This is a genomic window from Caballeronia sp. GAFFF2 (genome assembly GCF_023631485.1).
Taxonomy (GTDB): domain Bacteria; phylum Pseudomonadota; class Gammaproteobacteria; order Burkholderiales; family Burkholderiaceae; genus Caballeronia.
Genome location: NZ_JALQDA010000012.1, coordinates 1 through 57,671 on the forward strand (window position 1 = coordinate 1; position 57,671 = coordinate 57,671).

The following is a 57,671-nucleotide window of genomic DNA, read 5'->3' on the forward strand; positions in this document are numbered from 1 at the left end:
GGGGGGGCTGCCGGTGTGTGGGCCGGATAACCCGCCGCACAATTTCCACAGCGCAGTTAACGGGGGTCGCGTGGCGAGCGCCGCCGGGCACACGCGCCATCCCGGCGCGTTCCGAGCCGCCTTCCCGCGTTTCTAACGCCTACCCGTGACTCGCCAGTTCACCCGCGAGCCGGTTATGCCGCTCTACCACCGCGCCCAGATCCAGCGTCGTCAGGCGCCCTTCCTTCACTACGATTTTCCCGTCGATCACGCTCGTCGATACCTGCGACGGCGCGCAGAACACGAGCGCCGCCACCGGATCGTGCAGCGCGCCCGCGAACGCCGGCTGCGACAGGTCGAACGATACGAAATCGGCCGCCATGCCCGGCGCCAGCGCGCCGATGTCGTCGCGATTGAGCACCTTCGCGCCGCCGAGCGTCGCGATTTCCAGTGCTTCGCGCGCGGTCATCGCGTCAGGGCCGAAGCCGACGCGTTGCAGCAGCAACGCCTGCCGCACTTCGCCGACCATCTGCGCGCCGTCGTTCGATGCCGAGCCATCCACGCCCAAACCCACGGGCACGCCCGCGTCACGCATTGCGCGAATCGGCGCAATGCCCGACGCGAGACGCATGTTCGAGCACGGACAGTGCGCGACACCCGTTCCCGTGCGCGCAAAGAGCTCGATGCCCGGCTTGTCGAGCTGAACGCAGTGCGCATGCCATACGTCGTGACCGACCCAGCCCAGGTCTTCCGCGTATTCGGCGGGCGTCATGCCGAACTTCTCGCGGCTGTACGCCACGTCGTTCACGTTCTCCGCGAGATGCGTGTGCAACGACACGCCGTATTCGCGCGCGAGCAGCGCCGAATCGCGCATCAACTCGCGGCTCACCGAAAACGGCGAGCAAGGCGCGACGACCACCCGCAGCATCGCGTAGCGGCCTTCATCGTGATACGTCTCGATCAGGCGCTGCGAGTCCTTCAGAATGGCATCTTCCTTTTCGACGACCGAATCCGGCGGCAAACCGCCATCTTTCTGACCGACGCTCATGCTGCCGCGCGCCGCATGAAAACGCATGCCGATTTCGCGCGCCGCCTCGATGCTGTCGTCGAGCCGGCTGCCATTCGGATAGATATACAGATGATCGCTCGATGTGGTGCAACCCGAGAGCATGAGTTCGGCCATCGCGGTCTGCGTCGACACGCCGATCATCTCGGGCGTGAGATGCGCCCAGATCTTGTACAGATTCGTGAGCCAGCCGAACAGCTCGGCGTTCTGCGCGGCTGGAATGGCGCGCGTCAGGCTCTGATACATGTGGTGATGCGTATTGACGAGGCCGGGAATCACGAGATGACCGCGCATGTCGAGCACGTCGTCGGCGGTTTGCGGCAATTCGCTCGTCGGGCCAACCGCGACGATGCGATTGCCTTCGATATACAAACCGCCATCGGCGATCTCGCGGCGCGTCTCGTCCATCGTGACGAGCATTCGCGCGTTCTTCACCAGCAGACTGCGGGTTTTCGCTTGCATCTGTTTGCCTCCGAAGTTGGAATCGAAAAAGTAACTGGACCGTGTGTAAAGCCCCGGTTACCCAGCTTCGACGCCGTCTTCGGGACGCGGCATGATAAGCGCGCATCGCCACTTTCCGCAGCCAAAAATATCGCGGCAATGGCACAGCCGGCATAGTCGTCTTCAGGCCCGCAATATATTCGCGAATTTTGGCGCGGTTAGCATCGCTCGATAGCCGTGTGGAAGCGCGGCGCGGGCGTCTCGTGAAGAAGAACCAAGCTTACGCGCCGCTGTCATGCGCCGGGCATTATCTTTCCTATCGGGGCCGCACAGCGCGTCTCAAATTTCTACAATGCTGATCACGGCGCGCATCTGAAACGCCGACGGGTATGTAGCCACTGACGTGGAGCCTCGATCCGCCGCCGCCGCACCTCGGACTGAGTCCACGGTGCGGGTCTTTCGGATCGATGCGCGAGCCGGTCATCGCACAACTCAAGGAACATGCGAATGGGCAAGCTCACTACCCACGTCCTCGACACCGCGCACGGACGTCCCGGCGCGAACATCAAAGTCGAGCTCTTCGCGCTCACGAACGACACGCGGCGCGCCATCAAAACCACCCTCACCAACGACGACGGCCGCTGCGACGCCCCGCTGCTCGAAGGCGCCGAACTCGTCACGGGCCAATACGAACTCGTCTTTCACGCAGGCGATTACTTCGCCGCGTTCGGCGTCACGGTGCCCGAACCGCGCTTCGTCGATCGCGTGGTGCTGCGCTTCGGTATCGCGGACGCAGACTCGCACTATCACGTGCCGCTGCTCGTCTCGCCCTGGGCCTACAGCACGTATCGCGGCAGCTGAGCGCGAAGCCGAGCCCCAAGCGAGCGTTGAACAGAACACAACGGAACACACCAGCACATCGCGTTCGTCCCCAGACACGCTGACGATGTGCGCATAACGATTCGGTAGTGGAGGAGTAAATGGAAGGCTTTGTCACCGACTGGCTCAATCTGGCGTTGCGTTGTCTGCACGTCATCGTCGCGATCGCGTGGATCGGCGAGTCGTTTTACTTCGTGGCGCTCGACAACAGTCTCAAACCGCCGCAAGACCCCAACGCCCGCCGACGCGGCGTGTTCGGCGACTTCTGGCACGTGCACGGCGGCGGTTTCTACCACATGCAGAAGTACTCGGTCGCGCCGCAAGACATGCCGGAGAATCTGCATTGGTCGTTCTGGCCGTCCTACACCACGTGGATGTCCGGCTTCGGCTTGTTCTTCGTCTTGTATCTGCTTTCGCCGAGCACGTATCTCATCGACAAGAACGTGCTCGACATGGGACCGGTCGTGGCAGTCTCGGCCGCGCTCGGTTTCCTGATGGCCGGTTGGATCGTCTATGACACGCTGTGCCGCGTCTTCGGCAACAACGATCGGCTGCTCGGTATCTGCGTCGGCATCTATGTGCTGGTTGCCGCGTTCGTCGCGTGTCACGTGTTCGCTGGGCGCGCCGCGTATCTGATCACGGGAGCGATGCTCGCGACGATCATGTCGGCGAACGTGTTCTTCGTCATCATTCCGGGCCAGCGCAAGATGGTCGCCGCGATGCTCAAGGGCGAAACGCCCAACGCCATTTACGGCAAGCGCGGCAAGCAGCGCTCGGTGCACAACACATATTTCACGTTGCCCGTGGTGTTCGCGATGCTGTCGAATCACTACGCGATGACCTACACGCACAAGTTCAACTGGGTTCTGCTCGTGCTCATCATGCTGGCGGGCGCGTTGATCCGTCAGTTCTTCGTGATGCGTCACCGTGGTCAGGTGCTCTGGTACATGCCGGTCGCGGGTCTCGTGCTGGTGCTCGGCGCGTTTGCGTGGACCATGCCTTCGCCGACGATTCCCGTGGCGCAAGCCGCAGGCGCACCGACGCTCAAGGTCGCCGATATCCAGCCGATCATCCAGCAGCGTTGCGCGACGTGCCACTCCGCGCATCCAACCATGATGGGCAGCGCGCCCGCCGGCGTCCTGCTCGATACATCGGCGGAGATCAAGCAGAACGCGCAGCGCGTGCATCAGCAGGCGGTCACGCTAAAGGCGATGCCGCTTGGCAACGTCACGCAGATGACGGACGCGGAACGGCAGAAGATCGCTGCGTGGTTCGACGGAGGCGCGGTGCAGTAACGCTATCGCCCCGCTCTTCGTTGTCGAGAAATAGCCCGATCGATTCGCTTCGATTGGGCTATTTGTTTTGATGACGACTTGCCGCGGGCGCTTGAACATATCCACTCCCCTCGCGCGACCCAAGAGATGCCTTTCGTCGAAAGAGTTTTTCTAACTCGGACCGGCATTTAATCTGCTTTGCCATAGCTTCGGCGCGTGGTTAATCTTGCGTCTGTTTTCGCGGTCGCGATCGTGCCGCAATCGTCTTTGGTCCGAGTCCACCACCACTTTGAAGGTTCGCTAAATGGCTGACATCACCCAGGCGCCTGTGATTTTGATTACGGGTGGAAGCCGTGGCGTAGGCGCGGCGACTGCGCGTCTCGCTGCCGCGCAAGGCTACGACGTGGCGATCAGCTTCGTGTCGAACGAATCCGCCGCGCTCGCGGTCGCGGCCGATGTCGAAGCGCTCGGCCGCGGAGCGTTGGCCGTGCGCGCCGATAGCGCGGACCCCGAGCAGGTCGCTCGGCTCTTTGCGGCGCTCGACCGCGAGTTCGGCCGCATCGATGTGCTGGTCAACAACGCCGCAATGCTCGCGCGCCAGTCGCGCCTGGAAGACCTGGACTTCGAGCGGATGCAGCGCATCTTCGCGGTCAACTCCATCGGCCCTATTCTCTGCGCGCAGCAGGCGGTGAAGCGCATGTCCTACCGGCACAATGGACGCGGCGGCGTGGTGATCAACATCTCGTCGGCTTCGGCCCGGCTCGGCAGCCCGAATGAGTACGTCGACTATGCGGCGTCGAAGGGCGCCATCGAAACCTTCACGACCGGTTTTGCCAAGGAAGTCGCGCGCGATGGCATACGCGTCAACTGCATTCGCCCTGGGCACATTTACACGGACATGCATGCCAGCGGTGGCGAACCAGGACGAGTGGACCGCGTGAAAGACTCGATTCCGATGGGACGCGGCGGTCAGCCCGATGAGGTCGCGCGGGCGATTCTATGGCTGGCAAGCGCCGAGGCTTCGTTCATCACCGGCACGTTTCTCGATGTCACCGGCGGCAAGTGAGCGGTGCTCTTCGTCGCATGCGTGTCGCTCGTCTCACGCGCACCGCGCGGCCGGCGCCTGACCCACTTGCCCCGCCGCGCGATCTCACGCTCAATGCGCAGCGAAGTAATCCTTCACCGCGCCGATGAACGTGTCGATGTCCTCGCGCGACACATCCCGATGCGTCACGAAGCGCGACGCATAGAGCATCTGCGTAAGGATGCCGCGTTCCTTCAGATACGCCTCCAGCGGCGCGCAATGCGCCTCCGGGATGCGTGCGAACACCATGTTCGTGGCATGCGACTGAATGCCGATGCCATCGATCTGCTTCAACCCTTCAGCGAGACGCGCGGCGTTGTCGTGATCTTCGGCGAGCGCATCGACATGATGATCGAGCGCATAAAGACATGCCGCCGCGATCACGCCCGCCTGCCGCATGCCGCCGCCCAGCACCTTGCGCCAGCGATGCGCCACTTCGATCAACGCACGGCTTCCCACCAGCACGGAGCCGACCGGCGCGCCGAGTCCCTTCGAGCAGCAGATGGACACGGAATCGAACGGTGCCGCAAGTTCGCCCACCGGCTTGCCCGATGCCACCGCTGCATTGAAGACGCGCGCGCCATCGAGATGCGTGGCGAGTCCGCGTTCGCGCACGAGCCGGGTCGCGGCCAGCACGTATTCCGCCGGCAGCACTTTTCCGCCGATGGTGTTTTCGAGCGCAAAGAGACGCGAGCGAGCGAAGTGATCGTCGATGGGTTTGATCGCGGCGATGATCTTTTCGAGCGGCAACGAACCATCGGGCGCGTTCTCGATAGGCTGCGGCTGAATGCTGCCGAGCACGGCCGCGCCACCGCCTTCGTACTTGTACGTGTGCGCCATCTGGCCGACGATGTATTCGTCGCCGCGCGCGCAATGCGCCATCAGCGCGGCGAGGTTGCTTTGCGTGCCGCTGGGAAAGAACAGGCCCGCTTCCTTGCCGGTGCGCTCGGCGAGCGTGGCCTGAAGCTTGAGCACGGTGGGATCGTCGCCCCAGACGTCGTCGCCGGTTTCGGCGGCGGCCATGGCGGCGAGCATCGGCTGGCTCGGACGGGTGACGGTGTCGCTACGTAGATCGATCATGCGTGGTTCTCGCTTTTCGTGCGTGTCGGTGTCGGGGCGTATATCTTAGTCCCGCCGGGCGCCGCGCGAAAAAAAAGACCGGTCAAGGGCACCGGTCTTCTTGCTCCGACTGAACGCACGAATGCGTTACCGCATGGCCTCAGCGGTCAGCCAGAGCGATTCCTTCAGGTCCTGCTCGTTGAGATTGCGCCCTTCCCCGCCGCGATCGACGACGATGAAATCGCTGACCTTGTCGAGCGCGAGCAGCGGATGATGCCAGACGCCCTTCGCATAGTTCACGCCTTGCCAGCCCTTCGTGACGAACGCGCGAATCTTCGATTCGTCCAGCTCGCCCGCCGGCGCGACGACGACGAGATACGTGCGGTCGTCGAGCGGCAGGAATGCCTGGCTGCCCAGCGGATGCCGTTCCATCATCTTCACTTCGAAAGGCAGCGTGCGCGGCTGCCCGCGAAACAGATTGACGAGCGTATGGCCGCCTTCATCCGTCACATCGACGCGGCACAGATCGTGAAACCGGATCGTCGTGCCGAGGTTGATCGGAATCTCTTTCGCGCCATCGAGTTCGATGACATCGCCGAAAGGCTCGAACGCAGCGCGCGTCAACGGTTCGATAGCGAGCTTCTTCATCATGCAAGCGTTCCGAAAAGACGCAGACGCGATACGCCGCCGTCCGGGAAAATATTGAAGCGCACGTGCGTCACGGGGCCGAGCGCCGCAAGTTCCGATTCGAAGAAATGCTGCTTGTCCATCGCAAGCTTTTGCTCGCCGAGAAGGACCGGCCAGAACATCGCTTGCGTGACGAGCGAGCTGTCCGTGCCGCCTTTTACGTTGGCTGCCTGCAGCGAGCAGCGATCCGGAAAATTGCCCTTGAAGTGCGCGGTATCCACTTCGACTTTCTTGATGATGCCAGGCTGCGCCAGCGCGACGATACACCAGTCGTTGCCAGGTTCGCGGCGGCGGCGCGTTTCCCAGCCGTCGCCCATGTTGACGCCGCGGCCGGGCATCAGCAGCGTGGAAGCGAGCCCGAAATGCTGGTTGTTCGTGCCGACGAGATACGCGCCGTTTTCCATCGCGGCCAGATCCAACAACTGATTGCGATCCGCATTGCGCCAGTCGAGTTGCGGCTGACCATAAACACGCAATCGCGCGATGCCGCCATCCGGATAGACATTCACGCGCAAATGCGTGAACGGCTGCTCGACGGCCACATCCAGATAGTGATGGCTATTGCCCTGCAAGGTCGTCGACGGCACGATTTCCATCCATTGGGTCGACTGATTCGGCGCACCGTCCGTGACCTGCGCACCTTCAATCGATGCCGCCGGCGGGAAGTTGCCCGTAAAGTGGCTCGTATCCAGATCGATGCCCTTGATCACGCCCGGACGCGCGAGCTTGACCACGCACCAGTCGTAGCCGGTCGTGCGCTTGCGGCGCGTTTCCCAGCCGTCCATCCACTTGCCGTGATCGTCGAACTTGCCGGGGATGAACACGGCGGGCTCGGGGTTCAGCATGCGTTCTTTCGGCGCGAAGAAATCGTCGCTCGCCTCCAGTGCCTGCGCGCCCAGACGCGGGTCCGCGAGATTCACATAACGGCGCGTGAATTCGGGCGCGTTGGGATCGAGTGTCGGAATTGCCATTGTCTTCGTCCTTGTCTTTACGGTGAAATGCGGATCAGTGCTGGATCAGGTCGTCTAGCCTGAAACGCGCGATCCGGTAAATCTGATCGAGACTCGCGCGAAGCTCCTCGGCGCGCTCGTGCTGCACACGCTTTTCGAAGTTCGCGATGATGCCGTGGCGGTCGTAACCCCTCACGGCGAGAATGAACGGAAAGCCGAACTTCTGACCGTACTGCTGGTTCAGCGACTGCAGGCGGTCGAACTCTTCCTGCGTGCAGAGATCGAGACCCGCGCCGCTTTGCTCGCGCGTGGATTCTGCCGTCAGTTCTCCGCGCACCGCCGCCTTGCCCGCGAGTTCCGGGTGAGCGTTGATGAGCGCGAGCTGCTTCTCCTCGCCCGCCGTTTCGACGGCTTGCGACATGGTCGCGTGCAGGCTGTCGATGTCCGCGAACGGGCGCTTTGCCGCCGCGATTTCCGCGACCCACGGCGAATGTTCGAAGATGCCTGCGAGCACCGTCACGAAAGTGTCGGCGGGCATGGAGTTGAGTTGGTCGAGTGTGTATTGCATCGCCTTCATGCCGCCGTCCCGTTTGTTTGTTGATGAGGATGATGCTCGCGCCAGTGCTTCGCGATATCGACCCGCCGCGAGACCCACACGCGGTCGTGTTTCTCGATGTGATCGAGAAACTTCTGCAGGCCGCGGAAGCGCCCCGGGCGTCCGAGCAGCCGGCAGTGCATGCCGATGGAAAGCATCTTCGGCGCTTCGTCGCCCTCTTCGTACAGAACGTCGAAGGCATCGCGCAGATACGTGAAAAAGTGCTCGCCCGTATTGAAGCCTTGCGGCGTGGCGAAGCGCATGTCGTTGGTGTCGAGCGTGTACGGCACGATCAGATGCGGCTTCTTCTCGCCGCCCGTGACTTCGACTTCGGTCCAGAACGGGAGGTCGTCGCCGTAATAGTCCGAGTCGTAGAGAAAGCCGCCGTATTCCGCCACCAGCCGATGCGTGTTCGGGCTATCGCGGCCCGTGTACCAGCCGAGCGGACGCACGCCGGTGACACGCTCGATGGCTTCCATGCCGAGGCGCATATGCTCGGCTTCGCGCTCGGGCGACATGTCCTGATAGTGAATCCAGCGATAGCCGTGGCAGGCAATCTCATGCCCCAGTTCGACGAAAGCCCTGGAAAGCTCCGGATGCCGCTCCATGGCCATGCCGACGCCGAAGATGGTGAGCGGCAACCCGCGCTTTTCGAATTCGCGCAGAATGCGCCACACGCCTGCGCGCGAGCCGTATTCGTAGATTGACTCCATGCTCATGTGACGCGACGGATACGCTGCCGCGCCCACGATTTCCGACAGAAACTGCTCCGAGCCCGGATCGCCATGCAACACGCAGTTTTCGCCGCCTTCCTCGTAATTGAGCACGAACTGCACGGCGACGCGCGCGCGCCCCGGCCAGTTCGCCTGCACGGGATGGCGGCCGTAGCCGATCAGGTCGCGGGGGTAGTTCGGATCGTGTGACATGGCGAGGGATAGTGTCGATGGGCAAAAAATGCGTCGAATCAACGATTCTGCGGTGTTTCAGTGTAACGAAAAGCCCCGGACGCGCCCATACAGCGGCGCAGATAATCCGGGTCACGGCAGGTGTATGTAGATCGGCGTTTTTGCCATCAGCGCGGGCTGAAATCCGACAACACGCCGTCGTAGCGCTTGGTGAGCGGGCGGGCGAAGTCGCCGCGTTTGGCCGTATGGAGCTTGAGCGCGACGAGCGCTTCCGCCCATTTCACGGCCGCCGTCACGCCTTCGACGACCGGTGCGCCGATCGCATCCTCGACTTCGCGGCAGAACTCGGCCATGCCCGCGCAGCCGAGAACGATGGCGTCCGCGCCGTCTTCGTCGAGTGCGCGCCGGCATTCTTCGATGATCGTCTGGCGCGCGGCCGAACCGGGCTCGTCGAGTTCGAGCACGGCGACATCGGTGGCGCGCACGTTCTTGCAGAAGCGTGTCATGCCGTATCGCTCCGCGAGATGCCAGGCCATGCCGCAGGTGCGCTGCAACGTCGTCACGACCGAGAAGCCCGGTGCGATCACGCTCGCGGCATGCATGGCGGCTTCCGCGATACCGATCACCGGGCCGCGTGCAAGTTCGCGTGCTGCGTACAGCGCGGGGTCGCCGAAGCAGGCGATCACGTAGCCGTCGATACCCTGCCGCTCACCCGCTTCCACTTCGGCGAGAAGTCCGAGCGAGGCGACGGCTTCGTCGTAATAGCCTTCGATGGAAGGCGGGCCCATCGTCGGACTGACCGCGATTATCTCCGTGCCGGGCGCGGCGACTTCGCGGGCGCAGCGGCCCATGGCGTCGGTCATGCGCTGGGTGGTGTTGGGGTTGATCAGTTTGATGCGCATTGCGGTTCTCCTTGCTGCTTCTGGCTTGCTGCGGTTCTAAGGCTTTTGCATCTTGCATGCCTTCGGATGGGATGCGGTCTTTTGCATACCATCCGAAGGCGTATGGTCTTTTGCATGCTTCGATTGCTTCGATTGCTTCGCTCGCGGTTTCGACGCTTTGCATCTCGCGTTTTGCATGCCTTCGGTTGGCTTGCGGTGTTTGCATGCCGCCCGCTGGCATCCGGCATTTGGTCCTTTAGATGCAGTCGGCCGGCATACAGTCCCCTGCATGCTTCGCTTGCTGCGCTCGCGGTTCTAAGGCTTTGCGTCTTGCGTCCTGCAGGCCTTCGGATGGCATACGGTCTTTTGCATGCCACCCGCTGACATCTTGTCTTTTGCATGCAGCCGGCCGACATACACCATTTGCATGCCAGCCGCCCGTCATCGCAATACGCGTCAAACCCGCTTCCGATCTGCCAACACGTAATAAAACACCGCCGCCAATCCCGCGCCGATGAACCACGAAAAGTTCGCGGAGCTTTCCAGCGACGGCAGCATCACACAAAGAATCGCGATCACCGCAGCGGGCAACAACGCCATCACCGCGCGGCGATTCACGCCCTTCGTGTACCAGTATCGACCGCTCTCTGAAGTCGTGTAGAGGTCATCGACCACGAGTTTGCCGCGCTTCATCAAATAGAAATCCACGATCAGGACGCCATATAGCGGCCCGATGAAGCTGCCGAGAATATCCAGCGTGTAATGAATCACGGCCGGATTGTTGAACAGGTTCCAGGGCGTAATGAAAATCGATGCCGTCGCGGCCATCATCCCGCCTGCGCGCCAGCTAATCAGACGCGGCGCCACGTTCGAAAAGTCGAACGCCGGCGACACGAAGTTCGCCACGATATTGATGCCGATGGTCGCAATCGTGAACGTCAGCGCGCCGAGAATCACAGCCGTCGGATGGTCGATACGGCCAACCGTTTCCACCGGATCGGTGATCAATTGTCCGAACACCGGCAGCGTCGCGGCAGTCGTGACGACGGTCACGAGCGAGAACGCCAGGAAGTTGACCGGCAAGCCCCAGAAATTGCCGCGCTTCACGCTGCGAAAGCTCTTGCAATAGCGCGAGAAGTCGCCGAAGTTCAGCATCGGACCGGAGAAGTAGGAGACCACCAGCGAGATCGCGGTGATCATCACCGGCACCACTTCCATGCCGTGATACTTCACGCCGCCCAGATTCAGCCCGATGTTCTGAATGCCCGCACGCCACACCATGTAGCCCGCAAGAATGAACATCACGACATACACAGCCGGGCCGGCGAAGTCGATGAACTTCTTGATCATCTCCATGCCGCGCCAGAACACGATAGCCTGCAGCACCCACAGCAACATGAAGCCCGCCCAGCCGAGCGCGGACAGCCCGACGAAGCCATACCGATGCACATCCGCGTAAGGCATGAGCGAGGGCACGAATTTCAGCACGACGATAACCAGCGCGCTCGATGCCAGATAAGTTTGGATGCCGTACCACGCCACCGCGATCAGCCCGCGAATGACCGCCGGAATATTCGCGCCGAGCACGCCGAAGGTCGCGCGGCACGCAACCGGATACGGCACGCCCGCGACCTGACTCGGTTTCGCGATGAGATTGCACAACACGTTGACGAGCCCGATGCCGATCAACAACGACACGAGCACTTGCCAGCTCGTGAGGCCGAGCGCGAACAGACTGCCCGCGAAAACATAACCGCCGACGCTATGCACGTCCGACATCCAGAAAGCGAAGATGTTGTACGCGCCCCAGGTCTGATTTTTTAGCGGAGCGAGGTCTTCGTTATAGAGCCGGTCGCTATAACCGGCAGGCATACCAGAATGGTCGCCGTCTCCTTGAAACTCGCTTTCGTACGGCGGCAGAGCTGAGCTGCCGGATGCACTGAACTGGCCCATGACGTCTCCTTCGATAGGCTGCTTGCGTGATGAAAAAAGGCAAATGCTCGTGCGTGACTGAGATCAGTCGGATACCTTCGCCGGCCTTCGGATTTCACTCGGGCTCTGACGCGGTACTCTTGGGATTTGCTGGTTCGCCGGGAGCGTGATGACAAAAACGCGCGGGCATTTGCCTTCGCGTTTGCCGCCACGGCGATTTTTATTGCGCGCTCTTCTATTTCACGAGCGGTCATTCAGTGCAGCATGACGCGCGTTGGATGACGCGCGCATTGCAGATTTAAGGCGTTGCTTGCTACCGGTCGACCGGGTCGACAGCGTCGAGAATCGGCGCACTTTCGGCCGGCCGCGCAAAGACTTCTTTCAGATCGACCGCGCCGCGCGCTGGCCGCTCCAACATTTTCAATTCGACATCGCGCAGATGCTGCGCCATCAGATTCGCGGCTTTCGCGGCATCGCCGGCGTCGAGTGCGGCGAGAATCGCTTCGTGATCTTCGAACGAGCAAGAACTCCTGCCGAGCGATTCATACAGCGCCGAGATCAGCGTCGAGCGTGCAACGAGTCCGGACAGACATTCGCACAGCACGGTGTTGCCGGTGAGTGCGGCGAGCTCCGTGTGAAACTCGCCAGAAAGACGAATCCACTGCGAGAAGTCCCGGCTCTCGAACGCACGCCGCTCCCGCCCGATAGTCATGCTGATCGACTTGAGCCGACGCATGCCGTGCCCCTTGCCGATGCGCTCCACCACCGCCAGTTCGATGATGCGTCGCATCTCGAACACCTCATGCACTTCCTGCAGCGACGGACTCGCGACGAAGGCGCCGCGGTTCGGCTCCAGATCGACCAGTCGCTCGTTCGCCAGTTGCGCAAGCGCCTGACGTACCGTGCCGCGTTTCACTTCGAACACTTCGCATAACTGCGCTTCGGTCAGCTTGGCCCCAGGCGCAAGCCGATGCTCGAGGATCGCGGCGCGGATGTTCTCGGCGATCGACTCGGCATTCGCTCCGCCATTCAGATTCGAAGCGATCGATGCTGCACTCGGTTTGGGTTCGGACATGATGTGCTCGCTTGCATGTTGACCATCTTAGAATCGACATAAAGATTGTCAACAATTTGTTGTAAAAAGCCGCAATGAATCGGGCATACAGGGACGACCCATTGTTCGCGCAGCCTTTTCCCACGGGCCTGAGCGAGGATTCATCGACGTTTTGTCAGCATTGTTCGCACTTTTTTGTCGACAATTGAGCACGGGAAGTGAGCCGATATCAACTCGCGTGGAAATATAAGAAAGACAGTTAGTTGCGATGCGCGAAGAAAAGAAAGGCGCTATGACAAGCGCCCTCGTTCCCCGATCAAACCAGATGCGGATAATCGGACATCGTCAACTTGAACCCGCGCTCGTTCGATACGAGATGCGCCGACGCGCCGAACGGCAACGTAAGCAGGTTATCGACGTGTCCGAACTGCAAGCCGGTGACGACGGGAATTCCCGTTACTGCCCTCACCTGATCGATCATCGCGTCGAGTGAATAGCCGTTGTCGTATTCGGACAAGCGTCCGCCCGAGAACTCGCCCATCACGATAGCCTGCTGCCGCCCAAGCACGCCCGACTGATGCAGCTGATAAATCATCCGTTCAATGCGAAACGGATGTTCGTTCACATCCTCGATGAACAGAATGCCGCCCTCGACCGGCGGCAAATACGGCGTACCGACCAGCGACGCAAGTATGGCCAGATTGCCGCCCCACAACATGCCGCTCACATCGACGGATTGATGCTGCGGTTCATGACTCGTCACGGTCAGCGTGGGATGCGAGATCGCCTGCCAGAAATGCGTCATCGTGAAGATGCTCAGATGCTCCGCGCCGAAGTCGCCCGCGAACATGGGGCCGCCGAAGGTCTTGACGCCCGCTTGCGCAAAAAGCGCGCATTGGATGGCCGTGAAATCGCTATGGCCGACGAGCGCGACAGGTTGATCGCGCAGCCTGTCGCGCAAGCCGTCGTAATCGAGACCATGAAGAATGCGCGACGCGCCATAGCCGCCGCGCACGGCAAGCACCACGTCCGGCAAACGACGCGACGGATCGGCGAGCCGGTTCAAATCGGCCGCGCGCTCGCTGTCGGTGCCGCCAAAACGCTGGAAACGGCGCCGCGTGGCATCGACGTTTTCAAGCTTGTGCCCTTGAGCTTTCAACCTGCCGATGCCGCGCTCGACAGCCGCCGGATCGTTCGGATAGCCCGAAGGCGCGATCAGATCGATGGTGCGTGATTTCACGTTTATCAGTTCGTTTTGTTGGTGGAAACGGCGAACTCGCCGCCCTGCCCGGCTTCGCGCGCGCGCCGCAAATCGCGTTCTTCGCGCGCCAGACGCCTTCGTTCCGCAAAGAAGTTCTTGAGCGACCGGCCGCATTCGTCCGCAAGCACGCCGCCTGTCACGCTGGTGTGATGATTGAGCCGCTCGTTGGCGAACACGTCGACCACGCTGCCGCATGCGCCCGTTTTGGGATCGGCCGCACCGAACACCACGCGTGCGATCCGAGCATGCATGATAGCGCCCGCGCACATGAGGCACGGCTCGAGCGTGACATAAAGCTCGCAGCCCGGCAGCCGGTAGTTTTCGAGCGATTGCGCCGCCGCGCGCAAAGCGGCCATTTCGGCGTGCGCGGACGGGTCGTGTCCGCCAATGGGATGATTGAAGCCCGTCGCGATGACTTCATCGCCACGAACGATCACCGCGCCCACGGGCACTTCGCCCGCGCGGCGCGCTTCATCGGCGGCTTGTTGCGCGAGCACCATGAAGCGGCGATCGCGTTCGTCGGAGGAATCGACGGATGCGGTGGAAAAGGAAGCGTCGGAAAGGTTGGGGAGGTCGGGCGACAAGATCAGCCCATCTCGCTGCGGCCCTGAGCGCGCTCGGACAGCCGCTCGGCAATGCGCCGCCTGTATTCATGCGGCACGCAACCGCCGCCGCGCAAGGATTCGAGCGCCATGTCGAGCGCGAGCATCTTCACCTGAATACGGCAGCGCGCGGCCGGGTCGGTCACGCGGTCCAGCTCGTCCTGAAGCCCGCGCAATGCGCGCAGCTGTTCGACGGCTGGCGGGACGAAACCCGCGTTCTTGAGAATACGATTGGCGACGCGCACTTCCTCCGGCACGAGGAGATCGTCGTCCAAGGCGAGGGGCGCGCCTGCGCCGGGAAGATCGTTGAATTCGCCGCGCGAGGCGGCTTCGTTGATCCGCTGTTCGACCAAAGCATCTAGCAATTTCATCGGGGGATTCGACCGGCTCTCACTGGTTGGCGGGCGCGGTCTGTCGCGATTTCCGTTGGTTAGCCTGAAGTCGGATGGCAGCCGGAATACCACGCTTGAAGCGCTGTTCGGCAGATCCCGACAATCCAATTCCTATTCTAACAGCGGCTGGCACGCTGTTTTCATCGCGCGGCCAGAGCGCGATCGGGCTGCATTGTATACCGGCTTTATGCGTGATTTTCGCCACATTCGATGGCGTCGTTTCGACGAATGTGCTTGCGCGTATAGCCTTCGGTCGCCCGCATGAGGCTGCGCGTGTATTCGTGCTTCACGTCGCGCGCGCGGACGGCTTCCACATCGAGTTGCTCGACGATCTCGCCATTTTTCATCACCGCGACGCGCTGACACAGAAAACCGACCACGGCGAGGTTGTGACTCACGAGCATCATCGTGAGCTTGCGCTCCGTGTGCAAGCGGCGCAGCAAGTTGAGGATTTCGGCTTGCACGGAGACGTCCAGCGCGGACGTCGGTTCATCGAGCAAGAGCACGCGCGGACCCACGATCAACGCGCGCGCAATCGACACGCGCTGCCGCTGCCCGCCCGACAATTGATGCGGATACCGAAATCTGAACGCCGGTCCGAGCCCGACCTCGGCAAGCGCGGCCAAAATGCGCGCGTCTTCATCGCCGATACCGTTGATCGCGAGCGGCTCGCGCAAGGTCTTGTCGACCGTGAAGCGTGGATGCAGCGCCGCGTACGCGTCCTGAAACACCATCTGCGGACGGCTATCGCTGACTCGCAGGCTTCCGCTCGACAGTGGCACGAGGCCGGCGAGTGCGCGCAGCAAGGTCGACTTTCCGCTGCCCGATTCGCCGACGAGCCCGAACACCTCGCCCTCCTCCACGCGAAACGTCACGTCGCGCACGGCATCGACGTGACCGGTCTTCGTGCGGAAACGAATGCTCGCGCGGCCGATATCGATCATCGTGCGCTGTCTCCTTCGAACGATTCCGTGAGCCACGCCGGATCGCGCCGCAAGGTCGGCAACTCCGCGGGTGGATCGACGAGCGGCGGATTGGCGGCCAGCAGCCCGCGCGTGTACGGATGCTTTGCGTGCGCGAGATCCGCCGCCGCGCATGTCTCGACGATCCGCCCGCCGTACATCACTGCCACACGGTCGCAAAACGACATCACGAGCGGCAGGTCGTGGCTGATAAAAACGAGTCCTGTGTCGTGACGCTCGATCATCTCGTCGAGCACGGCAAGCACTTGCATGGAGACGAGCACGTCGAGCGCGCTGGTGGGTTCGTCGGCGATCAAGAGGCGCGGGCCGGCGAAGACCATCATCGCGATCATCACGCGCTGGCCCATGCCGCCCGACAGTTCTTGCGGATACGCATCCGCCACGCGCTCCGGATCGCGGATATGCACCGCCGACAACGCCTCGACGATACGCGCGCGCATGGCCTTGCGGCCGAGGCGTTCGCCTTGCCGCGCGAAGGTTTCGCGCATTTGTTGCGCGACGGTCATGACCGGGTTCAACGAGAATTTCGGGTCTTGCAGAATCATGCTCATCTGCGTGCCGCATAAACGCCGGCGCTCGTTCGGCTTCATCGCGAGCAAGTCCTGGCCGTCGAAACGCAGGGCTTTCGCGGACCAGTTCGCCCCTTGCGGCAAGAGACCGAGCAGCGCGCGGCCGGTAAGCGACTTGCCCGAACCGGATTCCCCGACGATACCCAACCGTTCGCCGCGCTCGACCGACAACGAGACGCCGCGCACGGCGGGCATTGGCACGCCGTCGTGGCTGGCGAAAGAAATATCGAGTCCATCGATCTCGCACAAGGACATGTCAGCCTCCGTGACGCGGATCGAAGACATCGCGCAAACCGTCGCCGAGCAGATTGAACGCCAGGCTCACGGCGAGAATGGCGAGGCCGGGAATAGTTGCGACCCACCATGCATCGAGCAGCACATTGCGGCCAGAGGCAACCATGTAACCCCATTCGGGACTCGGCGGCTGCGCGCCCAGCCCCAGAAATCCGAGCCCCGCGACCGCGAGGATGATGCCCGCCATGTCGAGCGTCGCGCGCACGATCACCGACGACGAACACAGCGGCACGATATAGCGCAACAGAATGCGCGCGGGCGACGCGCCCTGCAGACGCGCCGCGTGGATGAAGTCGGCCTGCGCGAGCCGCAGCGATTCCGCACGCGCGAGCCGCGCATACGGCGGCCAGGCCGTGATCGAAATGGCGATGACCGCGTTGAGCACGCCCGGCCCGAGCGCCGCCGCAAACGCGAGCGCGAGCACGATCTTTGGAAACGCGAGCGCGACATCGGTAATGCGCATGAGCACGGTATCGACGAAACCGCCGCAATAACCCGCCACCGTGCCCATGAGCAAACCCACGGGCACGACGAGCACCACGACCAGCATGGCGATACTCAACGTGAGCCGCGAGCCGTGCACGAGCCTCGACAGGATGTCGCGGCCGAGCTGATCGGTGCCGAACCAGTGCGCTGAGTTGGGCGGCGTAAGGCGTTCGGCGAGCACTTGCTGCAACGGGTCGCGCGTGACGACGAGCGGCCCGAAGATCGCCACCACGACGAGCAGCACGAGTATCGCGAGACCGAACATGCTGAGCGGATTCGCCGAGAACGCGCGCCAGCGCCGGTATGCGCGCCCGAGCGCCGCCTGACGCGGCGACGCGGGCGTGTCGGTGAGCAACCACGCGCGCCAGTGCGCCCGCGCGGGTTTCATCGGCGCGCGCTCGACGGGCGAATGCATCGACAAGCGTCCTCCATGTCAGCGTGCGCGCGGATCGAACACGCGGTAAAGCGCGTCGGTCAGCAAATTGAGCGCAATGAACGTCGCGCCGATCACGAGCGTGCTGCCGAGCACCGCGTTCATGTCCGCGTTCAAAAGCGCGCCCGTCAGATACGAGCCGATGCCCGGCCACGCGAACACGATTTCTGTCAGCACCGAGCCTTCGAGCAGATAGCTGTACGCCAAAGCGATCACCGTCAGCAACGGCACCGCGATATTGCCAAACGCGTGCCGCCAGATCACGCGCCGCTCGGACAAGCCCTTCGCGCGCGCGGTGGTCACGTATTCCTGGCTCAGTTGTTCGAGCATGAACGAGCGCGTCATGCGGCTCAGATAAGCGATGGAATAGAACGCCAGCACGCCCGCCGGCAACGCGATATGCGAGAACGCGTTTCTAAAGACGTCCCACGCGCCCGCGAGGAGCGAATCGATTAGTAGACTGCCGGTGCGCGTATCGACCATGCCGTCGTACATCGGGTCGATACGGCCCGGACCCGAAACCCAATGAAGGCGCGCATAGAACAGCAAAAGACCCATCAGCGCGAGCCAGAATACGGGCACGGAACTGCCCGCCAGCCCGATGAAGCGCGCGATGTGATCGACCATGCGGTTGTGCTTCACGGCCGCAATCACGCCGAGCGGCACGCCGATGCAAACGCCGATGAAAGTCGAGAGCGTCGCCAGTTCGAGCGTCGCGGGAAACACGCGTTTGATGTCGTCGATGACGGGATTCGCCGTCAAGAGCGACACGCCCAGATTGCCGTGCAGGACATCGCGCGCGTAGATCATGAACTGCTCGATGAGCGGCTTGTCGAGCCCGAGCTGCAAACGCGCCGCCGCATACGCCGCCGCCGATGCGCGGTCGCCGAGAATGGCAAGCACGGGATCGATGGGAATCTTGCGGCCGATGAAGAACGTGATCGCAAGCAGCCCGGTGAACGTCACCGCGAGCATGATGATCCAGCGCACGAGTGCAAGGACGAAGCGCACGCCCCTTCGCCGGCCGCTCGCGGCGCGCATTCGGTCGAAAAACGTGGGCGTGACGGACATTCGCAGGCTGCTTCGCTGGTTATTGCTTTTTGATGTCTTTGTAAGAGACGAGATCGTTGATCGGCCCGACTTCCAGCCCGCTCACGCCCGGCCGCGCCGCCACCTGCGACACCTTCTGGAACATGATGACGAAGGGCGACTTCGCGAGCACTTCGCGCTGCATGGTCTCGTAGCTCTGCGCGCGCTTTTTCGTATCGCTTTCGGCGAGCGCGGCGTTCGTTTCCTTCGTCAGTTGCGCAATGTCCCAGGCGTTGCGCCACGCAAGCATTTTGTAGCTCGACGCATCCGAGTTGTCCGGATTCCACACGAAGCCCTGCGCGTTGCTATGCGGATCGATATAGTCCGCCGACCATTCGCCGATATAGATGTCATGCGCACGCGCCCGGTAGCGCCCGAGCGTCTGCTTGTTGTCGCTCGGCATGAGTTGAACCTTGATGTTGGCAAGCGCGAGGTTCGCCTGCACCGCCTGCGCAATCTCGCTGTATGGATAGTCGTTGCGCACGTCCATCTTCACGGTGAAGCCATTCGCAAGACCGGCCTTGGCCAGCAACGCCTTGGCCTTCGCGACATCCTGGTGATACGGATTGTCATTGAGCGCGCCCAGGAATCCCTCGGGCAGGAAGGTTTCGTGCACCTTGTACGTCGTGCGGATGACGTTCTTCTGAATGCCCTGATAGTCGATCAGCCACTTCATCGCCTCCCAGACTTCGGGCTTCGCCAGATTCGGATTCTTGTTGTTGAGGCCGAGATACATGAGCGTTGCCTGCGGCACGGCGTTCACCTTGATCTTGCCGGCCTTGGCAAGCGTGTCGAGGTCGTCGGGGCTCAGATCGCGTGCCACGTCGATGTCGCCGTTCTCGATCATCAGACGCTGGCTCGCCGCTTCGGTCACATGGCGCAGCACGATGCGCTTCATGGCAAGCGGCGCGCGATACCCGTCGAAACGTTGCAATACGATGCTGTCGTTGGCCGTCCACTTCACGAGCTTGTACGCGCCCGAACCGGCCTCGTTCGTCTTGAGCCATTCGTTGCCGTAGTCGCTGCCCTTCTGATGCGATTCGAGCAGCTTGCGATCCACCACCGACGCCGGCCACGAGCCGAGCACGTTCAACACGAAAGTCGGCGCGTAGCGTTGATCGGTGGTTATGGCGACGGTCGTATCGTCGATCTTCTTCACGTTCTGCAGCGCGTTGGCCTTCGTGAGCCCGATGCCCGCAAGCACGGCGGCCGCGCCCTTGTCCAGCAACGCGGTGCGCTGGATGGACCAGGCGACGTCGTCGGCGGAAAGCGGATTTCCCGAATGGAACTTGAGGCCGGGGCGAATCTTGAACGTGAACGTCAGACCGTCCTGACTGACCGACCACGACTGCGCGACGTCGCCGTTGAACTTCGACGGGTCTTTCAGATCGACGCGCACCAGCCGGTCGTACGTGTTCGCGACGTATTCCTCGGGCACGAGTTCGTAGATTTCGCCGGGATCGAGCGAGGTGAACTCGTCGAGCAGCGTTGCCATGACGAACATGTCCTTCGGCGTGGCGGCCTGCGCGAGTGTCAGTGTTCCCGCGCCCGCCAAAACCAGAGCCGTTGCCAGTGCCGCCGCGACTGCCTTGCGCAAGACCATGTGCTTTTCCGTTCGAAGTGAGGTTGGGTTCACATCAGCCGCAACAGGCCGCTTTCTTCGTTGTCGATGAGAGCAAGTTCGCGCGAGCCCGGCAATTCGTAATGCCACCACTCGCTGGGAATATGCGCGAAGCCCGCGCCGTGCATCACGCCGAGCAGCAGCGTGCGGTTGTGCTGTACGTGCCTCGGCAAACCCGCGTGAAAGTGCGCGGACTCGGGGACCATTGCGTCGAAGCCCGTGCCCATGTCGAGCTCGCCGCCGTTTTCATCGACGAGCGTGAGGTCTACTGCCGTGCCGCGGCTGTGATTCGAGCCGCGCTTGAGATCGGCGATGAAGGTCGGGTCGGGAAGAAAGTCCCAGAGCACCTGCTGCGCTTGCGGCGGCCGATAGGCGTCGAAAATCTTGAGCGTCATGCCGAAGCTTTGCGCGATGGCGACCGCGCGGCGCAAGGCCGCCTCGGCGGGTTCGAGCAGCAGACAATGCTGCGCCTTGTAGATGGGTTTGCCGGTGAGATTGCGATCGGTCGCGTAGACGAGATCGATCTCCACCTGATGCGTCCGTGGCGTGATGTGCAGCAAGGAGAATCGAGTCATGTTTCTGGATGCGGGAGCTGCGGTCCGTTTCATTCCGATAGACGAACCTTAACCCGATAGAAAAATCCGCGAAACTGTTTGTTTGGGTGGTTTTGTTTCGGCTGACGGGTTGGGTCAAGCGAGCAAGCGCCACCGGGCGAGCATTTCACCCCAACGCCTTCGCCAACGCGCTTTCCACGTCCGCCCTCAAATCGCTCTCGCTCTCCAGCCCGATATAAAGCCGCACCAGCACGCCCTCATGCGGCCACTTCGACGCCGTGCGCATCGACCGGATGTCGTAGGGCATCGCGAGGCTGTGCGCCCCGCCCCAACTCCAGCCGATGGAAAAAAGCTCGAGCGCCTCGACGAACGCATCGACTTGCGCCGCGCCATGGCGCGCGTCGAACACGAACGAAAACAAGCCGCCCGCGCCGCCCGAAAAGTCCCGCTTAAAGAACTCGTGGCCAGGACAATCGTCCAGCGCCGGATGCAGCACCGCCGCGACTTCCGGGCGCGTCTTCAGCCATTTCGCCAAAGCAAGCGCGGAACGGTCATGGGCCTCGTAGCGCAGTTGCATCGTCGGCAAGCTGCGCAACACGAGCGATGCATCGTCGGACGACACACCCACGCCCACCCGCATGCGCGCGCGCTTGAGCTTCTTATGCAGCTCGAAATCGCGAACGATGCTCGCGCCCATCAGAATGTCGCTGCCGCCCGACTGATACTTCGTCAGCGCCTGCACCGAGATATCGACGCCATGTTCGAACGGCTTGAACGCGAGCCCCGCCGAATACGTGTTGTCGATCGCCGTCACGATGCCGCGCGCGCGCGCCACGGCAACCATGGCCGGCACGTCCTGAACTTCCATCGTCACCGAGCCGGGCGCTTCGAGCCAGATGAGCTTCGTGTTGTCACGGATGTCATCGGCAATGCCCGCGCCCTTCATCGGATCGTAGTAGGTCACCTCCACGCCGAAGTCGCTCGCGAGCCAGTCTGCGTGATCGCGATTCGGTCCATACGCGTTGTCCGGCACGAGCACGTGATCGCCCGACTTCACCAACGCGAAGTACACGTTCGAAATGGCCGCGAGCCCGGACGGTTGCAACAGTGCGTGCTCGCCGCCTTCGATCGTCGCAAGCCGCTGCGCAAGCGCGACCGTCGTAGGCGTGCCGTGCAGCCCGTAGCGCCATTTCGAATCGTCGCTCCAGACGAGTTCGCGCATGGTGGCGAGGTCCGGAAACACCACGGTCGAGGCGCGCGTAACCGGCACTGAAAAGGACTCGAAGCCCGGCGTGATGCGGTCATCTGGCTGGACGATACGGGTTTGCAGGTCGCGTTCGGAGTTGCTTGAATCGGTCATGTCGAAGCAGAGTTGAGTGGTTGATGCGCGGGAGTGTCGCCAACGCTCGGCCGAGGAATAAAAGTGGTGAGGCTCGCAGTGGGCGCCGTGTCGAGCACTGACGCCCGCTTCAAACGACCATCACTCACCGATGATCACGTTACTCGTCCCGCCCACCGCATTACGCGGCGGCGCAGGTTCGAGCGAAGGCGCGGGCGGCGCACTGCGCGTGAGAGGCGCACCCTGCACAGCGGGCAGCGTCGCTCCCGCCACCGCTGGACGAAGATCGAATGGCCTGGAATTGGAATCGTCCGGGTCCATGCGCTCGCCCGACACGCTGCCGTCCGCCGCGAACTTTCCCACCCAGTTGCCAGTGATATGCGTGCCGTCGTTCGATTCCTCGATCTCCAGCGTATCGCCATCGCGATCGCCAGCAACGAGGATCACCGACGGGCTGCCCGCGAACCGATATTCGCCATGCACGCCCGAGGGATCGTCGGTCTTCGCGCCGAGCCTCATTTCGATTTGCCGGTCGCCGAGCGTGCCGACATAACGCGGAAAGCGCGCGTATTCCGGGTTCGGCGTGAGCGGCTTTTGCGGTGGCAAGGCAAGCGTTTCGATAGCCTGCTGCGCGCCATGCGACTCGCCCTTCACGCCGACAGGCGCATTCGCCGCGGCCGTCGACGCATCCGGCGGCATTGGAGAATTACAGCCGGCAAACGCGAATGCGGCGCCTGCGATCGTCGCCCAGTGCAAGCGCTTCATTGTTTCGATCATCCTTCGTTCCTTGACCCAAGCTCCGAGCGTCAGATGCGCTCGAAAATCGCCGCGATACCCTGACCGCCGCCGATGCACATCGTCACGAGCGCATACCGCCCGCCAATGCGCTGCAACTCGTACAGCGCCTTCACGGTGATGAGCGCGCCCGTCGCGCCGATCGGATGCCCAAGCGAAATGCCCGAACCGTTCGGATTAACCTTCGCCGGATCGAGCTTCAGTTCCTGCGTGACCGCGCAGGCTTGCGCGGCGAAGGCTTCGTTCGCTTCGATCACGTCGAGATCGGCGACGCTCAGTCCCGCGCGCTCCAGCGCCTTTTGCGTGGCGGGAACGGGGCCAATGCCCATGATTTTCGGATCGACGCCCGCATGCGCGTAAGCGACGAGGCGCGCGAGCGGCTTCACGCCGCGCTTCTCGGCGACGCCGCGCTCCATCAGCACGACAGCCGCGGCCGCGTCGTTGATGCCCGATGCATTGCCCGCCGTGACCGTGCCGTTTTCCTTCGCGAACACAGGACGCAGCTTCGAAAAATCTTCGGCCGTCGCGTTCATGCGCACGTGCTCGTCGCGATCGAAAACGGTGTCGCCCTTCTTCGATGCCAGCGTGATCGGCAGAATCTGTTCCTTGAAGTAACCGGCTTCGATAGCCCGCGCCGCGCGCCGGTGCGATTCGAGCGCGAGCGCGTCCTGCGCCTCGCGCGTGATGCCGTACTTGTTCGCGACGTTCTCGGCCGTCACGCCCATGTGGATCTTGTCGAACGGGTCGTTCAACGCGCCGAGCATCATGTCGACGACGCGTGCATCGCCCATGCGCTGGCCGAAGCGCGCGGCGGGCATGACGTAAGGCGCGCGGCTCATGCTTTCCGCGCCACCGCCGATGGCGATCTCGGCGTCGCCCAGCAAGATGGATTGCGACGCGGACACGATGGCCTGCAAGCCCGAGCCGCACAGACGGTTTACCGTGAGCGCGGGCGCGTGTTGCGTCACGCCGCCGTCGAGCGCGGCCACGCGCGCGAGATACATGTCACGCGGCTCGGTCTGGATCACGTTGCCGAACACGACATGGCCGACCTCGTCGCCCTGCACGTTTGCACGCGACAACACTTCGCGCACCACGCGCGCGCCGAGATCGGTCGGCGTGAAATCCTTGAGCGCGCCGCCGAAGTCGCCGATTGCCGTGCGTACACCGCTTACCACCACTACTTCTCGCGTCATGTTCTTGTCTCCTGAGTTTGCGTGGGTCTTTTACTCCGCGAGCGCGGACTCCACTGTCTTTCTGGTCGGAATCGGGGCTACCGCGCCGAAGCCTTGCGTCGATAACGCCGCCGCCACGTTGGCATAACGCGCCGCCATAAAAGGATCGTCACCCGCGACGATACGCGCGATGAACGCGCCGCCGAAGCAATCTCCGGCGCCGGTGGCATCGACCGCGTTCACGACGCGGCCCGGCACCACGCGCCGCTCATTGGGTGTCGCGATATACGCGCCTTCCCGGCCGAGCTTGAGCGCGACGACTTTCGAGCCGAGCGCGAGCAGGAAGTCGACGATGGCGTCCTTGTCTTCATGGCCCGTGATGACGGTCACGTCGTCCCAGCTCGGCAGGCAGATGTCCGTCATGCGCAGCGCTTCGAGCATCACCGCGCGGGCGCGCGCGAGTGGCCACAGCTTCAGGCGCAGGTTCGTGTCGAAACTCACCTTTGCGCCATGCGAGCGCGCGTGATCCATGGCGGTAAAAGCGGCATCGCACGCGGATACGCCGATTGCGAGACTGATTCCCGACAGATGCACGACCTTCGCCGCCGCGATCGCGTCGAGCGGCAGGTGCGCGCTCGCATAACGGCTCGCCGCCGAACCCGCGCGCAAGTAATCGAAGCGATGCCCGCTCTCGCCGTGCGACACGAAATAAACGCCCGTGGGCGCGGTTTCGTCGATACGCACCGTCGATGTATCGACATTCTCCGTGCGCCAGAGATCGAGCAGCAGTTGCCCGAACTGGTCGTTGCCGACGGCGGACACGAAGCCCGTCGACGCGCCTTGCCGCGACGCCGCGATCAGAAAGTTCGAGACATCGCCGCCGAAGCCTTGCAGATAGTTCGGCTGATTTCGCGTCGACTGGTTGAACTCGATCATCGCCTCGCCGAGCGCGAGCACCGAAGGCATGGAATGCGCCATGACTTATACCTCGCCCCAGAGATCGTGGCCGTCCGCGCCGGTGATCTTGACGGAGACGAAGTCGCCGGCCTTGTAGCGCTTCGACGCCTTCGTCGCGGGCGCGATATACACCACGCCGTCGATTTCCGGCGCATCCGCCGCCGTGCGGCCAACGCCGCCGTCCGTGCTCACTTCATCGACGAGCACGCGCAGCGTCTTGCCGACTTTCTTTTTCATGCGCGCGGCCGACAGTTCCTCGGCCAGTTCCATGAAGCGCGCGCGGCGTTCCTCGCGGACTTCGTCGGGCAGCGCGCCATCGAGTTCGTTGGCCGTTGCGCCTTCGACCGGCGAATACGCGAAGCAGCCGACGCGGTCGAGATCCGCCTCGCGGATAAAGTCGAGCAGCGTTTGAAACTGCTCCTCGGTTTCGCCCGGAAAGCCCGCGATAAAGGTGCTGCGGATGGTCAGATCGGGACAAATCTCGCGCCACGTCTTCACGCGTTCGAGCACTTTCTCCGCATTGGCCGGGCGCTTCATGCGCTTCAGGACTTCGGGATGCGCATGCTGGAACGGCACATCGAGATACGGCAGAACGTGGCCGCGCAGCGGGCCTTCGGCCATCATCGGGATGACTTCGTCGACGCTCGGATACGGATACACATAGTGCAGACGCACCCACGCGCCGTATTGCGACGCGAGCTCGCCGAGCGCGCCGACGAGTTCGGTCATGCGCGTCTTGATAGGCTTGCCGTCCCAGAAGCCAGTGCGGTATTTGACATCGACACCGTACGCGCTCGTGTCCTGCGAGATGACGAGCAGTTCCTTCACGCCGGACTTGAACAGATTTTCGGCTTCAAGCATGACTTCGGCGATGGGGCGCGAAACGAGATCGCCGCGCATCGAAGGAATGATGCAGAACGTGCAGCGATGATTGCAGCCTTCGGAAATCTTGAGATACGCGTAATGACGCGGCGTGAGCTTGATGCCCGCGGGCGGCACGAGATCGGTGAACGGATCGTGCGGCTTGGGCAGATACGAGTGCACGGCGTTCATCACTTCGTTGGTCGCGTGCGGACCGGTGACGGCGAGCACTTTCGGATGCACTTCCTCGATGAGCCCCGTGCCGCTCGCGCTCTTTTTCGCGCCCAGGCAGCCCGTCACGATGACCTTGCCGTTCTCGGCAAGCGCTTCGCCGATGGCGTCGAGGCTTTCCTGCACGGCTTCGTCGATGAAGCCGCAGGTGTTGACCACGACGAGGTCGGCGCCGTCATAGGTGCCGGAGATTTCGTAACCTTCGGCGCGCAGCTGGGTCATGATCTGCTCGGAATCGACAAGGGCTTTCGGGCAGCCGAGACTGACCATGCCGATGCGCGGCGCGGGTGTGCTAGTGCTTGATTTCAAAGAAGTATTCACGGGGACATCCGGAGAAAGACGCGCGCGGGCGACAGCGCGTGCCTCGGTCGAGGCGAATCTCGTATTTTAACCGGTTGTGGCGTGGAGAATCACTGACGGCCGGCCGCATACATCTTCACAGACGATTTCTCCCACGCGCGTATTAACTGGACGGGCGAGATTCCTGCCTGCGTCGAGAAGGGCGATTTCCTCAAGCGCGCGTTGCGCTGTCCGGTCAATGACGCACGATGGCGCCAGCACGCAGTCACCCGCGGCGGCTTCATGGCATTCAGCGAAGTCTCGACGGATTTCCAAGCGCATCCGCCGCTCGGCGCGGCGGTGGCTGAGTCGGCCCGTGCGCTCGGGCCATGAGCGCCTACTTCTTTTCGGTCGTCGGCGGCACGACAGGCGTCGGAAACGGAAACGTGTTGAACATCGTTTTCGCCTGGGTCTGCATCTGCTCCTGCATCTGCACGAACATGTTCTTCGACTGCTCGATGTAGCTCGTCATCATGCCCTGCATCATCGGCGCCTGCATGTTCATGAATTGCGACCAGACTTCCGGATTGAGCGCGTTGCCGTCGTAGATGCCCTTGCTCTGTTCGGACAGCTTCTGCTGGATGTCGATGAACGCCTGGATATTCTTCTCCAGATACGTGCCCATCATGCCCTGCATGGCATGGCCGTAGAAGCGGATGATCTGCGAGAGCATCACCGATGAAAACATCGGCAAGCCGCCGCTCTCTTCCTCGAGAATGATCTGCAGGAGAATGCTGCGCGTGAGGTCGTCGCTCGACTTCGCGTCCAGCACTTTGAACTCTTCCTGATCGAGCACGAGCTGCTTCACATCCGACAACGTGATGTAGGTGCTCGTTTCCGTGTCGTAGAGCCGCCGGTTAGGATATTTTTTGATGAGTCGTTCGGCGGATTTCTTTGTAGTAGTGGTGGTCATTTAACGCCTTTAAACGCAGGACTTTACTGCGGTGCCAGCCGCCACGGCTTGCATTGTCGCAATAAAGCGTTGCCGCCAGTTCGCCGCGTCGTTGATCTATCCGGCAAGCAGCAGCGTCCCTCTTCACGCCTTCACGCCTTCGCGCCTTCCGTGAGGGACGCCACCACCCGTCAGCCCATGTGCAAGCCGCCGTTCAGCGAGAAATCCGCGCCGGTGGAGAATCCCGATTCATCGGAAGCGAGCCACGCGACGATGGAGCCGATTTCATCCGGCGTGCCGAGCCGGCGCACGGGAATGGTCGCCACGATCTTCTCCAGCACTTCGGGGCGAATGGACTTCACCATCTCCGTGCCGATATAACCCGGCGACACCGTGTTGACCGTCACGCCCTTGGTCGCCACTTCTTGCGCCAGCGCCATCGTGAAGCCATGAATACCGGCCTTCGCGGTGGAGTAGTTCGTCTGGCCGAACTGCCCTTTTTGACCGTTCACCGACGAAATATTGATGATGCGCCCGAAGCCGCGCTCGACCATGCCGTCGATCACCTGCTTCGTCACGTTGAAAAGACTCGTCAGGTTGGTGTCGATGACCGCGGTCCAGTCTTCATGCGTCATCTTCCGGAACACGACATCGCGCGTGATGCCCGCGTTGTTCACCAGCACGTCGACTTCGCCGACTTCCGCCTTGACCTTGTCGAACGCGTTCTTGGAAGACTCCCAGTCGCCCACATTGCCTTCCGACGCGATGAAATCGAAGCCGAGCGTCTTCTGGTCTTCCAGCCATTTCACCCGGCGCGGCGAGTTCGGGCCGCAGCCCGCGACGACCGTGAAGCCATCCTTATGGAGGCGCTGGCAAATGCTCGTGCCAATTCCGCCCATCCCGCCGGTTACATACGCTACGCGCTTTGTCATTCCTCACTCCATTTTCGTTATGCGGAACGGCGTTCGAACGACGCCTTCCGCTTGGCCCTTCCCATGCCTTCGGGTGTTGCGCTCAGTCACGCTCGAGCGCAAGCGCCACGCCCATGCCGCCGCCGATACACAGCGACGCCAGACCCTTCTTCGCGTCGCGCTTCTGCATTTCGTGCAAGAGCGTCACGAGAATGCGGCAGCCCGATGCACCGATCGGATGGCCAATGGCAATTGCGCCGCCGTTCACGTTGATCTTCGACTGATCCCAGCCCATTTGCTTATGCACGGCAAGCGCCTGCGCGGCGAAGGCTTCGTTGATTTCCATCAGGTCGAGGTCGTTCACCGACCAGCCCGCGCGCTCGAGACAACGCTTCGATGCAGGCACGGGACCCATGCCCATGACCTTGGGATCGACGCCCGCATTCGCATAAGCCTTGATGCGCGCAAGCGGCGTGAGACCGAGCGCCTCGGCCTTCTTCGCCGACATCACGACGACCGCGGCCGCGCCGTCGTTGATGCCCGATGCGTTCGCCGCCGTCACCGTGCCTTCCTTCGAAAACGCGGGCTTGAGCGTGGAAAGCGCTTCAGCCGTCACGCCGTGGCGCACGAATTCGTCGGTGGCAAACCGCAGCGGCTCGCCCTTGCGCTGCGGAATGGACACCGGCACGATCTCGTCGTCGAAGCGCCCTTCCTTCTGTGCCTTCTCGGCCTTGTTCTGCGACAGCGCCGCGAACTTGTCCTGGTCTTCGCGCGAGATGCCGTATTCCTTCGCGACGTTCTCGGCGGTCGTGCCCATGTGGTAGTTGTTATAGACGTCCCACAGGCCATCGACGATCATGGAGTCGATCAGCTTGGCGTCGCCCATGCGAAAGCCGTCGCGCGAGCCCGGCAGCACGTGCGGCGCCGCGCTCATGTTTTCCTGACCGCCGGCGATGACGATATCCGCATCGCCCGCGATGATCGCGTTGGCCGCGAGCATCACGGCCTTCAAACCCGAGCCGCAGACCTTGTTGATCGTCATGCCCGGAACCATGTCGGGCAACCCTGCCTTGATGAGCGACTGGCGCGCCGGATTCTGCCCCGAACCCGCGGTCAGCACCTGACCCAGAATGACTTCGCTCACCTGATCCGGCTTCAGTCCCGCACGCTCCAGCACCGCGCGAATCACCGTTGCCCCCAGTTCCGGCGCCGCGATCTTCGCGAGCGAACCACCGAACTTGCCGACCCCTGTACGCGCGGCCGATACGATCACTACGTCAGTCATTTCAGTTTCCTTTGGCATCAAATGAATTCGGTTATGCGTGCGACTTCGCGCCGTGTCAGAAGTCGCGTTCCAGCACGTAGCGTCCGGGCGCGGGCTCGATCACCGGATAAGTCTTCGAGCCTTGCGACGTGCCCGCCTTCACTTCCTCGCCCGCGTTTTGCGCGAGCCATGCGGACCACGTCGGCCACCAGCTTCCCGGATGTTCCGTGGCTGCCTCGAACCACGCGTCGGCGGTTTCGGGCAGGCGCTCCTCATGGCTGTCGAGCATCCAGAAACTGCGCTTGTTCTTCGACGGCGGATTGATGACGCCCGCGATGTGCCCCGACGCGCCAAGCACGAACTTTTGCGGGCCCGTGAGAATGGGCGCGGATGCATACGCGGACTTCCACGGCACGATATGGTCTTCGCGCGAACCGTAGATGAAAGTGGGCAACGAGAGCGTCGACAGATCGATCGCCTCGCCGCACACCGTCAGCGCGCCCGGTTCGCGCAGCTTGTTCTCCAGATACGTGTTGCGCAAATACCAGACGCACATCGGACCGGGCAAGTTGGTCGAGTCGCTGTTCCAGAACAGCAGGTCGAAGGCTTGCGGCGTGCGTCCCTTGAGATAGTTGTCGACGACGTAATTCCACACGAGATCGTTCGGCCGCAGATACGAGAACGTATTGGCGAATTCGATCCCGCGCATGAGCCCGGCGGGCGCGCCGTTCTTGCCGCCGATCGACTGCTCGCGCATCTGCACGTGTGCTTCGTCGACGAAGACGTCGAGCACGCCGGTGTCGGAAAAATCGAGCATCGAGGTGAGCAGGGTCATCGACGCGGCCGGCTCTTCGCCGCGCGCCTTCGCTACCGCGAGCGCCGTCGCCAGAATGGTTCCGCCGATGCAGAAGCCGAGCGTGTTGATCTGCTCCTCGCCCGTGATGTCCTTGATGACGCCGATGGTTTCGAGCACGCCCTGTTCGACGTAATCGTCCCATTCCTTCGCGGCGAGCGATTGATCCGCATTGCGCCACGACAGGATAAAGACTTGCTGCCCTTGTTCGAGCGCATAACGCACGAGCGAGCTTTCAGGCTGAAGATCGAGGATATAAAACTTGTTGATGCAAGGTGGCACGATCAGCAAAGGCCGCGCATAAACCTTCGGCGTGAGCGGCTTGTACTGGATCAGTTGCACGAGTTCGTTCTCGTACACGACCGAGCCTTCCGTCGAACCGATGTTCTTGCCAACCGCGAAGCGCGACTCGTCCGACTGCGAAATCTTGCCGCGCTGCAAGTCGTTGAGCAGGTTGAGCATGCCCTGGCGCAAGCTCTCGCCCTTGCTTTCGATGAGCGTCTTCTGCGCTTCGGGATTGAGCGCGAGATAGTTGCTCGGCGAAGCCGCAGCCGCCCATTGCTGCACCGTGAAGCGGATGCGTTCGCGCGTCTTGGGATCGCTCTGCACGGCGTCCGCGAGTTCTTGCAGATAACGCGCGTTCAGCAGATACCACGCGGCCGTGAAGGCATATGCCGGCGTGTTCTGCCACGTGGTGTCGGTGAAGCGGCGGTCCTTGAGCGATGCAGGGTCGATGCTCTGCTCGCCCGCCTGCTTGAGCAATGCGGCGGCATCGCGCGAATAATTGCTTTGCAGTTGTTGCAGACGCTCGGGCGCGATGGCTGCCGTCGGAATCTTCGGCAACGTAGGCAAGCCCTGCATCGACGCGCCGAAGCCCGGCATGCTGCTCGCGAGCTTGGCGAATTCGGCCAGGCCGTTCATCTTCGCGAAGTCGGGCATTTGCGGCATGACGGTTGGAACCGCGCCGAATGCATTTGGAAATGCACCGGGCAAACCCGCACCGGAAAAACCCGGAAACGCGCCCAAGCCGGGAAACGAACCAAACGAACCGAACGCTCCGAGCGGCGGCGCGCTCGCGCTATTCGCAGCGGCTCCGTCATTCGTCTGCGCGTTGGTTTGCGCGTTGGTCTGGGGATTGAATTTCGCCCATTGCGCGGGATCGGCGACCGAGCGCCACGCGTTGAGCCATTGATCGAACGCTTGCTGTACGCCTGTCGGATCAGCGGGAACTTCAGCCGTCGAACTGCTGGCAGTACGGGAGCGGGCGGAGGACGCAGAGGAGGAACTAGATTTGGAAGCCATACCCGCTTTTGACCTGTAAGTCTCGCAAGACTGATTGCTGATGCAGGCATCGCCGGGCTTGTCTCAACCAGCGCGCAAGTGTCGATGCGCACTATGCGCGCCACAAGAGTCACCTAGCTACGCCGTGCCCGATTGAATGAATTCCGGGAACATTCTTGCTCTTAGGACTCAGGCATGTCAATGCTTCACCTGATTTTGCCGCAGTGCGATATTTTTTTAATTATCGTTTTCCCCATGCGAGATATTGCATTCGCATGGGCTTACGCAAGTTCCTGCGACTTAAAGCTGGCAGTTGTCGCTGAATGCCGATGACGAGCAGTTAATCGCCAAGCCAGATCATGGCGGCCATGCGCCCTGTCACGCGATCGCGACGATACGAATAGAAGCGCTCTCGCTCGCTCACCGTGCAGTGCGTACCGCCATGAACGCGCTTCGCTTCCACGCCGATATCGGCTAAACGCAAGCGCGCAAGCGTATAGATGTCGGCGAAGTATTTGCCTTGTGCGCCGGTCGGCTTGAACGCTGCCGCGGTGAGGTCGCGTTGATCCGCATTCGCGATCGACACGAAGGCATCGAGCACGTCCTCGCCCACTTCGAATGCAGCGGGACCAATGGCCGGACCGAGGTAAGCATTGAGGCGCGATGTCGGCACGCCCGCGAGTTGCGCCACCCGCGCGCCCGTCTTCTCGACGATACCGCCCGCAAGACCTCGCCAGCCCGCATGCGCGGCGCCGACCGCGCGGCCTTCGTCGTCGCAGAAGAGGACCGGCAAACAGTCCGCCGTCATCACCACGCAGACGACGCCCGGCCGGTCGGTCACGCTCGCATCGGCGCGCGTCGGACCGGCTGCACGGCGCTCGATGACCGCGTGCGCATCTTCAACCGTCGTGCCGTGAATCTGTTCGAGCCACGCGGCTTGTCCGATGCCCGTCAACGCCAGCGCGCGACGGCGATTTTCGATGACGGCATCCGGCGCATCGCCGCTCGACAAACCAAGATTGAGACCGCCCGCGCCCGGCGTGCCGCCATCGAAAGGCGCCGCGCTCACGCCGCCCGCGCGAGTCGTCACGAACGCATGCACGCGCGGCGAGACGCGCCATTGCGGCCACACGCAATCATCCGCGCTCAATGTGACGTCAGTGCGATGGGTCATGCTTCGTCGTCCTCGGCATCGGCATCGTGTTCGCCTTCTTCGTCGTCGTATTCGTCGTCCCAGTCTTCGCCGTCGTCCATTTCATAGACTTGCGGGAAGTCGTCGTCTTCGTCTAGTTCGACTTCGTCGTCGCGCCCGAAGCCGAGTTCCGTGGCGAGCTTGGCGAGATCCTCGGGCACGTCCGCGCGCCAGTGCACTTGCTTGCCCGTTGCCGGATGAACCAGACCGAGCCGCCACGCGTGCAGCGCCTGACGCGCGAAGCCGTCGGGCAGCGGCGTCACCGAACGCCGGCCGCGTATGTGACCGTAGACCGGATCGCCCAGAAGCGGATGGCCGCTCGCCGCGCAGTGCACGCGAATCTGGTGCGTGCGGCCGGTTTCGAGATCGCAATGGATCGCGCTCACGGGCTGCCCGTTCCACTGCGTCCGGTCGATGGTGCGAAAGTGCGTGCGCGCCGGTTTCCCCGATGCGCCTTGAACCACGGCCATGCGCGTCCTGTCGCGCGAATCGCGGCCGATGGGCGCGTCGATGGTGCCGTCGTCCGGCATCCTGCCCCACACGAACGCGACATAGCGGCGCTTCACCGTGCGCGCCTGCAACTGCCGCACGAGGTCGGTCTGGGCTTCGAGCGTGCGCGCGACGACCATCAGCCCCGAGGTCTCCTTGTCCAGCCGATGTACGATGCCCGCGCGCGGCAGCCCCGCCGCCGCATCGCCATAACGATGTAGGAGACCGTTGAGCAAGGTGCCGCTCCAGTTCCCCGCGGCGGGATGCACGACCATGCCGGCGGGCTTGTTGATGACGACGAGCGTTTCGTCTTCGTACACGATGTGAAGCGGCACCGGCTCGGGCGTGAACGCGAGTTGCTCGGGCAACAGGTCGGGCACGAGCGCGATGGTCGCGCCAAGCGGCACGGGCTGGCGCACCTTGGCGCTGGCGCCATCGACGAGCACGCGCCCTTCCTCGATCCAGCCTTGCAGACGGCTGCGCGAAAACTCGGGGAAGATCTTGGCCAGCACCTTGTCGAGCCGCTCGCCTGCGAGTTCATCCGGCACGCGCGCCTCGCGCGGCGCTTCCTCGTTGCGATGCCGCGCTTCCTTGCCGCGATGCGGCGTGCCGGCATCGGGCGCATGCGCGTCCGAATCGGTAGAAGCTGCGTCGTCGGGCTTGGCGCTTCGGCTATAATCTTTGAGTTGGTCTTTGGTACGGCGTGTACTTGAGCGGGTCATTTGAACGGGATATCGGGTTGTACCCGGTGAGTCAGTCTTCATCTCGGGCTGCAGTTCGGGACATTGCGCAAGACGTTCTTTACAGCGCGCGACACTGCCGGGCAAACTTCAATGCAGGCAACGCAAGGAAGCCGCGCCAGACCGTTGCGGACCGGGAAACCGGGCGGAATTCGAGGGATATTCAAACGGAAAATCCCGAGCGAAAACCGCACCGGACACACAGCTAGACATAGCGAGATTCAGCCAGGAACAGCAAGCACTAATGCGAGCCTTCAACACCATTCATCAATCGATGCAGCAATCGATCAAGTATCTGGCGCTGGGCGCGAGCGTCGCCATTGTCACGGCCTGCCACGGCTTGCCGGAGAAGACCGACGAAACGGCTACGTGGAACAACAACAAATTATATACGGAGGCCCAGGACGCGCTTTCAGGCCGCGACTGGGGCAAGTGCTCCAAGTATTTCGAAGCGCTCGAAGGCCGCGATCCGTTCGGTCACTTCGCGCAGCAGGCGCAGATCAACGTGGCTTACTGCAACTGGAAAGACGGCGAGACCGCATCGGCGGATCAGGCGATCGACCGGTTCATCAAGCTGCACCCGGATCATCCGGACATCTCTTATGCCTACTACCTGAAAGGCATGATTCACTTCAACGACGACCTCGGACTCTTCGGCCGCTTCTCCGGCCAGGATATGAGCGAGCGCGACCCGAAGTCGCTGCGCGAGTCGTATGACGCGTTCAAGGTCGTGGTCGATAAATATCCGCAAAGCAAGTATGCGCCCGACGCCGCGCAACGCATGCGCTATATCGTGAACGCGCTCGCTTCGCACGAAGTCCACGCGGCGGATTACTACTATCGTCGCGGCGCGTATGTCGCGTCCATCAACCGGGCGCAACTCGCCATTCGCGAATACAAGAACGCGCCGGCCACCGAAGAAGCGCTGCATCTCATGATGCTCTCATACGAGAAACTCGATCAGCCGCAACTCGCCGACGACACCAAGCGCGTGCTTGCCGCCACGTTCCCCGACAGCCCGTATGTCACGGGCAAGCGTCGCGCGAGCGCGGAAAAGGCGTGGTATCAGATCTGGTAAGCAGAACGCGAGATCGTTCGGCTGGTCAGGCAAAAATGGGCGCTTCGGCGCCCATTTTGTTTGTCGATCAACCGCTCCCGCGCCCTGCTGCAAGCCCTACTCGGCAAGCTCCGCCGACGCGTCCGCCGCTTCGCTGAAAAACGCCCGCGCGACTTCCAGTTCACGCGTGCGCTTGAACGGCGGCAGGCTTTGCCAGATGCGTCGGCCGTATGGTTTATCGACGAGCCGCGTGTCACAGATCATGAGCACGCCGCGATCCGTCTCCGCGCGAATCAGCCGCCCCGCGCCCTGCTTGAGCGTGATGACGGCCTGCGGCAACTGATGCACGGCGAACGGGCTCAAGCCTTTCTTCGTGAGCGCGTCGAGGCGCGCGGCAAGCACGGGATCGTCGGGCGGCGCGAACGGTAGTTTGTCGATGACCACGAGCGAAAGCGCATCGCCACGCACGTCGACACCTTCCCAGAAGCTCTGGCTGCCGACGAGAATCGCATTGCCATACGCGCGGAAACGGTCGAGCAACTCGGTACGGCTCGCGTCGCCCTGCACGAGCAGCGGATTGTCCCAGCCGCGCCGCTCGATCACGTCGCGCAGACGCTGGGAGATGCGATCGACCGCGCGCAGCGTCGTGCACAGCATGAACACGCCGCCACCCGATGCCTCGATCACCGGCAACGCGGCGTCGAAGACGGCGTCGGTGAACTGCGGCGAGGACGGCTGCGGCAGATTGCGCGGCACGTACAAAAGGCCCTGCGACGGGTAATCGAAGGGACTCGGCAAGGTCATCGAACGGCGCGCGTTCAAACCCATTTGCGCCGCGTAATGCGTGAAATCGCCACGCACCGAAAGCGTCGCGGAGGTGAAGATCCAGGCACGCGGCACGCCCGCGCGCTGCTTCGCGAAGATCGGCGCGACCGACAGCGGCGTCTCGTGCAGTTGCACCGTGTGCGAGAACACTTCGATCCAGCGCACCATCTCGTTGGGCTCGTCGCGCGCGGCTTCGGCGGCGGTATCCGCGTCTTCGACCACTGCACGTTCGAGCGCGGTCGGCGGCTTGGTCCAGCCCGACAAAAGCCCTTGCAATTCGCGCGCGCGCCGCACCAGCGCCTGCAGCGATTCCGCGCGCTCGCCGTGTGCGCCGAGCGCGGCCGTGAGTGCATCGAGATGGGTTTGTAGCGTGTCGAGCGCCTCGAAAAGCGGATGGCCATCGGCGAGTTGGCCGAGCGAGAGGCGAATCGAATCTTCCCGGAATGCGAGCCGCAGGTCGCGCGCCGCGCGTTCGAGCGCCGCGCCGAGCTTGGTCCAGTCGGCGGCGTCGCGAGCGTGGGACAAACCTTCGGCCACCGCATCGCGGGCGAGTTCGAGCAGTTGCGTGGTCGAAAGCGTCTTGCCGAAAAAGAGCGTCGCCGTCTCGGGCAACTGATGCGCCTCGTCGAAGATGATGGTGTTCGCCATCGGCAAGAGTTCGGCCATGCCGGTGTCGCGCAGCATTACATCGGCGAAGAACAGGTGATGGTTCACCACCACGATGTCCGCCTGTTGCGCTTCGCGGCGCGCCTGCATCACGAAGCAATCCTTGTAATGCGGGCAATCTTGTCCGAGGCAATTGTCGCGCGTGGACGTGACCATCGGCCAGACGGGCGAGTTCTCGGGGACACTCGCAAGTTCGGCCTTGTCGCCCGTGCGCGTGATCTTGGCGAAGCGCACGATCTCCTGCAGATGCGACGTGTCCTGACGCGTCGGCAGCCGCCCGTTGTCGGCGGTGCGTTCGAGATAGTAGTGGCAAAGATAGTTGGCGCGGCCCTTCAGCATCGCGACGGTGACCGGCACGGCGAGCGCGTCGCGCACGGTCGGGATATCGCGCTGAAAGAGCTGATCCTGCAAGTGTTTGGTCCCGGTCGAAACGATGACCTTGCCGCCCCACAACATGGCCGGAACGAGATAAGCGTAGGTCTTGCCCGTGCCCGTTCCCGCCTCGACGATCAGCGTGTTCTCGCCGCCATCGACGGCGCTCGTCGCGGTGGCGATACCCACGTCGTCGGCGGATGCCTCGTCTACCGCATGCGGCTTGTCCGATGGCCCGAGCTTGCGCGCCGGGCGGCGCTGCAATTCGAACATCGCGGGTTCGGGCATGGCGCGGCCGGACGCTTCCATCGCGGCGGCGACGGAGCGCGCCATGTCGATCTGCGACGCGCGCGGCCGATAGCCGTCGATCGCGCGCGCGAGAAGGCCTTCGGCGGAGAAGATGGCGTCGAGTTCCGTGCGGCGCTTGTCCGTGAGTTCGAGCGCAGCGCTTGCGCTGTCGCGGGGTTGTGCGGGTAAGTTCAAGGCGGGGCTAGATCCTGCGGTTGCGGTCACGGCGCATGGCGGCGCTTTGCTGCCTCAAGCGCCTCGACCCGCGTCGATGCGCTTCAATGCGCGTCGCCGTCGAGCTGCAGTTGCAGCAGAAGTATGGTGTCTTTCACCTTGAGCTTGCGCTTTTTCAAGCGCCTGAGCTCGAGGTCGTCGATACCGCCCATCTTGTCGATGAGCGTGGACAAGCCGTGATGCTCTTCCTGCAATTGCGTGATGCGATCGCGGAGCACGGTGGCATCCACGGCGGGTTGTCGGGGTGCGTTCAAGCGCTGCTGCATGCTCGCCTCCTTTCATCCTCATCGCCCGGGCGGTGCCTTGGGCGTCACTTACCTGGTTGCTGCTGTTGCTGCTGTTGCTGCTGTTGCGCCTGCTGGGCTTGCTGTGCCTTTTCCTGCTGCTTGCGCGCGGCTTCTTTCTGACGCGCCTCGACTTCCGCGCGATGCTGCGCGGCATCGCGTTGTTTCTGTTCGTAACGGTCCGCCTTCTGCTCGCGGTCCTGCGCGTCCTGCACGCCGCGGGCGCGCGCTTCCTCGAGTTGCCGCTGATAGTCCGCCTGCTTGCGGTCGTACGCGGCCTGATTGGCCGCGCGCTGCGGCGCCTCGGCCTGACGTTGCGCGGCGGACAGCGCGTTCTGACGCTGCTTTTCCTCGTAGGACTGCTGGCTCGACTTTTCGCTGGCGGCGCGTTGCGGCGCTTCCGCATCGTATTGTGCCTGCTTGAGCGCGGTCTGTTCGTCGCGCTGCTTCGTGCGCTCGGCGCGTTGTTCGTCGTCGAGAGCGAGCTGCTGCTGGCGAATCTGCTTGCGCTCTTCACGCATGGCCGTGCGCGCGTTGTCGAGACAGTGGTTCACGAAGAACTTGCCGTAGCAGTCGTGTTCCTTGACGCCGTATGCGTAGTCGTTCTGCGCGGTGCGTTTGTCGAGCGCCTTTTGCCGGCGCGCATTGTCGGCCTTGAGCGCGTCTTCGGCGCTCGGCTCGGCACTGACCATGGCGGATGAGGCATCGCCGAGCGGCGTGGCGCGCACCGACGTGGTGGGGTCGATGCCCTTGGGCGTCTGCGCGATGGCATTCGGCGCGAGAACGAGCGTGCACAGAAACGCGCACGCGGCGCAGATGGACGCGAGCGGGGAAAGGCGAAGTTTGGGCAAATGAATGGACGGCAACGTGATAAAGACCCGATGCATTAAGCGATGCAACGACAGACGCAATGCAGCCTGCGCGATGCCGAAATTCTATCACCGTGAACCGGAGCCCTTCTCCATTTATGGCAAAATCCCCCGCTCAAGCAACCCGGCCGCAACCGGCAGCACGCCCGCTTTGCGAGGCGCAAGAAGTAGTCAGCGCGCACCAAGCGGGACACAGGGCGTAAAGCGCGCAACGCGTCGCACGAGATGCGCGCCCTGCGTCTTGCCGTTGCACAAGGCCAGCAGAGAGCAGACAGCGCAGACCATGACGCAAACCGTAGCACTCAAGATCGTACAGCGCATTGCCACCGAGCTTACCGTGCAGCCGCGCCAGGTGGCCGCCGCCGTGCAGCTTCTGGATGAAGGCTCGACTGTCCCGTTCATCGCCCGGTATCGCAAGGAAGTGACCGGCAATCTCGACGACACGCAACTGCGCACGCTCGAAGAACGCCTCCTGTATTTGCGCGAACTCGAAGACCGGCGCGCCACGATTCTTTCGAGCATCGACGAGCAAGGCAAGCTCACCGACGAACTGCGTACATCGATCGAAGGCGCGGACAGCAAGCAGGTGCTGGAAGACCTGTATCTGCCGTATAAGCCGAAGCGTCGCACGCGCGCGCAGATTGCTCGCGAAGCCGGCCTGGAACCGCTTGCACAGGCGCTCCTCGCCGACCCGACACTCGATCCGCAGAGCGAAGCCGCGAAGTTCGTCGATACCGAAAAAGGCGTCGCCGATACCAAGGCCGCGCTCGACGGCGCACGCGATATCCTGTCCGAGCAGTTCGGCGAAACGGCCGAGATTCTCGGCAAGCTGCGCGAGCACCTGTTCAACCAGGGGCTTGTCATGTCGACCGTGGTCGAGGGCAAGCAAGGCGAGGAAGGCGAAAAATTCCGCGACTACTACGACTACAGCGAAACCATCCGCACGGTGCCATCGCATCGCGCGCTCGCGCTGTTCCGTGGCCGTAACGCGGGCGTCCTGAGCGTGAAACTCGGGCTCGGCGAGGAACTCGACGCACAAACGCCGCATCCGGGCGAAGTGATGATCGCGCAGCACGTGGGCATCGCCAATCGCGGCCGCGCGGGCGACAAATGGCTCGCCGACGTGTGCCGCTGGTGCTGGCGTGTCAAGGTGCAGCCGCATATCGAAAACGAACTGCTCACCAAGTTGCGTGAGGAAGCCGAGCACGAAGCCATTCGCGTGTTCGCGCGCAATCTGAAGGACTTGCTGCTCGCCGCGCCCGCTGGACCGAAAGCCGTGATTGGCCTCGATCCGGGTCTGCGCACCGGCGTGAAAGTCGCCGTCGTCGATCGCACGGGCAAGGTGCTGGCCACCGACACCATCTATCCGCACGAGCCGCGCCGCGATTGGGACGGTTCGCTCGCGAAGCTCGCGCGCATTGCCAAGGCGACGCAGGCAGAGCTCATTTCCATCGGCAATGGCACGGCATCGCGCGAAACCGACAAGCTCGCGAGCGAGCTCATCGCGAAGCATCCCGAACTCAAGCTGCAGAAGATCGTCGTGTCCGAAGCGGGCGCGTCGGTGTATTCGGCTTCCGAACTCGCGGCGAAGGAATTTCCGGACCTCGATGTTTCACTGCGCGGCGCGGTTTCCATCGCGCGCCGTCTGCAGGACCCGCTCGCGGAACTCGTCAAGATCGACCCGAAAGCGATCGGCGTCGGCCAGTACCAGCACGACGTGAATCAGCGCGAACTCGCACGCTCGCTCGATGCGGTCGTCGAAGATTGCGTGAACGCCGTCGGCGTCGATGCCAACACGGCTTCCGTCGCGCTGCTCGCGCGCGTATCCGGTTTGAACGCGACGCTTGCACGCAATATCGTCGATTATCGCGATGCCAACGGGCCGTTTGCGTCGCGCGAGAATCTGAAGAAGGTGCCACGTCTCGGCGACAAGACGTTCGAGCAGGCCGCGGGTTTTCTGCGTATCAACAACGGCGAGAATCCGCTGGATCGCTCGTCGGTGCACCCGGAAGCGTATCCGGTCGTCGAGCGCATTCTCGCGAAAATCAAGAAGCATGTCGGCGATGTGCTCGGCAAGCGTGAAGCGCTCACCGGCCTCTCGCCCACCGAATTCGTCGATGACCGCTTCGGTCTGCCGACCGTGCGCGACATCCTCGCCGAACTGGAAAAGCCGGGCCGCGACCCGCGTCCGGAGTTCAAGACGGCGACGTTCCGCGAAGGCATCGAGAAGATCGCGGATCTCGAACCCGGCATGGTGCTCGAAGGCGTGGTGACGAACGTCGCGGCGTTCGGCGCGTTTGTCGATATCGGCGTGCATCAGGACGGACTCGTGCACGTTTCCGCGCTGTCGACGAAGTTCATCAAGGACCCGCATGAAGTCGTGAAGGCAGGCCAGGTCGTCAAGGTGAAGGTGCTCGAAACGGATGTGAAGCGGCAGCGCATCTCGCTGACCATGCGTCTCGACGATGACTTCGCGCCGGCAGCGGCAGGCAGCGGCGCGCCTTCGCAACCGCGTGCAGGCCAGCAGGACCGGCGCGCGGGCGGCGGGCGCGATGCGCGTTCGAATAATCAGCGCCGCGAGCCGGAACCGGGTGGGGCGATGGCCGCTGCTTTCGCCAAGCTCAAACGCTGACAGCCGGCACGCTTCAAACAAAAAACCCACGCTTTGCGGCGTGGGTTTTTTGTTTCCAGAAGCAAGCGCTCGTCAGATTTCGATCTTCGTGCCCAACTCCACGACGCGATTGGCCGGAATGCTGAAGAAGTCCGTCGGCTTCGCGGCGTTCTGATGCATCCACGCGAACACGCGCTCGCGCCACACCGACATGCCCGGCAACTCGGTCGGCACCACCGTTTCACGCGCCATGAAGAACGACGTGTCCATGAGTTCGAACGTCATTGCGTGCGTGCGCGTGATCTGTTCGAGCACGGCTTTCACGTCCGGCGTTTCATTGAAGCCATACGCGGCCTTCACGAGAAAGAGCCCGCCGCCAACGTCCTTCACTTCCATGCGATGCGCGCCATCCACATACGGGATATCGCGCGTGATGAAGTTCAGGAAAATGGTGCGCTCGTGCAGCACCTTGTTGTGCTTCAGGTTGTGCAGAAGACTCACGGGCACGAGCGAATCGCTGCCTGTCAGGTAGATCGCCGTACCCGACACGCGATGCGGCGGATGCGCGAGCAGCCCTTGCAGGAACGGCATGAGCGGAATACCGTCGGCGGCCGTGCGATCCTTCACGATCATGCGGCCTTTGTACCAGGTCATCAGCAGGAAGAAGAGTATTCCGCCGATGCACAGCGGCAGCCAGCCGCCCTGCCCGATCTTCAACAGACTCGCGCCGAAGAAGCCGATGTCGATCGTGAGCAGTACCGCGATCAGCGCGCCGACGAGCCAGCGGTTCCAGCCCCAAAGATTGACCATCACCACCGAGAGCAGGATGGTCGTGACGAGCATGGTCGCGGTCACGGCGAGTCCATAAGCCGCCGCCAGATTCTCCGAACTCTTGAAGCCCACCACGATGCACAGAATGATGAAGAGCAGCATCCAGTTGACGAGCGGAATATAGATCTGCCCGATCGCCAGTTCCGACGTATGCAGGATCTTCATGCGCGGCACGTAACCGAGCTGAATAGCCTGACTCGTCAGCGAATACGCGCCCGAAATCACTGCCTGCGATGCAATCACCGTGGCGACGGTGGAAAGGATCACGAGCGGGAGCAAAGCCCAGTCTGGCGCCAGCAAGAAGAACGGACTTTCGATGGCCGACGGCGTATGCATGAGCAACGCGCCCTGCCCGAAGTAATTCAGCAGAAGCGACGGCATGACGAGCGCGTACCAGCCGCAGCGAATGGGCTTCGCGCCGAAGTGGCCCATATCGGCATAGAGCGCTTCCGCGCCGGTCAGCACCAGCACGACGGAGCCGAGCACGATATACGCCTGCAACACGTGCGAGGCCATGAAGGAGATTGCATAGTACGGGTTGAGTGCGACCAGCACGCCCGGTGCGAGCACGATGTGATAAGCGCCCAGCACGGCGAGCGTGATGAACCACACCAGCATGATCGGGCCGAACAGCTTGCCGACCACTGCCGTGCCATGGCGCTGAATCCAGAACAGCAGGACCAGGATGACCATGGTGATCGGCAGCACATAAGGCGACAGCTTCGGTGCGGCGAGTTCCAGCCCTTCCACCGCCGAGATGACCGACATGGCGGGCGTGATGACCGCATCGCCATAGAACATGCAGGCGCCGAAGATGCCTAGCATCAGCAGCACGCCCGACATGCGGCCCGGCTCCTTCACGCTGCGCAGCGCGAGCGTCATCATGGCGAACACGCCGCCTTCGCCATTGTTGTCGGCGCGCATGACGAAGAGCACGTACTTGACCGCGACCACCATGACGATGGCCCAGAAGAGCAAGGAGATGACGCCGAGAATGGACGCCTCGGAAAGCGCGATGCCGTGCGACGGGCTGAACGCTTCCTTCAGGGAATAGAGCGGACTCGTACCGATGTCGCCAAAGACGACGCCAATGGCGGCGAGCGCAAGAGATGGCAAAGGCTGTTTATGCTCTTGCGCGTGAGTCATGTTAGTCATAAAAGCGAGATGTCCGTCCAGGGCGGAAAGAAACGAACGCCATTCTATCTAACGTCGCGTGCAAAAACGCTGCCTCTCGTATTGCCCGATTGCCCGGCAACACGCGTGTGTGAGTTTAGCATCGCGTTTCGTGCGCGTAGGCTGAACGATTCAGGGCGCTTGGCTGCATCTGTGAAATTAGGTGACCCAAAGCAAAAACGCCGTTGCGCCCGGCATGAAGCGGGACGAACGGCGTCTTGCCCGTTATCGGGCAGCAAGAACGAGGCGACGAAGTGGCGCTCACTCGCGGCTGTTCTGCAGGCCCCGCTTGATCCAGGCGCCGAGATTGTGCGGCCGTACCGTGTCCCACTCCTCGAACGGTTGATGAATCCACGGATTGGTTTCGAGAAACTGCACGTGATAGTCGGGCGTAACCTTCGAGCACGCCTTGTACCAGAGCACGGCCGAGCGCACCGCCGTAATGGCCGGATAGCGCTCCTTCAGATGCTCCTGCACGCGCGCGAGCGTAACGCCTGAGTCGACCAGATCGTCCACCAGCAAGACGTTGCCGGACAACTCGCCGCGCGTCATGGTGATGTACTGCGCGATGTCGAGATCGCCCTGCTCCGTGCCCGCGGCTTCGCGATACGAACTCGTCGCGAGAATGGCGAGCGGCAAGTCGTAAATGCGCGAAAGTTGGTCGCCGACGCGCAGGCCGCCGCGCGCCAGACACAGGATCTTGTCGAACTTCCAGCCTGAGTCGTGTACTTTGAGCGCGAGGACTTCGATCAACCGGTGATATTCATCCCAGTTGACCCAAAGATTTTTGTCGTCGTTGCGCGGGTCCGTCATCGCGATCATGGTAAGACTCTTTCAAATACGTACTACAGGTTATATATGAAATGTGGCCGCAAGGTAGCGGCCACATTCTTTACAGCGTCCGGCTCAGGTTGAAACGCTCGCGCTCAGACCTTGAACGGATGACGCAACAGGATGGTTTCATCGCGGTCCGGTCCGGTCGACACCATGTCGATGGGCACGCCGGCAACTTCCTGCACGCGCACGAGATAAGCACGCGCGTTCTCGGGCAGACTGTCCCATTGCGTGATGCCGATGGTGCTTTCCTTCCAGCCGCCGAAGGTCTCGTAGACCGGTTCGCAACGCGCCACTTCCGAGGCGCCGCGCGGCAGGATATCGACCTCTTTGCCGTCGAGTTTATAGCCTACGCACAGCTTCACTTCTTCGAGACCGTCGAGCACGTCGAGCTTGGTGATGCACAGCCCCGAAATACCGTTGATCTGAATGGAGCGGCGCAGCGCGGCGGCGTCGAGCCAGCCCGTGCGACGCGGACGACCCGTGACCGAACCGAATTCCTTGCCGACGGTCGCCAGGTTCAAGCCCACCTGGTCCTGACGTTGCGCGTTGTCGGCATCGTACAGTTCGCTCGGAAACGGGCCCGAACCGACGCGCGTGCAATACGCCTTGGTGATGCCGAGAATGTAGTTGAGCCGTTGCGGACCGATACCCGCGCCCGAAGTCGCCGCACCCGCGACGCAGTTGCTCGACGTGACGAACGGGTAAGTGCCGTGATCGACATCGAGCAGCGTGCCTTGCGCACCTTCGAACAACAGATTGCGGCCAGCGTGGTTTTCGTCGTACAGACGGCGCGAGACGTCCGTGACCATGGGTTCGAGACGCGGCGCGTAACCGAGCATGGTGTCGAGCGTTTGCTGGTAGCCCACTTCGGCCGCGCCCAGATACTTGCTCAGCACGAAGTTGTGGAAGTCCAGCACTTCGCGCAGACGTTCGGAAAACACCGGCACGTCGAAGAGGTCCTGCACGCGCAGCCCGCGACGGCCGACCTTGTCTTCGTATGCCGGACCGATACCGCGCCCCGTGGTGCCGATCTTGCCCGCGCCGCGACGCGTTTCGCGCGCCTGATCGATCGCGACGTGATATGGAAGAATGAGCGTGGCGGCTTCGGAAATGAACAGGCGTTTCTGAACGTCGATGCCCGCGGCTTCGAGCTCGTCGATTTCCTTGAACAAAGCTTCCGGAGACAACACGACGCCATTGCCGATATAGCAGGCCGTGCCCGCGCGCATGATGCCCGAAGGGATGAGGCGCAGAATGGTTTTCTTGCCGCCGATGATGAGCGTGTGGCCGGCGTTATGACCGCCCTGGAAGCGCACGACGCCCTGGGCGTGGTCCGTCAGCCAGTCGACGATCTTGCCCTTGCCCTCATCACCCCACTGGGTGCCCACCACGACGACGTTGCGCCCCGGGTTCACATTCACTGCACTGGCAGACATGTTGATTCGTTAGCTGGTTAAAAACGTATTTTACCTATGTTCGCCACAGGTTCCGAATTTTTCGGGATACGTCGGGGTTAGGAAATCGGCATCCATTCGTATGACGCGCGGCTCACTTCATGCGCCGCGCTTAGGCGCCGCGTTCAGGCGCGCGCTTCGACGATCCATTGGCCGTCGCGCTCGATGAGTACGCGGTCGAAGGCGAATTCGTCGAGATCGTGCTCGTGGCCCGGCAGCGCCTGAATGACCACTTCGCCGGCATCGCGCAATGCGGCGACGGCGGCGCGTAGCGTGTCTTCGTGCTTCCACGGTGCAAGGATCGCGCTGCCGCGGGCATCGACGGGAGAAATACGCGCGACTTCACGCAGGTCCAGCGAAAAGCCCGTTGCCGGGCGCGCACGTCCGTAGGCGAGCCCGACATCGTCGTAGCGGCCGCCATGCGCAACCGCGTTGGGCACGCCGTCGACATAGGCGGAGAACATCACGCCGCTGTGATACGCGTAGCCGCGCAAATCGGCGAGATCGATCATGAGTTCGGCCCCGTCGACCTGGCTTGCGAGAAACGCGAGATCGTCGAGCGCACGCGCGATGACCGGCAGATTCGGCAGACGGCCGCGCGCGGTTTCGAGCACCGAGGCGTCGCCGTAGAGCGTAGGCAGCGCGCGCAACGCTTCGCGCGGCACCTGGCCGAGATGCGCCGTGAGTTCGTTGATACGCGGCACGTCCTTGCTCGCGAGCGCCTCATAGAGCGCTTCGCCAAGCGATGCAGCCGCCGGTTCCAGTTCCAGCAACGCGGCGAGCACGCCCGCGTGGCACAGATCCAGACGCACTTTCGTGAGACCCGCGAGATGCAGCGAATCGAGCATCAGTTGCTGGATTTCGAGGTCCGCTTCGAGCCCCGCGTGACCGTAGATTTCCGCGCCGATCTGAATCTGCTCGCGCGTCGCGTGCAGGCCGCGCGGACGCGTGTGCAGCACGTTGCCCGCATAGCACAGACGCGTCACGCCATGCCGGTTCAGGAGATGCGCGTCGATGCGCGAGACCTGCGGCGTGATGTCCGCGCGCAAGCCGAGCGTGCGCCCGGACATCTGATCGACGAGTTTGAAGGTGCGCAGGTTCAGATCGCTGCCGCCGCTCGTCAGAAGCGATTCGAGATATTCGAGCATCGGCGGCATCACGAGCTCGTAACCGTACGAACGGAAACGATCGAGCAGACGGCGTCGCAACTCTTCGATCTTGCGGGCTTCCGACGGCAAGACGTCGGCGATATTCTCGGGAAGTAACCAGGTGGACATCGATACGTTTCCTACGGGGCGCGCGGCGCGGCGTGACGCGGCGCGCTTTGACGAACGGATTTAAACAAGATAGGCCAATTGGCGCATCACGGTGTGCTCACGTTGCGATGAGCAGCAGGATGAGCCCGAGCACCATCGCGATCAGTCCGCCGATGCGGATGTGATGCGTCGGGCGTTCCGCGATGCGGCGAAAGGTATCGCGCCACGCGGTCGGAAAAACGAAGGGAAACATTCCTTCGATGATCAGCATCAACGCAAGTGCGAGCAGTAACGTCTCGGCCATGTTCCAAGGGAAAGGCGAAAGCGCGAACGGATCGCGCTTTCGCGGGGCACGATCAGCGCTTGGCCGTGGCAGCCGCGGAAGAAACATCCGCGCTGCCGCCGTTCGGGCCGCGCATGAAGCGGAAGAAATCGCTGCTCGGGTCGACCACCATCACGTCGCCCGGCTTGAAGGTCTTCTTATACGCTTCGAGGCTCTGATAGAACTGGTAGAACTGCGGATCGCGTCCGTAGGCGTCCGCCGCTATGGCTGCCGCCTTGCTGTCTCCTTCGCCCTTGATGGACTGTGCCTGACTGTATGCATCGGCGAGAATCGCCTGTTGTTCGCGCTGGGCGTCCGCCTTGATCTTGTCGGCGTCCGCCGTGCCCTTCGCGCGCTCGATGGCGGCGGCCTGCTGACGCGCCGCGATCATGCGTTTGTAGACGGAGTCGGCTACCACGGACGGAAAGTCGATACGCGTCATCTGCAGATCCACGAGCTGCACGCCGAAGGCCGCCGCCGCGTCTTCCACCGACTTCTGCGCTTCGCTTGCGAGCGTTTGCTGGCTGCCGAGCGCGTCCGTGAGCGAACGCTTCGCGAACGCACTGGCGAGCGACGTGCGCGCGAGCCCGACGATGCGCTCCTGCGCGGTCTGCGTGTTCTTCTCGTTGCTCTCGAACAGTTTGAGCGGATCGGCCACGCGATACTTGATGACGGTATTCACCAGCACGTCGTTCTTGTCCGACGTGGCGAAGCGGTCCGCGCCCGCTTCGTCGATGGTGAGCGTGCGGGTATCGACGAGCGTGAGCGTCTGGAACGGCGCGGGCAGCTTGAAATGCAGGCCCGGGCCGTCGAGTTTCGGTTCGCCGTCACCGTGGGAAGCCACGACGGCAGCATGCCGTTCGTCGACCGTGAAGATCATCGATGAACCGATGAACAGCACGATCACGACAGCGACCACAAGCGCAATGATTCGATTCATGTTCTCGCGCTCCTTATTGCAGGTCGTCTTGACGATTGCGCGAGCGGAAAGCATCGCGGGAGCGCAGCGGGTCGCTTGCACTGCTTGCGGCACTGGCCGCGCTGGCCGCACTGGCTGCAGTCGTCGCGCTGGCCGCGCCGTTGATCGCACCGTTGGCCGGCGCGCTCAACACGGCCGGCGACGACGCCACGCCCGGCGCACGCGCCTGTGCGCCATCGCCAGCGGGCGCGCTTGCGGCTGCGGCGGCACTGGCGGCATCGGCTTCTTTCACCTGCTGACGATTCGCCTCGACGAGCTTGTCCAGCGGCAGGTACACCACGTTATTGCCTGCCTTGCTGTCCACGAAGACCTTCGTGGTACGCGAGTAGATTTGCTGCATCGTGTCCAGGTACATGCGTTGACGAATGACCGCGGGCGCTTTCGAGTATTGCTCGTAGACCTGCTTGAAGCGCTCGGCGTCGCCCTGTGCTTCGGTGACCTGGCGATTGCCGTAGGCCGTGGCTTCGTCGACGAGACGCGCCGCGTCGGCTTTCGCACGCGGCAGCAGCTGATCGGCATAGGCTTGCGCGGTGTCGCGAGCGCGCTCGTTGTCCTGACGCACGCGCGAAGCTTCCTCGAATGCCGCCTGCACTTGCGTCGGCACCTGCACGCTTTGCACGGTCACGCCCGTCACCTGCAAACCGGTGCGGTAGAGATCGAGCGAGCGCTGGATGGATTCGGTCAGACGCGCGCGCAACGCCTCGCGATCCTTGTAGAGCATGTCGTCCGTGCTGACGGACCCGGCGATCTCGCGAACTGCCGCCTGCGACGCCTGCGTGACGCTCTGGTCGGGATCGAGATTGCGGGACAGGAAGTCGGTCGGCGACTTGATCTGATATTGCACGGCGAAGCGCACGTCGACGATATCGGCGTCGTTCGTCAGAACCGAGGCATCGCGCACGTTGCCTTGCGCGAGCGCGGTGCCGCGACCCACTTCGACCGAGCGGACCTGCGAGATGTCGACGATATCGTGCGACTGAAACGGATACGGCAGGCGCCAGTGAATGCCTTGCGCCACCGTTTGCCGATATTTGCCGAACTGCGATACCACGCCGACGTGACCGTCCTGTACGACGAACACGCCGCTGCCGAGATAGATGGCGATCAGCACGCCAATGACGATGCCAAGCCCGATGCGCGTGCCGCGGCCGTTCTCGCGCGGCGCGCCGCCGTTGGGCTTGCGCCCGAACAGACCGGCGATGCGACGGTTGAAGTCGCGCCACATCTCGTCGAGATCGGGCGGGCCTTCGTCCTTGCCGTTCGGGCGCTTGCCGTCTTGCGGACGCTTCGAGTCGTTCTTCACGCCGTTGCCTTCGCCCCGCCCCCAGCGCGGATCGTTGATCGAAAAGGCGGCATGCATGCGCTGCCTGTTAGTCCGCTCGTTGTAGTCGTTCACTCGGTGATTCACCATTAGACAGCCGGGGGTAGACATCCAGACAGATAAGCCCGGGCGATGCAATCCGGAGTTCCGCGAGCCGATCAGTGACCGTGCTCGGAAACCTTGTGGTCACGTTGTTCGGTCAGCCGGTGGTCTTCCGGCTGCGCGTTCGTGTCGTGTGTTTCGTTTGACCCGGACAGCGGGGATTGCGTTGCATCGGACTCGAGTTGCGGCGCTTCGATTTCAGCGAGCACGCTTGGTAAAGCCTCTTCGCTTTCGTCCGTTTCCGCAGCAGCGATTTCGGCGATGGCGGCGCGCAGCGCATCGAGCCCCTGGCCCGAGCGTGCACTCAAAAAGACGCGCGAAATATTACCATACTCGTCCCTTTCAACCGCTTCGCCACGGGCCGCCAGCTCAGGCACCGCGTCGATCTTGTTGAAGACGAGAACCTGCCGGATGGAATCCGCGCCGATGCCGCGCAATACCTCGTTCACCTGATCGATTTGATCGAGGCGCACGGCGCTCGATGCATCGACCACATGCAGCAGCAAGTCTGCGTGGATGGTTTCCTCGAGCGTGGCGCGAAAGGCCGCGACGAGCTGGTGAGGCAATTCGCGGATGAACCCGACCGTGTCCGATACCACCACGTGCCCCGCTTCCTCGCCGAGATAGACGCGACGCGAGGTTGTGTCGAGCGTGGCGAAAAGCTGGTCGGCGGCGTACGCTTGCGCCTTCGTGAGCGCATTGAACAGCGTGGACTTGCCGGCGTTGGTATAGCCGACGAGGGAGACCGACATCGTGCGATTACGCGTGCGCTGACGACGCTGCGTACCATGCTGACGGCGCAACTTCTCGAGCCGGGTCTTGAGCGCCTTGATACGCTCACCGATCAGCCGGCGGTCCGTTTCGAGCTGCGTTTCGCCCGGACCGCGCAGGCCAATACCGCCCTTTTGCCGTTCCAGGTGAGTCCACGCGCGAATGAGCCGTGTCGACAGATACTGCAGCTGTGCGAGTTCGACCTGCAATTTGCCTTCGTGGCTGCGGGCGCGCTGCGCAAAGATGTCGAGGATGAGGCTCGTGCGGTCCACCACGCGGCGGTCGAGCGCGAGTTCGAGATTGCGCTGCTGCGCGGGCGCGAGTGCGTGATTGAAGATGACGAGTTCGACGTCGTTCGCTTCGCAAGAAAGGCGCAGTTCTTCAACCTTGCCGCTGCCAATGAACATCTTGGCGTCCGGAGCCGAACGGCGGCCGGTTAGCGTGACGGCGGGATGGGCGCCTGCACTTTGTGCGAGCAGGCTGAGTTCTTCTAGACTGGCTTCGAAATCGATCTTGCCGAAGTCGATGCCGACGAGCGCTGCATTGATCAAATTGATATTTTTCGGTTTTTGAAGCGACCGGCGAATTGTTTGTTGTTCGCTTTTTGTGAAAACAGCGCCGGTCGCGACGAGGTTTAGGACGGTTCAGCGTCCGGGTGGAAATTCACCGGACGGGCCGGCACGACGGTGGAAATGGCGTGCTTGTAGACCATCTGTGTGACCGTATTTCGGAGCAACACGACATACTGGTCGAACGATTCGATGTTTCCTTGAAGCTTGATGCCGTTGACCAAATAGATCGACACCGGCACGTGCTCTTTACGCAGCGCGTTCAAAAACGGGTCTTGTAACAATTGCCCTTTGTTGCTCATAGCAAACTCCGTGTTTTTTTGCAGGTTGGATGTATTGTCGGCGAAGAAAAAGAGATCCGCCGACAATCGCTACACTATAGCTGATTTTCGTTTCCGCACCAGCCTGGCCAAATGGCCGACCGGCCTGAAACGCTTGACTCACGCGGCTTTCAGCCTTTGTCCGCGTATGGGTTATGGCTCGACCGGAACTCTATGCGCAGTGGCGTCCCGACCAATCCGAAAGTTTCTCGGAAGCGCCCTTCCAGATAGCGTTTATAAGTCTCGGTAATGGCGTCGAGCGCATTGCCGTGCACCACGATGATCGGCGGATTTTGTCCACCCTGGTGGGCATAACGCAGCTTCGGACGAACCGGACCGCGACGGCGCGGCTGCTGAAACTCCACCGCGTCGATGAGCGCGCGCGTGAGCTTCGGTGTTGGCAACTTGGCCATGGCGGCGGCGTAGGCTTCATCGACAGACTTCATCAATGGGCTGATGCCGCTCTTCTCCAGCGCCGAGACGTAGTGAAATTTAGCAAAGTCCAAAAACTTGAGCTTGCGGGTGAGATCCGCCTTCGTGCGCTCGCGCACATGCGAATCCAGACCGTCCCACTTGTTCACGCCGACCACGAGCGCGCGGCCCTGTTCGACCACGAAGCCCGCTATGTGCGCGTCCTGATCCGAGATGTCTTGCTGGGCGTCGAGCAAAAGGATCACGACGTTGGCATCGGAAATGGACTGCAAGGTCTTCACCACCGAAAACTTCTCGATGGCCTCGAACACCTTGCCGCGACGACGCAAGCCCGCCGTGTCGATAAGCGTGTATTTGCGGCCTTGTCGCTCGAAATCAATATAAATCGAATCGCGCGTGGTGCCGGGCATGTCGAACGCGATCACGCGCTCCTCGCCGAGCAATGCGTTCACGAGCGTCGACTTGCCAACGTTCGGACGTCCGACGATGGCAATCTTCACGCCGTGCTGCGCCTTCTCTTCTTCGCTCTCCTCGGGTTGACCGGCATAAGCGATGTCGAGCGCGTCGTTGATCATCTCGGTAACGCCGTCGCCGTGCGCAGCCGAGATCGCGCGCGGATCGCCGAGACCGAGTTCGTAGAAGTCGGACGCGACGGCCGAATACTTCATGCCCTCAGCCTTGTTCACGACGAGAAAAAGCGGTCGGCCGGTCTTGCGCAGATAGTCGGCAATCGCCTTGTCTTGCGGCGCGAGCCCGTTGCGTCCATCGACGATGAACACGACGATGTCTGCCTCTTCCACCGCCTGACGCGTCTGCCGCGCCATTGCGTGCAGGATGCCGTCTTTCGCGACCGGCTCGAAGCCGCCGGTATCCACGACGAGATACGGCCGCTCGCCGCCCACGCGGCCTTCGCCGTAGTGGCGGTCGCGGGTGAGGCCGGGCAGATCGGCGACGAGTGCATCGCGCGAACGCGTCAGCCGGTTGAATAAGGTGGATTTCCCCACATTGGGGCGCCCGACGAGGGCAATCACGGGTTTCATCAGATGTTGTTCAAGGTTGAACGCAAGACGGCACACGAGGCGTGCGAACGAGACCTCTCGTTCCGCTCATGCCGCGCCACGGCTGCGCTTGTCGAAAATTAGCATGGATTCGGCTTGCGGCACGCGCGACGCGTCACGGCGTCAGTGTGTCAAGCCTGCGGCGCTGGGACGCCGCTGCGCCTCGTCAGAGGCAGTTTTGGCGCGCCGCCTTCGCGCGACGCGCTTTGATTCTTGCAGCCCACCGCGCGTTTTGCGTTCCGCTGGCAGGCTCTCGGGAGTGCGCGCGATTGCCGCGCCTCCTGCTTTCTCTTGCGGCCCGGTTCTGGCCGGACCTGCCGCGCGATCGGCTTCGAGCGCGCAATACCGCTCGATCAGACGATCACGCGCGTGTTAGTTGCTGGGACGAAAGCCGTAGATGCCGCCGTCGTGCGTCAGGACCACGAGCGTGTTGCCGGCGAGCACGGGCGGCGCGGTGATCGCGCTGCCGTCGGTCTTGGCGCGGCCGACGAGTTCGCCGTTATCCGCGCTCAGGAAGTGGACGTAACCTTCGAAGTCGCCAACAACGACCGCGCGACCGAGAATATACGGCACGCTGACCTGGCGGTTCTTCAGCTTGTCCGTTTTCCAGAGCTGCGAGCCGTCCGAGGTGCGGAATGCGTTTACGACCGACCAGTCGTCGCCGGCTGCGACCAAGTCCGAATCCTGCGCAAGACCGCTGTCGGACGAGAAGCTCTTTTCCCAGTCCGGACGGCCGGAATTTGCATTGAAGCAGCCGATGCGGCCCTGGAACGTCACCGCGCAACTCTGCGCGCCGACGAGTCCCGGTGCGCCGGTCACGTCGTTGATGCGCTCGACTTCGGTCACGCCCTTCGGATACGAAACCGGTGTTTGCCAGAAGGCATCGCCCGTTTGCAGGTTGATTGCAGCGAACGTGCCGCCCGGGAATCCAGCAAGCACGGCCTGATTGCCGGCGAAGGTCATGCCCGCCGCGACGCGCAGATTCAGCGGCACCGCGCGCAATTGGAAGACCCACTTTTGTTCGCCGGTCTGCGCGCTGAAGGCCACGACCTTGCCGTCGATGGTACGCACGATCACGAGGTCGTTGCCGACGAGCGGCGGCGAGATCAGTTCGCCCGGCGCGACCGCCGTCCACAACTGCTTGCCGTCCGGTCCAAGCACGTAGACCGAACCCTTGAGACCGCCGACCGCCGTCAGATTGCCGTCGCTGCCGACGCCCGCCGACAGATCGTCCTTGAGCTTGATGCGCCAGACATCCTGACCCGTTTTCGCGTCGATCTTCACGACCGAGCCGTTCTCGCCTGCGGCAAAAATTGCGTCGCCCACGGCAACCGGCGCGAACAGATAGCGGCCTGCCTTGCCGACGCTCGCCTTCCACGCCTGGGAGACGTTGAGCACCGGCTTGAACTCGACGAGCGGTGTCGGCACGCGGCGTTCATCCTTGGTGGATGAGCAAGCCGCGAGCAAGGCGGTCATCGCGCAGGCAAACGGCACGGCGTAGCGTTTCAAAAAAGTCATCGGTGGACGCAACATGAATTATCGGATTCGGTTGATCGGCGCCCGGCCGCGCCTTCGCCTTCAAGGCGTTGCGCGGCCGGGCGGCCTGATTGTTATATGGCTCGGTCGATTGCGGCGGCGCGCGCTGATCAGCCGCCGAGCGCGTCGAGCTTGAACTGGACCAGTTGCCGCGCGGAGGTATCGTTCGCGGGCAGCGCACCGAGCGCCAGCTTGTAGGATGCGCGGGCGTCGTCGCGCTTGCCTTGCGCCGCAAGCAGATCGCCGCGACGGTCCGCGATCACACCCTTGTAGGCGTCGAGCGGCGCATCCGCGAGCAGCTTCAGACCCGCGTCGTAATTTTTCTCGTCGAGCAGCACCAGCGCGAGACGCAGCTTCGCGACTTGCTTGTACTCGTCGTCCTTCGCGTGATCGATGGCCCATTGCAGTTGCGCTTTCGTGCCGGCGGTATCGCCCGCCGTGTATAGCGACTTGGCCGCGGTGAGCGCGCTCATCTGAGCGTAGGCCGTGCTGCCGAACTTGTCTTCCATGTCCGTCGCAATACGGCTCACCATTTTCTGATCATTGCCGGTGACGGCCTGCTGAAGCTGGTCGTACAGCACGGAAGCCTCGGCCGCCTGATGACGCTGCCAGTAATTCCAGCCGTTGTATCCGGCTGCGATTAAAAGCGCCACGAGGATGATCCACGTCGTGGAATTACCCCACTTGGCCCACCAGGCTTTCAAACTTTCCAGTGATTCTTCTTCGTCGTGATAGCTCATCGTCCAGCTATTCCTTCCTGCGTTTCATTGCACTTCGAGTGCCGTGCGCGATGCCGGACAGTTCACTCATCCAGCGCGATGCCCACGGCCATTGCCCGCGTGTCGGGCCGCCTAGTCTTCGGCGGATGCCACCATCGCATTGATTAGGTATTCGGTCAAGTCTTCCGCCGGAACGTTGACCTGCTCGTTCTTTTGCGCGTCCGACGTTTCGGCGCCCGCGCGGCGCAGCGGCTTTACGCCGATCGTGCCCTGCGCGAGTTCGTCTTCGCCCAGCACGACGGCAAAAGCCGCGCCGCTCGCATCGGCTTTCTTCATCTGTGACTTGAAGCTGGCAGGCGCGCCGTCCGGGCTGCAATGCAGGATCACGTCGAGGCCCGTGTCGCGCAGACGCTCCGCCACGATGAACGCCTGCTCGGCGGCAGCTTCTCCCTGATGCACTACGTAGACGTCCGTACCTTCCGCTTCCGGCACGAGATTCTCTTCCTTCAGCAACTCCAGGATACGCTCGACGCCCATCGCCCAGCCACACGCGGCCGTGGGCTTGCCGCCAAGTTGCTCGATGAGCGGGTCGTACCGGCCGCCGCCCGCCACCGTGCCTTGCGCGCCGAGCTTGTCGGTCACCCACTCGAATACGGTGAGGTTGTAATAGTCGAGACCGCGCACGAGACGCGGATTGATCTTGAACGGAATGTTGTTGGCCTTCAGCAGCCTTTGCACGCCCTCGAAATGCTTGCGCGATTCTTCGCCCAGGAAGTCGGTGAGCTTCGGCGCGTTCTGCGCGATTTCCTGCAGCGCGGGATTCTTCGTGTCGAGCACGCGCAGCGGGTTGGTGTAGAGACGGCGTTTGGCTTCTTCGTCGAGCGCGTCGACGTGCTGCTCCAGATACGCGATCAGTTCCTTGCGGTGCGCCGCGCGCTCGTCAGGCTGGCCGAGCGAATTCAGTTCCAGGCGAATGCCGGTCAACCCAAGGTCGTCCCACAGACGCTGACACATCATGATGATTTCGGCGTCCGTGTCCGGTCCCGCGAAACCGAGTGCTTCCACGCCGACCTGATGGAACTGGCGATACCGCCCGCGCTGCGGACGCTCGTGACGGAACATCGGGCCGATGTACCACAGGCGCTTCGGACCGTCGTACAGCAGGTTGTGTTCGATGCTCGCGCGCACCACCGCCGCCGTGTTTTCGGGCCGCATGGTGAGATGTTCGCCGTTGAGCGAATCGGTGAAGCTGTACATCTCTTTTTCGACAATATCCGTCACTTCGCCGATCCCGCGCGTGAACAACTGCGTATGCTCGATGATCGGCGTGCGGATGTTCTGATAACCGTATGCGCGCAGCATCGACTTCACCGTGGATTCGAAAAAGTCCCACAACGCGGCATCCTGCGGGAGGATGTCGTTCATGCCCTTGACGCCGGTCAGCTTGCCGAGCCGTTTCTTCTGTTCAGTCATCTGTCTTTAAAGTGTTGCCGCGGACGTTTCTTCGCGCTTGCCGGTTTCTTGCCCGTAGGTGCGCTCGACGTAGTCGCTGACGATTTGCTGGAATTCCTCGGCGATACGCTCGCCACGCAAGGTCTTCACCTTCACGCCGTCGATAAACACGGGCGCGGCGGGATTTTCGCCCGAACCCGGCAAACTAATGCCGATGTTCGCGTGTTTCGATTCGCCAGGCCCGTTGACGATGCAGCCCATCACCGCGACGTGCATCTTCTCGACGCCGGGAAACTGGTCGCGCCATACGGGCATGGAGTTGCGCAAATAGCTTTGGATCTGCGACGCGAGTTCCTGGAACAGCGTGCTGGTCGTGCGCCCGCAGCCGGGACATGCAATGACCATGGGCGTAAAGGAACGCAGGCCCATGGTCTGGAGGATTTCCTGGCCGACGACCACTTCGCCCGTGCGCGCGCCGCCTGGCTCGGGCGTCAGCGAAATACGGATGGTGTCGCCGATGCCTTCCTGCAGCAGCAACGACAGCGCCGCCGTCGAAGCGACGATACCCTTCGAGCCCATGCCCGCCTCGGTCAGGCCGAGATGCAGCGCGAAGCTGCAACGTTTAGCGAGTTCGCGATAAACGGCGACCAGATCCTGCACGCCGCTCACCTTGCACGACAGGATGATCTTGTCGCGACCGAGGCCGAGTTCGACCGCGCGTTCCGCCGAGCCGACCGCCGACTGGATCAGCGCTTCATACATCACGCTTTGCAGTTCCCACGGTGCCGAGCGCGCGGCGTTTTCGTCCATCATGCGCGCGAGCAGGTCCTGGTCGAGACTGCCCCAGTTCACGCCGATGCGCACCGGTTTGTCGTACTTGATCGCGGCTTCGATCATCTGCGCGAATTGCGTGTCGCGCTTTGCGCCCTGTCCGACGTTGCCGG

Annotated in this window: 51 protein-coding genes (1 of these 51 running past the window's edge); 5 read left to right on the top strand and 46 right to left on the bottom strand. The window is 62.6% G+C overall.

Going from position 1 to position 57,671, the window contains the following annotated elements; translation table 11 throughout:
- Positions 1 to 139: 139 nt before the first annotated feature.
- Positions 140 to 1,507, bottom strand: a complete 1,368-nt coding sequence (locus tag NCT04_RS08160; protein WP_244825294.1) for an 8-oxoguanine deaminase — start codon at positions 1,505 to 1,507, stop codon at positions 140 to 142.
- 486 nt (positions 1,508 to 1,993) lie between these two features.
- On the opposite strand from NCT04_RS08160, the gene uraH reads away from it, so the two are divergent.
- The 3 genes from uraH (at position 1,994) to NCT04_RS08175 (ending at position 4,705) form a co-directional block, all read left to right on the top strand.
- Complete coding sequence (gene uraH, locus NCT04_RS08165) at positions 1,994 to 2,347, top strand: hydroxyisourate hydrolase (RefSeq protein ID WP_250464909.1); 354 nt, start codon at positions 1,994 to 1,996, stop codon at positions 2,345 to 2,347.
- A 119-nt stretch (positions 2,348 to 2,466) separates the two neighbouring features.
- Positions 2,467 to 3,660 carry a urate hydroxylase PuuD gene (locus tag NCT04_RS08170; protein ID WP_244825296.1) on the top strand — a complete coding sequence of 398 codons (1,194 nt, stop codon included), beginning with the start codon at positions 2,467 to 2,469 and terminating at the stop codon, positions 3,658 to 3,660.
- A gap of 283 nt (positions 3,661 to 3,943) precedes the next feature.
- Complete coding sequence (locus tag NCT04_RS08175) at positions 3,944 to 4,705, top strand: SDR family oxidoreductase (protein WP_250464911.1); 762 nt, start codon at positions 3,944 to 3,946, stop codon at positions 4,703 to 4,705.
- Between the two features lie 90 nt (positions 4,706 to 4,795).
- On the opposite strand, the gene ltaE is transcribed toward NCT04_RS08175, so the two are convergent.
- The 28 genes from ltaE to NCT04_RS08315 all read right to left on the bottom strand — a co-directional run bounded on the left by ltaE (position 4,796) and on the right by NCT04_RS08315 (position 34,371).
- Complete coding sequence (gene ltaE, locus NCT04_RS08180; RefSeq protein WP_250464913.1) at positions 4,796 to 5,803, bottom strand: low-specificity L-threonine aldolase; 1,008 nt, start codon at positions 5,801 to 5,803, stop codon at positions 4,796 to 4,798.
- Between the two features lie 126 nt (positions 5,804 to 5,929).
- Positions 5,930 to 6,430 carry an ureidoglycolate lyase gene (locus tag NCT04_RS08185; protein WP_244828042.1) on the bottom strand — a complete coding sequence of 167 codons (501 nt, stop codon included), beginning with the start codon at positions 6,428 to 6,430 and terminating at the stop codon, positions 5,930 to 5,932.
- Positions 6,430 to 7,440 (bottom strand): allantoicase, encoded by a 1,011-nt coding sequence (alc, locus tag NCT04_RS08190; RefSeq protein ID WP_250464916.1) that lies wholly within the window; start codon positions 7,438 to 7,440, stop codon positions 6,430 to 6,432. Before alc ends, NCT04_RS08185 begins: the two co-directional genes overlap by 1 nt.
- Positions 7,441 to 7,474: 34 nt before the next feature.
- Positions 7,475 to 7,996, bottom strand: coding sequence for a 2-oxo-4-hydroxy-4-carboxy-5-ureidoimidazoline decarboxylase (gene uraD / locus NCT04_RS08195; RefSeq protein WP_250464918.1), 522 nt, complete (start codon positions 7,994 to 7,996; stop codon positions 7,475 to 7,477).
- Positions 7,993 to 8,940, bottom strand: a complete 948-nt coding sequence (gene puuE / locus NCT04_RS08200; RefSeq protein ID WP_250464920.1) for an allantoinase PuuE — start codon at positions 8,938 to 8,940, stop codon at positions 7,993 to 7,995. The genes uraD and puuE overlap by 4 nt, the downstream gene beginning before the upstream one ends.
- A gap of 146 nt (positions 8,941 to 9,086) precedes the next feature.
- A complete protein-coding gene (locus NCT04_RS08205; protein ID WP_250464922.1) occupies positions 9,087 to 9,821 on the bottom strand; it encodes an aspartate/glutamate racemase family protein in 735 nt (244 codons plus the stop codon).
- A gap of 435 nt (positions 9,822 to 10,256) precedes the next feature.
- On the bottom strand, positions 10,257 to 11,753 hold the full coding sequence (locus tag NCT04_RS08210) for an NCS1 family nucleobase:cation symporter-1 (RefSeq protein ID WP_244825303.1): 1,497 nt from the start codon (positions 11,751 to 11,753) through the stop codon (positions 10,257 to 10,259).
- 292 nt (positions 11,754 to 12,045) lie between these two features.
- Positions 12,046 to 12,807: a GntR family transcriptional regulator gene (locus NCT04_RS08215; protein WP_250464923.1), complete on the bottom strand. Its 762-nt coding sequence runs from the start codon at positions 12,805 to 12,807 to the stop codon at positions 12,046 to 12,048.
- Positions 12,808 to 13,102: 295 nt separating this feature from the next.
- A complete protein-coding gene (ldcA, locus tag NCT04_RS08220) occupies positions 13,103 to 14,026 on the bottom strand; it encodes a muramoyltetrapeptide carboxypeptidase (RefSeq protein WP_250464925.1) in 924 nt (307 codons plus the stop codon).
- A gap of 5 nt (positions 14,027 to 14,031) precedes the next feature.
- Entirely contained in the window at positions 14,032 to 14,631 is a 600-nt protein-coding gene (gene tadA / locus NCT04_RS08225) for a tRNA adenosine(34) deaminase TadA (protein ID WP_250464927.1), read from the bottom strand.
- 2 nt (positions 14,632 to 14,633) lie between these two features.
- Positions 14,634 to 15,020, bottom strand: coding sequence for a DnaJ family domain-containing protein (locus tag NCT04_RS08230; RefSeq protein WP_244825306.1), 387 nt, complete (start codon positions 15,018 to 15,020; stop codon positions 14,634 to 14,636).
- Positions 15,021 to 15,226: 206 nt separating this feature from the next.
- The gene (locus NCT04_RS08235; RefSeq protein ID WP_250464930.1) at positions 15,227 to 15,985 is read right to left on the bottom strand and encodes an ABC transporter ATP-binding protein; all 759 of its coding nucleotides are present in this window, start codon (positions 15,983 to 15,985) and stop codon (positions 15,227 to 15,229) included.
- On the bottom strand, positions 15,982 to 16,848 hold the full coding sequence (locus NCT04_RS08240; RefSeq protein WP_404989211.1) for an ABC transporter ATP-binding protein: 867 nt from the start codon (positions 16,846 to 16,848) through the stop codon (positions 15,982 to 15,984). Before NCT04_RS08240 ends, NCT04_RS08235 begins: the two co-directional genes overlap by 4 nt.
- Before the next feature lies 1 nt (position 16,849).
- Positions 16,850 to 17,788, bottom strand: coding sequence for a nickel transporter permease (nikC, locus tag NCT04_RS08245; protein WP_502800660.1), 939 nt, complete (start codon positions 17,786 to 17,788; stop codon positions 16,850 to 16,852).
- Positions 17,789 to 17,806: 18 nt separating this feature from the next.
- Entirely contained in the window at positions 17,807 to 18,877 is a 1,071-nt protein-coding gene (locus NCT04_RS08250; protein ID WP_250464934.1) for an ABC transporter permease, read from the bottom strand.
- Between the two features lie 19 nt (positions 18,878 to 18,896).
- A complete protein-coding gene (locus tag NCT04_RS08255; protein ID WP_250464935.1) occupies positions 18,897 to 20,498 on the bottom strand; it encodes an ABC transporter substrate-binding protein in 1,602 nt (533 codons plus the stop codon).
- Positions 20,499 to 20,527: 29 nt separating this feature from the next.
- Positions 20,528 to 21,091, bottom strand: coding sequence for a D-alanyl-D-alanine dipeptidase (ddpX, locus tag NCT04_RS08260; RefSeq protein ID WP_250464937.1), 564 nt, complete (start codon positions 21,089 to 21,091; stop codon positions 20,528 to 20,530).
- Between the two features lie 145 nt (positions 21,092 to 21,236).
- The gene (locus NCT04_RS08265; protein ID WP_250464939.1) at positions 21,237 to 22,430 is read right to left on the bottom strand and encodes a cystathionine beta-lyase; all 1,194 of its coding nucleotides are present in this window, start codon (positions 22,428 to 22,430) and stop codon (positions 21,237 to 21,239) included.
- Between the two features lie 120 nt (positions 22,431 to 22,550).
- Positions 22,551 to 23,186, bottom strand: coding sequence for a hypothetical protein (locus tag NCT04_RS08270; protein WP_502800661.1), 636 nt, complete (start codon positions 23,184 to 23,186; stop codon positions 22,551 to 22,553).
- Positions 23,187 to 23,215: 29 nt separating this feature from the next.
- Positions 23,216 to 24,400, bottom strand: coding sequence for a beta-ketothiolase BktB (gene bktB / locus NCT04_RS08275; protein WP_250464941.1), 1,185 nt, complete (start codon positions 24,398 to 24,400; stop codon positions 23,216 to 23,218).
- 30 nt (positions 24,401 to 24,430) lie between these two features.
- Positions 24,431 to 25,357 carry a sugar kinase gene (locus tag NCT04_RS08280; RefSeq protein ID WP_250464943.1) on the bottom strand — a complete coding sequence of 309 codons (927 nt, stop codon included), beginning with the start codon at positions 25,355 to 25,357 and terminating at the stop codon, positions 24,431 to 24,433.
- A gap of 3 nt (positions 25,358 to 25,360) precedes the next feature.
- Entirely contained in the window at positions 25,361 to 26,749 is a 1,389-nt protein-coding gene (gene rimO / locus NCT04_RS08285) for a 30S ribosomal protein S12 methylthiotransferase RimO (RefSeq protein WP_370652021.1), read from the bottom strand.
- Between the two features lie 355 nt (positions 26,750 to 27,104).
- The gene (phaR, locus tag NCT04_RS08290; RefSeq protein WP_244825315.1) at positions 27,105 to 27,680 is read right to left on the bottom strand and encodes a polyhydroxyalkanoate synthesis repressor PhaR; all 576 of its coding nucleotides are present in this window, start codon (positions 27,678 to 27,680) and stop codon (positions 27,105 to 27,107) included.
- 170 nt (positions 27,681 to 27,850) lie between these two features.
- Positions 27,851 to 28,591, bottom strand: a complete 741-nt coding sequence (locus NCT04_RS08295) for a 3-ketoacyl-ACP reductase (RefSeq protein ID WP_244825316.1) — start codon at positions 28,589 to 28,591, stop codon at positions 27,851 to 27,853.
- Positions 28,592 to 28,673: 82 nt separating this feature from the next.
- On the bottom strand, positions 28,674 to 29,855 hold the full coding sequence (locus NCT04_RS08300; RefSeq protein WP_244825317.1) for an acetyl-CoA C-acetyltransferase: 1,182 nt from the start codon (positions 29,853 to 29,855) through the stop codon (positions 28,674 to 28,676).
- A gap of 55 nt (positions 29,856 to 29,910) precedes the next feature.
- Complete coding sequence (phaC, locus tag NCT04_RS08305) at positions 29,911 to 31,989, bottom strand: class I poly(R)-hydroxyalkanoic acid synthase (protein WP_250464945.1); 2,079 nt, start codon at positions 31,987 to 31,989, stop codon at positions 29,911 to 29,913.
- A 319-nt stretch (positions 31,990 to 32,308) separates the two neighbouring features.
- Positions 32,309 to 33,142, bottom strand: coding sequence for a peptidoglycan editing factor PgeF (pgeF, locus tag NCT04_RS08310; protein WP_250464947.1), 834 nt, complete (start codon positions 33,140 to 33,142; stop codon positions 32,309 to 32,311).
- On the bottom strand, positions 33,139 to 34,371 hold the full coding sequence (locus NCT04_RS08315) for an RluA family pseudouridine synthase (protein ID WP_250464949.1): 1,233 nt from the start codon (positions 34,369 to 34,371) through the stop codon (positions 33,139 to 33,141). The genes pgeF and NCT04_RS08315 overlap by 4 nt, the downstream gene beginning before the upstream one ends.
- Positions 34,372 to 34,663: 292 nt before the next feature.
- On the opposite strand from NCT04_RS08315, the gene NCT04_RS08320 reads away from it, so the two are divergent.
- A complete protein-coding gene (locus tag NCT04_RS08320) occupies positions 34,664 to 35,467 on the top strand; it encodes an outer membrane protein assembly factor BamD (RefSeq protein WP_244828049.1) in 804 nt (267 codons plus the stop codon).
- A gap of 96 nt (positions 35,468 to 35,563) precedes the next feature.
- On the opposite strand, the gene yoaA is transcribed toward NCT04_RS08320, so the two are convergent.
- From yoaA to NCT04_RS08335, 3 genes are all read right to left on the bottom strand, one after another.
- The gene (gene yoaA / locus NCT04_RS08325; protein ID WP_250464951.1) at positions 35,564 to 37,792 is read right to left on the bottom strand and encodes a DNA repair helicase YoaA; all 2,229 of its coding nucleotides are present in this window, start codon (positions 37,790 to 37,792) and stop codon (positions 35,564 to 35,566) included.
- 83 nt (positions 37,793 to 37,875) lie between these two features.
- Positions 37,876 to 38,097 (bottom strand): DUF465 domain-containing protein, encoded by a 222-nt coding sequence (locus tag NCT04_RS08330; protein WP_244825322.1) that lies wholly within the window; start codon positions 38,095 to 38,097, stop codon positions 37,876 to 37,878.
- Between the two features lie 44 nt (positions 38,098 to 38,141).
- Positions 38,142 to 39,002, bottom strand: a complete 861-nt coding sequence (locus NCT04_RS08335) for a colicin transporter (protein ID WP_244825323.1) — start codon at positions 39,000 to 39,002, stop codon at positions 38,142 to 38,144.
- A 265-nt stretch (positions 39,003 to 39,267) separates the two neighbouring features.
- Between NCT04_RS08335 and NCT04_RS08340 the strand changes: the two genes are divergently transcribed.
- Positions 39,268 to 41,616, top strand: coding sequence for a Tex family protein (locus NCT04_RS08340; RefSeq protein ID WP_244825324.1), 2,349 nt, complete (start codon positions 39,268 to 39,270; stop codon positions 41,614 to 41,616).
- A gap of 72 nt (positions 41,617 to 41,688) precedes the next feature.
- Here the strand turns inward: NCT04_RS08340 and NCT04_RS08345 are convergent, their stop codons facing one another.
- From NCT04_RS08345 to ispG, 14 genes are all read right to left on the bottom strand, one after another.
- Entirely contained in the window at positions 41,689 to 43,581 is a 1,893-nt protein-coding gene (locus NCT04_RS08345; protein ID WP_244825325.1) for a potassium transporter Kup, read from the bottom strand.
- Between the two features lie 279 nt (positions 43,582 to 43,860).
- Entirely contained in the window at positions 43,861 to 44,421 is a 561-nt protein-coding gene (locus NCT04_RS08350) for a phosphoribosyltransferase (RefSeq protein ID WP_244825326.1), read from the bottom strand.
- A gap of 104 nt (positions 44,422 to 44,525) precedes the next feature.
- Positions 44,526 to 45,872 carry an adenylosuccinate synthase gene (locus NCT04_RS08355; protein WP_250464953.1) on the bottom strand — a complete coding sequence of 449 codons (1,347 nt, stop codon included), beginning with the start codon at positions 45,870 to 45,872 and terminating at the stop codon, positions 44,526 to 44,528.
- A 143-nt stretch (positions 45,873 to 46,015) separates the two neighbouring features.
- Positions 46,016 to 47,167: an ATP phosphoribosyltransferase regulatory subunit gene (locus NCT04_RS08360; RefSeq protein WP_250464955.1), complete on the bottom strand. Its 1,152-nt coding sequence runs from the start codon at positions 47,165 to 47,167 to the stop codon at positions 46,016 to 46,018.
- Between the two features lie 97 nt (positions 47,168 to 47,264).
- Positions 47,265 to 47,450: a DUF2065 domain-containing protein gene (locus NCT04_RS08365; protein WP_244825329.1), complete on the bottom strand. Its 186-nt coding sequence runs from the start codon at positions 47,448 to 47,450 to the stop codon at positions 47,265 to 47,267.
- Between the two features lie 52 nt (positions 47,451 to 47,502).
- Positions 47,503 to 48,408, bottom strand: coding sequence for a protease modulator HflC (gene hflC / locus NCT04_RS08370; protein ID WP_244825330.1), 906 nt, complete (start codon positions 48,406 to 48,408; stop codon positions 47,503 to 47,505).
- 13 nt (positions 48,409 to 48,421) lie between these two features.
- Complete coding sequence (gene hflK, locus NCT04_RS08375; RefSeq protein WP_250464957.1) at positions 48,422 to 49,843, bottom strand: FtsH protease activity modulator HflK; 1,422 nt, start codon at positions 49,841 to 49,843, stop codon at positions 48,422 to 48,424.
- An 83-nt stretch (positions 49,844 to 49,926) separates the two neighbouring features.
- A complete protein-coding gene (hflX, locus tag NCT04_RS08380) occupies positions 49,927 to 51,192 on the bottom strand; it encodes a GTPase HflX (protein WP_244825332.1) in 1,266 nt (421 codons plus the stop codon).
- Positions 51,193 to 51,275: 83 nt separating this feature from the next.
- Positions 51,276 to 51,512 carry an RNA chaperone Hfq gene (gene hfq, locus NCT04_RS08385; protein ID WP_008349383.1) on the bottom strand — a complete coding sequence of 79 codons (237 nt, stop codon included), beginning with the start codon at positions 51,510 to 51,512 and terminating at the stop codon, positions 51,276 to 51,278.
- Between the two features lie 149 nt (positions 51,513 to 51,661).
- Positions 51,662 to 53,002: a ribosome biogenesis GTPase Der gene (der, locus tag NCT04_RS08390; RefSeq protein WP_244825333.1), complete on the bottom strand. Its 1,341-nt coding sequence runs from the start codon at positions 53,000 to 53,002 to the stop codon at positions 51,662 to 51,664.
- Positions 53,003 to 53,392: 390 nt separating this feature from the next.
- Entirely contained in the window at positions 53,393 to 54,538 is a 1,146-nt protein-coding gene (gene bamB / locus NCT04_RS08395) for an outer membrane protein assembly factor BamB (protein ID WP_250464959.1), read from the bottom strand.
- A 128-nt stretch (positions 54,539 to 54,666) separates the two neighbouring features.
- Positions 54,667 to 55,296 (bottom strand): tetratricopeptide repeat protein, encoded by a 630-nt coding sequence (locus NCT04_RS08400; protein WP_244825335.1) that lies wholly within the window; start codon positions 55,294 to 55,296, stop codon positions 54,667 to 54,669.
- Positions 55,297 to 55,407: 111 nt separating this feature from the next.
- Positions 55,408 to 56,748, bottom strand: a complete 1,341-nt coding sequence (gene hisS, locus NCT04_RS08405) for a histidine--tRNA ligase (protein WP_250464961.1) — start codon at positions 56,746 to 56,748, stop codon at positions 55,408 to 55,410.
- Between the two features lie 6 nt (positions 56,749 to 56,754).
- On the bottom strand, positions 56,755 to 57,671 hold the 3' portion of the coding sequence (gene ispG / locus NCT04_RS08410) for a flavodoxin-dependent (E)-4-hydroxy-3-methylbut-2-enyl-diphosphate synthase (protein ID WP_244825337.1). The gene runs 412 nt beyond the window's last position; the window shows 917 of its 1,329 coding nt (coding positions 413-1,329); its start codon lies off the right edge, out of view; it ends in the stop codon at positions 56,755 to 56,757.

Excerpts from the sequence above, each read along its gene's own strand:
- alc (WP_250464916.1), bottom strand. The coding sequence starts at position 7,440 with ATGGCAATTCCGACACTCGATCCCAACGCGCCCGAATTCACGCGCCGT.
- NCT04_RS08335 (WP_244825323.1), bottom strand. The coding sequence starts at position 39,002 with ATGCATCGGGTCTTTATCACGTTGCCGTCCATTCATTTGCCCAAACTT.
- nikC (WP_502800660.1), bottom strand. The coding sequence starts at position 17,788 with ATGCATTCGCCCGTCGAGCGCGCGCCGATGAAACCCGCGCGGGCGCAC.
- NCT04_RS08210 (WP_244825303.1), bottom strand. The coding sequence starts at position 11,753 with ATGGGCCAGTTCAGTGCATCCGGCAGCTCAGCTCTGCCGCCGTACGAA.
- NCT04_RS08400 (WP_244825335.1), bottom strand. The coding sequence starts at position 55,296 with ATGAGCTATCACGACGAAGAAGAATCACTGGAAAGTTTGAAAGCCTGG.
- der (WP_244825333.1), bottom strand. The coding sequence starts at position 53,002 with ATGAAACCCGTGATTGCCCTCGTCGGGCGCCCCAATGTGGGGAAATCC.
- NCT04_RS08330 (WP_244825322.1), bottom strand. The coding sequence starts at position 38,097 with ATGCAGCAGCGCTTGAACGCACCCCGACAACCCGCCGTGGATGCCACC.
- NCT04_RS08215 (WP_250464923.1), bottom strand. The coding sequence starts at position 12,807 with ATGTCCGAACCCAAACCGAGTGCAGCATCGATCGCTTCGAATCTGAAT.
- uraD (WP_250464918.1), bottom strand. The coding sequence starts at position 7,996 with ATGAAGGCGATGCAATACACACTCGACCAACTCAACTCCATGCCCGCC.
- NCT04_RS08360 (WP_250464955.1), bottom strand. The coding sequence starts at position 47,167 with ATGTCCACCTGGTTACTTCCCGAGAATATCGCCGACGTCTTGCCGTCG.
- NCT04_RS08365 (WP_244825329.1), bottom strand. The coding sequence starts at position 47,450 with ATGGCCGAGACGTTACTGCTCGCACTTGCGTTGATGCTGATCATCGAA.
- hfq (WP_008349383.1), bottom strand. The coding sequence starts at position 51,512 with ATGAGCAACAAAGGGCAATTGTTACAAGACCCGTTTTTGAACGCGCTG.
- NCT04_RS08280 (WP_250464943.1), bottom strand. The coding sequence starts at position 25,357 with ATGGCGCATTCCATGCCTTCGGTGCTCGCGCTCGGCGAGGCGATGATC.
- NCT04_RS08240 (WP_404989211.1), bottom strand. The coding sequence starts at position 16,848 with ATGTCCTTGTGCGAGATCGATGGACTCGATATTTCTTTCGCCAGCCAC.
- pgeF (WP_250464947.1), bottom strand. The coding sequence starts at position 33,142 with ATGACCCATCGCACTGACGTCACATTGAGCGCGGATGATTGCGTGTGG.
- puuE (WP_250464920.1), bottom strand. The coding sequence starts at position 8,940 with ATGTCACACGATCCGAACTACCCCCGCGACCTGATCGGCTACGGCCGC.
- NCT04_RS08160 (WP_244825294.1), bottom strand. The coding sequence starts at position 1,507 with ATGCAAGCGAAAACCCGCAGTCTGCTGGTGAAGAACGCGCGAATGCTC.
- bamB (WP_250464959.1), bottom strand. The coding sequence starts at position 54,538 with ATGACTTTTTTGAAACGCTACGCCGTGCCGTTTGCCTGCGCGATGACC.
- phaC (WP_250464945.1), bottom strand. The coding sequence starts at position 31,989 with ATGGCTTCCAAATCTAGTTCCTCCTCTGCGTCCTCCGCCCGCTCCCGT.
- NCT04_RS08300 (WP_244825317.1), bottom strand. The coding sequence starts at position 29,855 with ATGACTGACGTAGTGATCGTATCGGCCGCGCGTACAGGGGTCGGCAAG.
- NCT04_RS08230 (WP_244825306.1), bottom strand. The coding sequence starts at position 15,020 with ATGAAATTGCTAGATGCTTTGGTCGAACAGCGGATCAACGAAGCCGCC.
- ltaE (WP_250464913.1), bottom strand. The coding sequence starts at position 5,803 with ATGATCGATCTACGTAGCGACACCGTCACCCGTCCGAGCCAGCCGATG.
- NCT04_RS08340 (WP_244825324.1), top strand. The coding sequence starts at position 39,268 with ATGACGCAAACCGTAGCACTCAAGATCGTACAGCGCATTGCCACCGAG.
- NCT04_RS08320 (WP_244828049.1), top strand. The coding sequence starts at position 34,664 with ATGCAGCAATCGATCAAGTATCTGGCGCTGGGCGCGAGCGTCGCCATT.
- NCT04_RS08255 (WP_250464935.1), bottom strand. The coding sequence starts at position 20,498 with ATGGTCTTGCGCAAGGCAGTCGCGGCGGCACTGGCAACGGCTCTGGTT.
- NCT04_RS08295 (WP_244825316.1), bottom strand. The coding sequence starts at position 28,591 with ATGACAAAGCGCGTAGCGTATGTAACCGGCGGGATGGGCGGAATTGGC.
- NCT04_RS08250 (WP_250464934.1), bottom strand. The coding sequence starts at position 18,877 with ATGTCCGTCACGCCCACGTTTTTCGACCGAATGCGCGCCGCGAGCGGC.
- NCT04_RS08355 (WP_250464953.1), bottom strand. The coding sequence starts at position 45,872 with ATGTCTGCCAGTGCAGTGAATGTGAACCCGGGGCGCAACGTCGTCGTG.
- NCT04_RS08265 (WP_250464939.1), bottom strand. The coding sequence starts at position 22,430 with ATGACCGATTCAAGCAACTCCGAACGCGACCTGCAAACCCGTATCGTC.
- NCT04_RS08175 (WP_250464911.1), top strand. The coding sequence starts at position 3,944 with ATGGCTGACATCACCCAGGCGCCTGTGATTTTGATTACGGGTGGAAGC.
- NCT04_RS08315 (WP_250464949.1), bottom strand. The coding sequence starts at position 34,371 with ATGACCCGCTCAAGTACACGCCGTACCAAAGACCAACTCAAAGATTAT.
- NCT04_RS08350 (WP_244825326.1), bottom strand. The coding sequence starts at position 44,421 with ATGATCGCGATGACGGACCCGCGCAACGACGACAAAAATCTTTGGGTC.
- ddpX (WP_250464937.1), bottom strand. The coding sequence starts at position 21,091 with ATGACTCGATTCTCCTTGCTGCACATCACGCCACGGACGCATCAGGTG.
- NCT04_RS08270 (WP_502800661.1), bottom strand. The coding sequence starts at position 23,186 with ATGATCGAAACAATGAAGCGCTTGCACTGGGCGACGATCGCAGGCGCC.
- NCT04_RS08205 (WP_250464922.1), bottom strand. The coding sequence starts at position 9,821 with ATGCGCATCAAACTGATCAACCCCAACACCACCCAGCGCATGACCGAC.
- hflC (WP_244825330.1), bottom strand. The coding sequence starts at position 48,408 with ATGAATCGAATCATTGCGCTTGTGGTCGCTGTCGTGATCGTGCTGTTC.
- NCT04_RS08185 (WP_244828042.1), bottom strand. The coding sequence starts at position 6,430 with ATGAAGAAGCTCGCTATCGAACCGTTGACGCGCGCTGCGTTCGAGCCT.
- NCT04_RS08345 (WP_244825325.1), bottom strand. The coding sequence starts at position 43,581 with ATGACTAACATGACTCACGCGCAAGAGCATAAACAGCCTTTGCCATCT.
- NCT04_RS08170 (WP_244825296.1), top strand. The coding sequence starts at position 2,467 with ATGGAAGGCTTTGTCACCGACTGGCTCAATCTGGCGTTGCGTTGTCTG.
- NCT04_RS08235 (WP_250464930.1), bottom strand. The coding sequence starts at position 15,985 with ATGATCGATATCGGCCGCGCGAGCATTCGTTTCCGCACGAAGACCGGT.
- bktB (WP_250464941.1), bottom strand. The coding sequence starts at position 24,400 with ATGACGCGAGAAGTAGTGGTGGTAAGCGGTGTACGCACGGCAATCGGC.
- hisS (WP_250464961.1), bottom strand. The coding sequence starts at position 56,748 with ATGACTGAACAGAAGAAACGGCTCGGCAAGCTGACCGGCGTCAAGGGC.
- uraH (WP_250464909.1), top strand. The coding sequence starts at position 1,994 with ATGGGCAAGCTCACTACCCACGTCCTCGACACCGCGCACGGACGTCCC.
- phaR (WP_244825315.1), bottom strand. The coding sequence starts at position 27,680 with ATGACCACCACTACTACAAAGAAATCCGCCGAACGACTCATCAAAAAA.